The organism is Piscibacillus salipiscarius JCM 13188 (genome assembly GCF_001311865.1).
GTDB lineage: Bacteria > Bacillota > Bacilli > Bacillales > Alkalibacillaceae > Piscibacillus > Piscibacillus salipiscarius.
This window is the reverse complement of sequence record NZ_BBCD01000020.1, coordinates 1-57,671: the sequence shown is the minus strand read 5'-3', so window position 1 is coordinate 57,671 and position 57,671 is coordinate 1. Positions and strand designations below refer to the sequence as shown.

At 35.6% G+C, this 57,671-nt stretch carries 57 protein-coding genes, 9 pseudogenes and 1 riboswitch (1 of these 67 running past the window's edge); of the genes and pseudogenes, 24 read left to right on the top strand and 42 right to left on the bottom strand.

The genetic code is table 11. The features are described 5' to 3' along the window. Window positions 1–484, top strand: a pseudogene (locus tag JCM13188_RS13225) (short-chain fatty acid transporter) (it extends 852 nt beyond the left edge of the window). Between the two features lie 54 nt (window positions 485–538). On the opposite strand, the gene JCM13188_RS13220 reads toward JCM13188_RS13225, so the two are convergent. Together JCM13188_RS13220 and JCM13188_RS13215 are read right to left on the bottom strand one after the other, a co-directional pair. Next, the gene (locus JCM13188_RS13220) at window positions 539–766 is read right to left on the bottom strand and encodes a hypothetical protein (RefSeq protein ID WP_054754554.1); all 228 of its coding nucleotides are present in this window, start codon (window positions 764–766) and stop codon (window positions 539–541) included. Between the two features lie 155 nt (window positions 767–921). Then, window positions 922–1,797 (bottom strand): DMT family transporter, encoded by an 876-nt coding sequence (locus tag JCM13188_RS13215; RefSeq protein WP_054754553.1) that lies wholly within the window; start codon window positions 1,795–1,797, stop codon window positions 922–924. Between the two features lie 149 nt (window positions 1,798–1,946). On the opposite strand from JCM13188_RS13215, the gene JCM13188_RS13210 reads away from it, so the two are divergent. From JCM13188_RS13210 to JCM13188_RS13200, 4 genes are read left to right on the top strand one after another with little or no spacing between them, the layout of a single operon-like run. Then, a complete protein-coding gene (locus tag JCM13188_RS13210) occupies window positions 1,947–2,219 on the top strand; it encodes an SDR family NAD(P)-dependent oxidoreductase (RefSeq protein WP_054754552.1) in 273 nt (90 codons plus the stop codon). After that, window positions 2,179–2,772 (top strand): SDR family oxidoreductase, encoded by a 594-nt coding sequence (locus JCM13188_RS13205; RefSeq protein ID WP_279401839.1) that lies wholly within the window; start codon window positions 2,179–2,181, stop codon window positions 2,770–2,772. Before JCM13188_RS13210 ends, JCM13188_RS13205 begins: the two co-directional genes overlap by 41 nt. A gap of 58 nt (window positions 2,773–2,830) precedes the next feature. Continuing rightward, window positions 2,831–2,989 (top strand): hypothetical protein, encoded by a 159-nt coding sequence (locus JCM13188_RS19320; protein ID WP_279401838.1) that lies wholly within the window; start codon window positions 2,831–2,833, stop codon window positions 2,987–2,989. A 12-nt stretch (window positions 2,990–3,001) separates the two neighbouring features. Then, entirely contained in the window at window positions 3,002–3,763 is a 762-nt protein-coding gene (locus tag JCM13188_RS13200) for a carbon-nitrogen family hydrolase (RefSeq protein ID WP_369405033.1), read from the top strand. A gap of 588 nt (window positions 3,764–4,351) precedes the next feature. Here JCM13188_RS13200 and JCM13188_RS13185 read toward each other — a convergent pair. Further along, window positions 4,352–5,275, bottom strand: coding sequence for a helix-turn-helix transcriptional regulator (locus JCM13188_RS13185; RefSeq protein WP_054754548.1), 924 nt, complete (start codon window positions 5,273–5,275; stop codon window positions 4,352–4,354). A 254-nt stretch (window positions 5,276–5,529) separates the two neighbouring features. On the opposite strand from JCM13188_RS13185, the gene JCM13188_RS13180 reads away from it, so the two are divergent. The 4 genes from JCM13188_RS13180 to JCM13188_RS13160 all read left to right on the top strand — a co-directional run bounded on the left by JCM13188_RS13180 (window position 5,530) and on the right by JCM13188_RS13160 (window position 8,261). Next, window positions 5,530–5,838, top strand: coding sequence for a hypothetical protein (locus JCM13188_RS13180; RefSeq protein ID WP_054754547.1), 309 nt, complete (start codon window positions 5,530–5,532; stop codon window positions 5,836–5,838). A gap of 156 nt (window positions 5,839–5,994) precedes the next feature. Next, window positions 5,995–6,219, top strand: coding sequence for a DUF5819 family protein (locus JCM13188_RS21265; RefSeq protein ID WP_369405039.1), 225 nt, complete (start codon window positions 5,995–5,997; stop codon window positions 6,217–6,219). A 583-nt stretch (window positions 6,220–6,802) separates the two neighbouring features. Further along, window positions 6,803–7,525, top strand: coding sequence for an HTTM domain-containing protein (locus JCM13188_RS13165; protein ID WP_279401837.1), 723 nt, complete (start codon window positions 6,803–6,805; stop codon window positions 7,523–7,525). A gap of 301 nt (window positions 7,526–7,826) precedes the next feature. Beyond that, window positions 7,827–8,261: a thiol-disulfide oxidoreductase DCC family protein gene (locus JCM13188_RS13160; protein WP_054754543.1), complete on the top strand. Its 435-nt coding sequence runs from the start codon at window positions 7,827–7,829 to the stop codon at window positions 8,259–8,261. Between the two features lie 532 nt (window positions 8,262–8,793). On the opposite strand, the gene JCM13188_RS13155 is transcribed toward JCM13188_RS13160, so the two are convergent. The 10 genes and pseudogenes from JCM13188_RS13155 to JCM13188_RS13110 all read right to left on the bottom strand — a co-directional run bounded on the left by JCM13188_RS13155 (window position 8,794) and on the right by JCM13188_RS13110 (window position 17,423). After that, the gene (locus tag JCM13188_RS13155; RefSeq protein WP_279401836.1) at window positions 8,794–9,417 is read right to left on the bottom strand and encodes an NERD domain-containing protein; all 624 of its coding nucleotides are present in this window, start codon (window positions 9,415–9,417) and stop codon (window positions 8,794–8,796) included. Then, window positions 9,407–9,613, bottom strand: a complete 207-nt coding sequence (locus JCM13188_RS13150) for a hypothetical protein (RefSeq protein WP_054754541.1) — start codon at window positions 9,611–9,613, stop codon at window positions 9,407–9,409. The genes JCM13188_RS13155 and JCM13188_RS13150 overlap by 11 nt, the downstream gene beginning before the upstream one ends. A gap of 119 nt (window positions 9,614–9,732) precedes the next feature. Beyond that, window positions 9,733–10,596: a DUF1028 domain-containing protein gene (locus JCM13188_RS13145; RefSeq protein WP_054754540.1), complete on the bottom strand. Its 864-nt coding sequence runs from the start codon at window positions 10,594–10,596 to the stop codon at window positions 9,733–9,735. Window positions 10,597–10,830: 234 nt separating this feature from the next. Then, a complete protein-coding gene (locus tag JCM13188_RS13140) occupies window positions 10,831–11,808 on the bottom strand; it encodes an ABC transporter ATP-binding protein (protein WP_054754539.1) in 978 nt (325 codons plus the stop codon). Beyond that, window positions 11,780–12,773, bottom strand: a pseudogene (locus tag JCM13188_RS13135) (ABC transporter ATP-binding protein). Before JCM13188_RS13135 ends, JCM13188_RS13140 begins: the two are co-directional and overlap by 29 nt. A gap of 7 nt (window positions 12,774–12,780) precedes the next feature. Then, window positions 12,781–14,343 (bottom strand): glutathione ABC transporter substrate-binding protein, encoded by a 1,563-nt coding sequence (locus JCM13188_RS13130; RefSeq protein WP_054754538.1) that lies wholly within the window; start codon window positions 14,341–14,343, stop codon window positions 12,781–12,783. Between the two features lie 11 nt (window positions 14,344–14,354). Continuing rightward, window positions 14,355–15,245 (bottom strand): ABC transporter permease, encoded by an 891-nt coding sequence (locus tag JCM13188_RS13125; protein ID WP_054754537.1) that lies wholly within the window; start codon window positions 15,243–15,245, stop codon window positions 14,355–14,357. Window positions 15,246–15,260: 15 nt separating this feature from the next. Then, window positions 15,261–16,203, bottom strand: a pseudogene (locus JCM13188_RS13120) (ABC transporter permease). A 173-nt stretch (window positions 16,204–16,376) separates the two neighbouring features. After that, window positions 16,377–16,909, bottom strand: a pseudogene (locus tag JCM13188_RS13115) (chromate transporter). Between the two features lie 13 nt (window positions 16,910–16,922). After that, on the bottom strand, window positions 16,923–17,423 hold the full coding sequence (locus tag JCM13188_RS13110) for a chromate transporter (protein ID WP_369405038.1): 501 nt from the start codon (window positions 17,421–17,423) through the stop codon (window positions 16,923–16,925). 171 nt (window positions 17,424–17,594) lie between these two features. On the opposite strand from JCM13188_RS13110, the gene JCM13188_RS13105 reads away from it, so the two are divergent. After that, a complete protein-coding gene (locus JCM13188_RS13105; RefSeq protein WP_054754536.1) occupies window positions 17,595–18,044 on the top strand; it encodes an Lrp/AsnC family transcriptional regulator in 450 nt (149 codons plus the stop codon). Window positions 18,045–18,276: 232 nt separating this feature from the next. Here the strand turns inward: JCM13188_RS13105 and JCM13188_RS13100 are convergent, their stop codons facing one another. Beyond that, window positions 18,277–19,893 (bottom strand): gamma-glutamyltransferase family protein, encoded by a 1,617-nt coding sequence (locus JCM13188_RS13100; protein WP_054754535.1) that lies wholly within the window; start codon window positions 19,891–19,893, stop codon window positions 18,277–18,279. A 367-nt stretch (window positions 19,894–20,260) separates the two neighbouring features. Between JCM13188_RS13100 and JCM13188_RS13095 the strand changes: the two genes are divergently transcribed. From JCM13188_RS13095 to JCM13188_RS13065, 8 genes are all read left to right on the top strand, one after another. Continuing rightward, window positions 20,261–21,226 (top strand): Bug family tripartite tricarboxylate transporter substrate binding protein, encoded by a 966-nt coding sequence (locus JCM13188_RS13095; protein ID WP_054754534.1) that lies wholly within the window; start codon window positions 20,261–20,263, stop codon window positions 21,224–21,226. Between the two features lie 51 nt (window positions 21,227–21,277). Further along, window positions 21,278–21,457 (top strand): hypothetical protein, encoded by a 180-nt coding sequence (locus JCM13188_RS13090; protein ID WP_054754533.1) that lies wholly within the window; start codon window positions 21,278–21,280, stop codon window positions 21,455–21,457. After that, window positions 21,457–21,798: a tripartite tricarboxylate transporter TctB family protein gene (locus JCM13188_RS19315; protein WP_500796498.1), complete on the top strand. Its 342-nt coding sequence runs from the start codon at window positions 21,457–21,459 to the stop codon at window positions 21,796–21,798. The genes JCM13188_RS13090 and JCM13188_RS19315 overlap by 1 nt, the downstream gene beginning before the upstream one ends. After that, a complete protein-coding gene (locus JCM13188_RS13085) occupies window positions 21,759–23,201 on the top strand; it encodes a tripartite tricarboxylate transporter permease (protein WP_279401835.1) in 1,443 nt (480 codons plus the stop codon). Before JCM13188_RS19315 ends, JCM13188_RS13085 begins: the two co-directional genes overlap by 40 nt. 240 nt (window positions 23,202–23,441) lie before the next feature. Then, a complete protein-coding gene (locus JCM13188_RS13080) occupies window positions 23,442–23,942 on the top strand; it encodes a sigma-70 family RNA polymerase sigma factor (RefSeq protein WP_054754532.1) in 501 nt (166 codons plus the stop codon). Window positions 23,943–24,087: 145 nt separating this feature from the next. After that, window positions 24,088–24,828 (top strand): YveK family protein, encoded by a 741-nt coding sequence (locus tag JCM13188_RS13075; RefSeq protein WP_054754531.1) that lies wholly within the window; start codon window positions 24,088–24,090, stop codon window positions 24,826–24,828. Then, complete coding sequence (locus JCM13188_RS13070) at window positions 24,818–25,510, top strand: CpsD/CapB family tyrosine-protein kinase (RefSeq protein ID WP_054754530.1); 693 nt, start codon at window positions 24,818–24,820, stop codon at window positions 25,508–25,510. Before JCM13188_RS13075 ends, JCM13188_RS13070 begins: the two co-directional genes overlap by 11 nt. A gap of 85 nt (window positions 25,511–25,595) precedes the next feature. Then, the gene (locus JCM13188_RS13065) at window positions 25,596–26,372 is read left to right on the top strand and encodes a tyrosine-protein phosphatase (protein WP_054754529.1); all 777 of its coding nucleotides are present in this window, start codon (window positions 25,596–25,598) and stop codon (window positions 26,370–26,372) included. Window positions 26,373–26,451: 79 nt separating this feature from the next. Next, window positions 26,452–26,533, top strand: a riboswitch (cyclic di-GMP riboswitch). Window positions 26,534–26,847: 314 nt separating this feature from the next. Here the strand turns inward: JCM13188_RS13065 and JCM13188_RS13060 are convergent. From JCM13188_RS13060 to JCM13188_RS21960, 28 genes and pseudogenes are all read right to left on the bottom strand, one after another. Further along, window positions 26,848–28,674 (bottom strand): M14 family zinc carboxypeptidase, encoded by a 1,827-nt coding sequence (locus JCM13188_RS13060; RefSeq protein ID WP_054754528.1) that lies wholly within the window; start codon window positions 28,672–28,674, stop codon window positions 26,848–26,850. Window positions 28,675–28,700: 26 nt separating this feature from the next. After that, window positions 28,701–29,531, bottom strand: a complete 831-nt coding sequence (locus tag JCM13188_RS13055; protein ID WP_054754527.1) for an SH3 domain-containing protein — start codon at window positions 29,529–29,531, stop codon at window positions 28,701–28,703. A 109-nt stretch (window positions 29,532–29,640) separates the two neighbouring features. After that, window positions 29,641–30,794: pseudogene (locus JCM13188_RS13050) on the bottom strand (aminotransferase class I/II-fold pyridoxal phosphate-dependent enzyme). Window positions 30,795–30,917: 123 nt separating this feature from the next. Next, window positions 30,918–31,616: a sulfotransferase family 2 domain-containing protein gene (locus JCM13188_RS13045; protein ID WP_054754526.1), complete on the bottom strand. Its 699-nt coding sequence runs from the start codon at window positions 31,614–31,616 to the stop codon at window positions 30,918–30,920. Between the two features lie 395 nt (window positions 31,617–32,011). Beyond that, the gene (locus JCM13188_RS13035) at window positions 32,012–32,266 is read right to left on the bottom strand and encodes an MATE family efflux transporter (RefSeq protein WP_279401834.1); all 255 of its coding nucleotides are present in this window, start codon (window positions 32,264–32,266) and stop codon (window positions 32,012–32,014) included. Between the two features lie 25 nt (window positions 32,267–32,291). Next, window positions 32,292–32,768, bottom strand: a complete 477-nt coding sequence (locus JCM13188_RS13030) for an oligosaccharide flippase family protein (protein WP_279401833.1) — start codon at window positions 32,766–32,768, stop codon at window positions 32,292–32,294. Window positions 32,769–33,811: 1,043 nt separating this feature from the next. Then, complete coding sequence (locus JCM13188_RS13025; protein ID WP_279401847.1) at window positions 33,812–34,348, bottom strand: sulfotransferase; 537 nt, start codon at window positions 34,346–34,348, stop codon at window positions 33,812–33,814. Between the two features lie 165 nt (window positions 34,349–34,513). Beyond that, window positions 34,514–35,059, bottom strand: coding sequence for a sulfotransferase family protein (locus JCM13188_RS13020; protein WP_279401846.1), 546 nt, complete (start codon window positions 35,057–35,059; stop codon window positions 34,514–34,516). 101 nt (window positions 35,060–35,160) lie between these two features. Then, window positions 35,161–35,310: a hypothetical protein gene (locus tag JCM13188_RS19310; RefSeq protein WP_279401832.1), complete on the bottom strand. Its 150-nt coding sequence runs from the start codon at window positions 35,308–35,310 to the stop codon at window positions 35,161–35,163. 701 nt (window positions 35,311–36,011) lie between these two features. Further along, on the bottom strand, window positions 36,012–37,001 hold the full coding sequence (locus tag JCM13188_RS13015) for a glycosyltransferase (protein ID WP_054754520.1): 990 nt from the start codon (window positions 36,999–37,001) through the stop codon (window positions 36,012–36,014). A gap of 253 nt (window positions 37,002–37,254) precedes the next feature. Continuing rightward, entirely contained in the window at window positions 37,255–37,821 is a 567-nt protein-coding gene (locus JCM13188_RS13010; protein WP_279401845.1) for an O-antigen ligase family protein, read from the bottom strand. Window positions 37,822–39,027: 1,206 nt separating this feature from the next. Beyond that, window positions 39,028–39,393, bottom strand: a pseudogene (locus JCM13188_RS13005) (glycosyltransferase); the annotation flags it as partial. Window positions 39,394–39,763: 370 nt separating this feature from the next. Beyond that, window positions 39,764–39,976 (bottom strand): hypothetical protein, encoded by a 213-nt coding sequence (locus JCM13188_RS13000; RefSeq protein ID WP_054754517.1) that lies wholly within the window; start codon window positions 39,974–39,976, stop codon window positions 39,764–39,766. Window positions 39,977–39,992: 16 nt separating this feature from the next. Continuing rightward, window positions 39,993–41,313, bottom strand: a pseudogene (locus JCM13188_RS12995) (nucleotide sugar dehydrogenase). A 13-nt stretch (window positions 41,314–41,326) separates the two neighbouring features. Beyond that, the gene (locus JCM13188_RS12990; protein ID WP_279401831.1) at window positions 41,327–42,583 is read right to left on the bottom strand and encodes a glycosyltransferase family 4 protein; all 1,257 of its coding nucleotides are present in this window, start codon (window positions 42,581–42,583) and stop codon (window positions 41,327–41,329) included. A 66-nt stretch (window positions 42,584–42,649) separates the two neighbouring features. After that, window positions 42,650–43,291 carry an acetyltransferase gene (locus tag JCM13188_RS12985; RefSeq protein ID WP_439646644.1) on the bottom strand — a complete coding sequence of 214 codons (642 nt, stop codon included), beginning with the start codon at window positions 43,289–43,291 and terminating at the stop codon, window positions 42,650–42,652. 9 nt (window positions 43,292–43,300) lie between these two features. Continuing rightward, window positions 43,301–43,918 carry a sugar transferase gene (locus tag JCM13188_RS12980; RefSeq protein ID WP_054754556.1) on the bottom strand — a complete coding sequence of 206 codons (618 nt, stop codon included), beginning with the start codon at window positions 43,916–43,918 and terminating at the stop codon, window positions 43,301–43,303. Window positions 43,919–44,352: 434 nt separating this feature from the next. Beyond that, window positions 44,353–44,727 (bottom strand): GNVR domain-containing protein, encoded by a 375-nt coding sequence (locus JCM13188_RS12975; protein WP_054754516.1) that lies wholly within the window; start codon window positions 44,725–44,727, stop codon window positions 44,353–44,355. A 38-nt stretch (window positions 44,728–44,765) separates the two neighbouring features. Next, entirely contained in the window at window positions 44,766–45,287 is a 522-nt protein-coding gene (locus tag JCM13188_RS12970) for a YveK family protein (RefSeq protein WP_054754515.1), read from the bottom strand. Window positions 45,288–45,301: 14 nt separating this feature from the next. Further along, a pseudogene (locus tag JCM13188_RS12965) lies at window positions 45,302–47,124 on the bottom strand (SDR family NAD(P)-dependent oxidoreductase). A gap of 203 nt (window positions 47,125–47,327) precedes the next feature. Further along, on the bottom strand, window positions 47,328–48,914 hold the full coding sequence (locus tag JCM13188_RS12960) for a CDP-glycerol glycerophosphotransferase family protein (protein ID WP_279401843.1): 1,587 nt from the start codon (window positions 48,912–48,914) through the stop codon (window positions 47,328–47,330). Then, window positions 48,898–49,227: a glycosyltransferase gene (locus tag JCM13188_RS12955; protein ID WP_279401842.1), complete on the bottom strand. Its 330-nt coding sequence runs from the start codon at window positions 49,225–49,227 to the stop codon at window positions 48,898–48,900. The genes JCM13188_RS12960 and JCM13188_RS12955 overlap by 17 nt, the downstream gene beginning before the upstream one ends. A 4-nt stretch (window positions 49,228–49,231) precedes the next feature. Next, window positions 49,232–49,456: a glycosyltransferase family 2 protein gene (locus JCM13188_RS12950; protein WP_054754513.1), complete on the bottom strand. Its 225-nt coding sequence runs from the start codon at window positions 49,454–49,456 to the stop codon at window positions 49,232–49,234. A gap of 90 nt (window positions 49,457–49,546) precedes the next feature. Further along, window positions 49,547–49,855, bottom strand: coding sequence for an MraY family glycosyltransferase (locus tag JCM13188_RS21255; RefSeq protein WP_369405032.1), 309 nt, complete (start codon window positions 49,853–49,855; stop codon window positions 49,547–49,549). 47 nt (window positions 49,856–49,902) lie between these two features. Continuing rightward, on the bottom strand, window positions 49,903–50,256 hold the full coding sequence (locus JCM13188_RS21250; protein WP_369405035.1) for an MraY family glycosyltransferase: 354 nt from the start codon (window positions 50,254–50,256) through the stop codon (window positions 49,903–49,905). After that, window positions 50,244–50,528: a hypothetical protein gene (locus JCM13188_RS21245; protein ID WP_369405031.1), complete on the bottom strand. Its 285-nt coding sequence runs from the start codon at window positions 50,526–50,528 to the stop codon at window positions 50,244–50,246. The genes JCM13188_RS21250 and JCM13188_RS21245 overlap by 13 nt, the downstream gene beginning before the upstream one ends. 126 nt (window positions 50,529–50,654) lie before the next feature. After that, on the bottom strand, window positions 50,655–51,710 hold the full coding sequence (locus tag JCM13188_RS12940) for a glycosyltransferase (protein WP_054754512.1): 1,056 nt from the start codon (window positions 51,708–51,710) through the stop codon (window positions 50,655–50,657). Between the two features lie 21 nt (window positions 51,711–51,731). Beyond that, a pseudogene (locus tag JCM13188_RS21960) lies at window positions 51,732–52,453 on the bottom strand (WecB/TagA/CpsF family glycosyltransferase). 37 nt (window positions 52,454–52,490) lie between these two features. Here JCM13188_RS21960 and JCM13188_RS12930 point away from each other — a divergent pair. From JCM13188_RS12930 to JCM13188_RS12905, 6 genes are all read left to right on the top strand, one after another. Then, window positions 52,491–53,276 carry a hypothetical protein gene (locus JCM13188_RS12930; protein ID WP_054754511.1) on the top strand — a complete coding sequence of 262 codons (786 nt, stop codon included), beginning with the start codon at window positions 52,491–52,493 and terminating at the stop codon, window positions 53,274–53,276. Beyond that, window positions 53,174–53,722: an O-antigen ligase family protein gene (locus JCM13188_RS12925; RefSeq protein WP_369405034.1), complete on the top strand. Its 549-nt coding sequence runs from the start codon at window positions 53,174–53,176 to the stop codon at window positions 53,720–53,722. The genes JCM13188_RS12930 and JCM13188_RS12925 overlap by 103 nt, the downstream gene beginning before the upstream one ends. Before the next feature lie 180 nt (window positions 53,723–53,902). Beyond that, window positions 53,903–55,390 (top strand): murein biosynthesis integral membrane protein MurJ, encoded by a 1,488-nt coding sequence (gene murJ / locus JCM13188_RS12920; protein WP_054754509.1) that lies wholly within the window; start codon window positions 53,903–53,905, stop codon window positions 55,388–55,390. 2 nt (window positions 55,391–55,392) lie between these two features. Further along, window positions 55,393–56,583 (top strand): glycosyltransferase family 4 protein, encoded by a 1,191-nt coding sequence (locus JCM13188_RS12915; RefSeq protein ID WP_054754508.1) that lies wholly within the window; start codon window positions 55,393–55,395, stop codon window positions 56,581–56,583. Between the two features lie 42 nt (window positions 56,584–56,625). Beyond that, the gene (locus JCM13188_RS12910; RefSeq protein ID WP_054754507.1) at window positions 56,626–56,913 is read left to right on the top strand and encodes a hypothetical protein; all 288 of its coding nucleotides are present in this window, start codon (window positions 56,626–56,628) and stop codon (window positions 56,911–56,913) included. Window positions 56,914–56,990: 77 nt separating this feature from the next. Then, on the top strand, window positions 56,991–57,533 hold the full coding sequence (locus JCM13188_RS12905; protein WP_279401829.1) for a hypothetical protein: 543 nt from the start codon (window positions 56,991–56,993) through the stop codon (window positions 57,531–57,533). Window positions 57,534–57,671: the final 138 nt, after the last annotated feature.

Sequence of the window (57,671 nt, the reverse complement as noted above, 5' to 3'; positions counted from 1 at the left end):
CTTGGCATTCTACTTCACAAAACGCCTCGCCGCTTCTTAAACGTGGTCAACGATGCGGTGAAAAAACGCGGGCGGGATCATCATTCAGTTCCCATTTTATGCCGGCATTATGGGCATGATGGTCGAGTCAGGTTTATCTGAACAAATGTCGATGTGGTTCGTTAGTATTTCAAACGAAGTCACATACCCACTATTCGCTTTTATTAGCGCCGGGATCGTGAACTTCTTCGTTCCATCCGGCGGCGGGCAGTGGGCCGTTCAAGCGCCAATTATGATTCCAGCGGCACTTGACCTCGGTGTCGACACGGCTAAAACCGCGATGGCCGTTGCGTGGGGTGACGCGTGGACGAACATGATCCAGCCGTTCTGGGCACTACCACTCCTTGCGATTGCTGGTCTTAAAGTTAAAGACATCATGGGATTCTGTATGGTCATATTACTTTGGAGCTTTATCCCAATTTCAGTTGCATTGTTACTCTTTTAAATGGCAAAAGACTTCCGGCACCCCTGCTGGAAGTCTTTTTTTTATTCGTAAACATTAAAGTTCAAGTTTTATATCAGCAAAATCTTCATAATTAACATCATTAGGAATTTTGTTTTCAACCATTAAATCTCGTAAAGAAGTTATTGTTAATGAAACATCTAAATCAAACAACTCTTCTTCATCATAGTCAGCCTTTAAGTAAGGAACATTTCGGATAATATACTTGGAGTCATTAATTTTCCACTGAACATCTTTAGTTAATACAGTTGGTTCATTTTCCACCGTGTGAACCTCCCTGTTTTTAATAAGCATAAGATCCACCGTAACAACAATTATTATATCACAATTTATGGTAAAATAATTTCCAGCTCCATATGAAATACACATTTTCAGCCGTTAATCCAACACAAATGTATATGATATCTAATGCTCTCTTTTTATATTCGCCAAAACACACCCGACAAAATAAGCGCCGAACCAACCACAACGCTCACCGTCAATACTTCTCCAAGCAAAAGCCAACCGAAAAATAGCCCGAAGACTGGTACTAACAGTGATGGCATGGTCGCGCCAATCATATCAAGATGCCCGAGCAACATAAACCAGATGGTAAAACAAAACGCACTTGCGAGAACGCCGGTAAATAGAACATAATAAACACTCTCAGGCGTCCACACAACTGGCTCCCCGCCTTCAGCGATCCAAGAAACGAGCGCAATTGCTATGGTCCCGAACAACATCTGATACGCATTCACTTGAAGCTTCGGCAAATCACTCAGTTTTAACCGGTAATACACATTCGACGCACCCCAAGATACGGCAGCTAAAATAATGAGCAGCTCACCAATAATCACATCTTTTGACTGCTGACTTAGCGCATCGGCCCCCATCACGATTAAAAGACCGACGATGCCAAGTCCGACGCCTCCCCACCTGAGCTTTGAAATCCGTTCACGAAGAAAAATTGCCGCAAGCAAACCGCTCCAAAGTGGCATCGAATATAATAAAAGCGACGATTTTCCAGCATCAATAAACTTGAGCGCATACATCACTAAAATAAAAACGACACTCGTCTGCAAAATGCCAACGACAATTAAGTGAGGTAATGCCGATCTCGGTGGCCGGCCAGCCCTAAGAAGCCAAACAATCAACAGCATCGCAGCCGCTCCTGTCACAAACCGCAAAGCTGAAAACGTAAACGGCCCCATGTATTGAAGCGCGTCTTTCATGAGGATCCACGAATAGCCCCACAAAATCGTCACGAGTAAAATCAGCATCCATTGAAACCATTTTTGCTTAAACCATTGTTCCATCATTAATGTCTCCTATGAATCTAGTTACTTAAATTATCACGCAATGTTATGAGTATATCAAACATGCAGCCAGTTTTCATTTGCCCCCTTCCTCCCCTACTCGTTATAATGATAAAAGCACTTCCATCACAATCACCGGGAGAGATTTTATGCGCGTTTTAATTACAGGTTCAACTGGCTTTCTAGGGGAAAAACTCGCTAGGAAACTCCTAGAAGAAGGCCATGAGTTATATTTAATTGTTCGCAGTCAGGCAAAAGCTGATATTTTGTTAGATCAGCTTTATTCATATAAAAATCGAATTACGTTTCTATCAGGGCATTTATCCGATAAAAATCTCGGGATGTCCGATGAAACAATACAAAGTCTAACCAATCAAATCGATGCTATTTACCACACGGCGGCACTTTTTAAGCTTCGATGAGTCTGAACGGGACAAACTATTTCACGTGAATGTCGATGGCACTCAAAATGTTCTTAAGTTCGCCGGGTTGATTAACATCAAGCGTTTCATCCACGTGAGCACGGCTTACACGCTAGGGACAAGAGACGTAGGAACGGAGACGCTCTACCCGGAGTGGCAATCATTCAGAAATTCTTATGAGGAAACAAAAGCCAAAGCTGAGCACCTCGTCATGTCTTATAAAGACCAATTCGACGTGCTCGTAATGAGACCGGCAATTATTATCGGCGATTCTAAAACAGGTGAAGCCAAGACGACGTTCGGACTTTACGGGATCATCCGTACGATACAGATTTTGAAGAAAAAATCTGCTCGTAAGCCTAGTGACCATCTATACAGACTCGTTCTTAACGAAAATTCGGTATCCAATCTAGTACCTGTTGACTACGTCGCGCAGGTACTTGTGCTAGGTCTCAAGCACGGAAAAACTGAGACAGTCTATAACATCACGAATCCAAATCCTCCAACGAACAAGATGACGTTCGATGCAATTGTAAAAAGCTTAAAACTTTGATCAAATAAAATTGATTCCAAACGAGGAAAAGCATCTATTAACACAAGAAGAAATCAACATGCATAAGCCAATCGAGGTGTTTAAGGAGTACTTGAATACGTCGGTGAGGTTTGAGGATCGCAATACTCAAAAGTTATTAACGGATCACGGCCATGAGCCATTGCAAATGGACCAGGCAATGTTAGAACGAATTGTGGAAGGATTTATCAACCGATAAGGGGGATTCGTGATGAAATTCTCAATCTATCAAATGGATATTATTCCAGGAAGTCCTGAACAAAATAGGCAAAGAGTGGCTGACTGGATTGAGCAAGATGTGAAGAACAATCAGCCCGACACGGTCGTGTTACCAGAAATGTGGACGACTGCCTATACATTACCTGAATTAGATGTCCTGGCCGATGTAGACGGGCATCCAACGATCCCATTTTTACAAGAACAAGCGAAAAAGCATCATATTAACATTATAGGCGGTTCGATCGCGAATAAAAAAGACGGTGGGATTTATAACACAGCTGTTGTCGTGAATCGTAAAGGTGAAGTCGTCTCGAAGTATGACAAGGCTCATTTAGTTCCGATGCTGAATGAGCATAAGTTCTTAACTGGCGGTCAGGTCGCACCAGAAGTATTTGAGCTCGACGGACTAAAATTTGGCCTCATCATTTGTTATGACCTTAGGTTTCCCGAACTCATCAGACCACTCGCACTAGAAGGTGCCCAGGTCCTTAGCGTCGTCGCTGAATGGCCATCTGCTCGCGTGAACCACTGGAGAACCCTGCAAATCGCACGGGCGATCGAGAACCAAATGTATGTCGTATCTAGCAATCGAATCGGAAGCTACGACGGAACTGAATTCGCCGGTCACTCAATCGCTGTTGACCCATGGGGAGACGTCCTAGCAGAAGGCAGCCTTGACCAAGAAGAAGTGTTAAGCCTGTCCCTGGATTTAGAAAAAAGTCGACCAAGTCCGAAAAGACGTGCCGATTTTTGATAGTAGGGTGCCGGATATATATAAATGACTTAGTGTTTCATAAAAAAGAGTTTATTGTCTTCTATAATAATCCTATTTTTAACCACTTAATAATATCTGCTATTCCAGAAGGGTCTGGCTCTTCGTTATTAGCTAATTTAATATCTTCCTTATCATAATTAGAGTTATTTTGTATTATGTCTGTAGATAAGGTAATCAATAAATAGAGAAACTTAATAATACAGATAATAATATTCTTTTCATAATACATTCTCCTATTCCGTATGAATTTTATTTAAAGTACTATTTGCCAACTCATAATAGTTTGCGGCTAATTTATACTTTCTCTGTTTATAATAGTAATTTGCTAATATTTTTTAAATACTGAAACGTTTCATAAAATAAATTTCTCTCGCTTAGAAAGGGAAGCACTTTTTTTATTGATTAATTCCTCAAATGAACTTCCCTCTCCTATAATTAGATATTTATATACTTCAAATTCATAGACGTAAATGGAATCTTGGGGGTCTAGATTCTTACATAGTTCTATCCCCTTTTTTAACCATCTTTCAGCTTTAAAAGTATCCCCAACATTATAGTATTCTTTCATTAAGCTAGATACTGGAATGATTTTTTAGTTATTGGGAAATTTCTTCTTGCTTTAAAACTATCTAAATAATAATAAATAGCATCTTCAGTAGCCCCTCTAATAGAATAGACTTTACCAATATTTTGTTTGCTAATAGCCATAATATTATCATCATCAATGTCATTAGCTATTTTAGCAGCTAATTGATAACTATCGATAGATTTATTTAACTCGTTAATCCTTTGATATGCTATTCCTAATAATATATGACATTCTGCACATCTTTTTAAATTATAGTTATTTTGATAATAAGTAAGTGCATTTGTTGCATTCTCTAATGAAAGGTATGATTTTCTTAATTTAGATGCATTTAAAGCAATCATATAAAAAAGGTCATATGTTTCCCTCTTAGTAACATCCCTAATATATATAGTAGCTTCTTGAAATAAGTTTAATGATTTATTATAAAATAGCTGGTCAAAGTAATAATACCCTGAGAATTTAAACCAGTAGTATATTTCTTTCCCTTCTAAATTTAATTGTTGCAGGTATTCATATTGTTTATTAGCTTCTTTTCGATTCTGAATGAGGATGAAATACCTTAGTTTATGTAATTCTACTAGGGTGATCAATGAAGTATTTGCGATGTTATCAATATTTTGAATAATTTTGTTATACGAATCTGTGGCTTTTTCTTTCATACCATAAAACAAGTGTTCAAACCAAGTATGACATAGTGTTTGTAGGTGATCAATTTCGGTTGCGTCTGGGTTAATTTTTAACTTTTGACAAAGTAGTAACACTATTTCTCTAGGTGGGGCTATTTTCCCGGTTTCTATTTTGGAAAGATAAGATTCTGAAATAATTCCTTCTGCTAGTTTTGATTGTGTTATTTTAGATTTTGTTCTAAAGTATTTTATTTTTTCCCCTATATGAACTCGCATTAATTCACCTCCAAGTAACATTATAAATAAACGAAAATCGTTTCACAATATAAATATTCCATAAAATTCCTTATTTTTCAAGTTTTCCTTCTTTAACTCATTTTTGATACTGTTTAGAGCTAATATAAGAAAAATTTCATAAAACGATATATTTATAGCAATTTTATATTACAACTTAATACCTAATTAATTTTTAAAAACAGACAATTCCAAATTTTATGTTACTATCTATATTGAAAAAGGAGGTGATTATTGTGAAAAAACGAAAGACTATTATTACGGTGTTTGTTTTCCTACTTGTCGTTGGTCCAGTTTTTGCTTCTGCAAGTACAGACACAGATTATCAGACCACACAAAAACCTGATTCCGTCTCACTCGAAAATGAAGTCACTCCTGATTATAGGGTAGCAGCATGGGTAGCAGGTACGGTTGCCGGATGGGCTATGGGGAAAGTTTATGATTACATGTGGGAAAACGTAAGCTACTCAGCTCCATCTCACTTATGTGTATCCCTTCCACCGGAGATAAACGGACAAGATATTGAAGAAGCTTTTAGTCGATAATTGTCAAATTCAAACACTCTTCTATACATTTTTTAGTCATAGAAGAGTGTAATATCCTTTTTAATTTGGTGATGATATGCAAAATAAAAATAAATCTTTTATAATTTGGATTACTTTTTGAGTTTAATATTAATAGTACATTTTTCAATCACTATTATGTACAATGCACCTGCTAACCCGATTTCATATAATTATAACCAAGTCCTTCAATCATATATGAATCCTATATTCAAACAAAATTGGAGGCTATTTGCCCCGAATCCAGTTAGTACAGATAATAAAATTTTGGTAAAGGGTTACTATCATGATAGTCGTAATGTAGAAAAAGAATCTGAATGGATTGATGTAAGTAATGCACTTATTACAAAAATTGCACAATAACAGAATAACCCCCATTACGTCTTGCAGTTGCACAGGCAACAACTAGCTCAGTTGAAGTAACAAACAAATACCAAAAGATCAAGAAGAATATAAACAGTTAATTGAAGATGCTAGTAAAGGAAAAGGTGAATATCCATTGGAGATGCGATTTTTGTTAAATATTTCTTCTGAAGCTTTATATAGTAAATATAAAATGAATTTTGATGAAGTAAAAATTAGAATTCAGATTAATGAATTCCCAGATTACTTTAACTACATATCTGGAGATAATTTAAAACATAACGAATATTATATAGAGCTCCCACGATTACCTTATAATCAGGTAGAAAAACTTTAAATATTGGGGAAATTAAAATGAAAAAAATATTACGTATTTTATTTAATTTTTCGAAAAAGAACAGCATCTTATAGGTGCAAGTATAGTTAGGGTAGGATTAGGTTCAATTGTAACCATTTTTATTTACTTCACATTTTCCAAAAGGATTATTATTGGGGACCAAACGGGGTTTACCCACATGCAGAATTTATCTCAGATATAACACAAGCTAATTCTTTTTCTTTATATCAACTTTCAGTATCTAACGTGTATTTCAATATTTTATTCTATTCAGGAATAGTTATTGCCTTACTTTTTACATTAGGTGTTCATACTCGTATTACTGGAGTACTAAACTTTATATTTGTTTGGTCATTATATGAAAGAAATCCCTTCGTACTTGATGGTGGTAACAATATACTTATAATTTGTCTATTCTTTTTAATGTTTGCAAATGTAGGAGCTTACTTCACCTTATTTAAAACTAAAAGAAATAAAAACAGATATATAGCAGCACTACATAATACAAGTATAATAGCGTGTATTATACAGGTAGCCATTTTATACTCTTTTTCAGGTATATTTAAAGCTCAAGGAGATATGTGGTTTAACGGAGTTGCTTTGTATTATATTTTACAAGTAAGTGAGTTTACTTTACCTGGTATAGCCGAATATATTTATAGTAATCCTATTATGCTTACAATAGGAACATATTCAACTGTTATTTTTCAAATAGCTTTTCCCTTTTTAATTCTTAATAAAACAACCAAATGGGTTATGATTTCTATCCTGGTTATGTTCCATTTAGGGATAGCTATAGTCATGGGACTTGTCTCGTTTGGATTAACAATGATCTGTTTAGACTTACTATTATTTAATGACAAGTTTTACAAAAGAAATTACTTTAGATATCGTAAATTCCGAAGAAAAATTACTAACAAAAGAACGATAAAACAATTCTCGATAAAGCTTCTTAATAAATCGAGATAATAAAATAATTTGTTTTAATATCTAATCATTACTAGTTGTAATTTCCACTATAATAATAATAATCAAAAACAATTAGGAGGGGAAAAATTGGAAATTTTACTTTTATTATATTTGCATTTTTAACGGTTGTTTTCTTTATAGGAATTGTAAATGCCAAAAAGAACAAGAAACCAGTTTGGGTCTTTAGTTTTATTTGCATTAGCAGCAACAGGTTTTTTATGGTGGACAATTAAATCTCTTATTAATGTAATTAATTAAGCTTTTCAGCTTTCTAATGGTAATTTTTCGATGCTAGTTGGTAATGAGAAAAGAAAAATTAATAAGCAAAAGTGGTGATGATCCTGTGAGACAAATAGTAGTATTATATGATGGTTGGTGTCCTTTTTGTAAAGAAAGCATCAAACGTTTCAAACGATTGGATTGGTTTAAGCGCATAGAGTTTCTATCGTTTAGAGATAGTGAGTATGTTGATATATTTAATCTAGATATCCAAAAGCTTGAAAATCGTATTCACTCTATTAAAAGTCACTCTCATGAAATAGAAGATGGAATTTACTGTATTAATCGTATTTGTAAAAACACCCCTCTTCTCTGGTTAATGGTTCCTTTTTTAACACTTGCTTCATTTATTGGTTTAGGTCAGAAAACTTATGATTGGATTGCAAGAAGAAGAACTATTATTCCTACAGGACAATGCGATAGTTCTACTTGCGAAATGCCATTAGAAGATAATTAGGTGTGTACAGATAGTTAAGAACTCTAACTCATTTTTGTTCATAATTATCATAAATCAATTTAGTGTAAATTGATCGCAAGTTTAAATGATTTGTTCATATTTTCACTAAAACTGTATACCACATAAGTTTAAATGATTGCGTGCCAAAATTTGTTTGTTGCTTTTGCGCACTAGCGCAAAAGCTTTATTTTCCCTAGATTAAAAGTTCTTAAGATACGCATCTCATTCATCTTGGCCCATCAAATTACCACTCCTAAGCGCTTCACCTGTTTGGAGGAGTTTCCATTATCTCTATGACTGTTTCAATTGTCAGCATGACTTAACAAATTTTCTTCAAACCGTGATCAGAATACAATAAATAATTACAATTCAGGATCATTTAATTATAATTTAAATGTAGCCCGATTGTTGAAAACTACTACCAATATATAAAACACTTTTAAGTACATTCTTTTTTCTACTATGTTAAAAATATAAAATATTTCCACCCTAGTCTATGAACAGATCTCTAAAATGAAGTCAAGGGCTCCCCCTACGACACCTTCCCCGTATACCGACACTTCGGATAATTACTACACCCATAAAACGAACCATACTTCCCTTTCTTTTGAGACAACTTGCCACCGCATTTTGGGCAGAGGTTTTGTTTAATCTGCTCTTTTTCCTTGAACACTTTTACTTTTTGCTTAGTTTTAATATCAGCCACATGCTTTTTCATAACTTGTCTCTTTTCTTTTCGATCATGGATGATTAAACCTTCAAGGGCATGATTAATTTCCGCTAATTCAGTTCGGCCAATTCTCGGTAATTTTCGTTCACTAATAGCTCCCACTAATTGCGGGATTTGAATGACTCTCGCAGATTTAAAATCATCCTTAAACTTTAATGTTGAATCCTGCGTAAAAACAATAATAGAGTATAGATAGTTCATATCTTCTTTACTGAGAAACTGTTTTAACGATTGGACGTGCCCGTAATTTTGCCAGATTGGATTGTACAGCTTTTCTTTTCTCTTATATATGGTTTGAGTCCAGTATCTCTGATGCTCTTTCCCAAAAATCCAGCCCTGATAATGCTTCGTTTCAATCACAAAGATCCCATAAGGCGAGGTCACCACGTGGTCAATTTGCGTCGTGCATCCCTCTTTATTCGGCACATAAAATGTGATACTGGTCGCCTAATTTAATCAGTTCCTTATTAACGTACCGCTCACCAACTGCCCCTTTAATCGCTGGAAACTTAACTTTAAGTATAATTAATCCAACAACTCCTAAAAATAGGACTAGTGCTGGTGCTAATAAAAATAGAATAGGTAAAATGATAATAATAGCTATTGCGATTCCCTTTTTCATTCGTACTTCCCCCTTAAAAAGACACTCTACTTTTATTTTCGGATAAATTTCCATTTTTTACAGAAAAAATGGCACCCGTCATGAAACAGGTGCCACTTTTCATCTATTTATAGGGGGTATTAATGGTTTCCTACTATATAATAGTAGAGTTCCAAGTCAATCTTACCTGGTTCTTGCTCGCGTTCTTCAAAATTCTCCGTGTGAATGTAATTACGGAACGCTTCATCAAAGTCTCCGCCTTCTTCTAAGTAACCTAATTCTGCTAGTTTTTTAGATAATGCGAACTTTTTCTCATCATCCAACTCAACAATATTCTCTTCCTTTGGCTTATTAAAATAAAGCTGATGTAAGCGATAGATTCGTTCAAGCTCGTCAATCGGCATTTCGTGCTCATCCACGCGTAAGTCTAGGTAACGGTCGTTGTACCCGCCATAGCCGCCTTTTTCTTTAACGATATAAATCGCAGCTGACTGCATCCCACGCTTGTCACCGCCTGCTTTTTGTGCCGCATGAAGACAAGAGAGTAACCGTTCAGCTAAGGGCTGGCCCTCTGTTGTTTCGAACGTCTCTGCCATCGCCGTCACGGTATCTTCTCCAACTAAGATGTTACCCTGAGCCGCATAGTTCTTCCCTGCTTTTCCGCCAGCCCAATCATAGCAGCCCTCGCCAGTGAACGTAGCTGAGTTACCTTTGAAGTCCACGATCCCAACTTGGCGCATCGCCGCATCTGGGTCATTTTTGGTTAACGTGTCCAGAGCTTCTTGAGCCGTCTTGCCTTCTCTAAGTAGGGCTAGACCATCAGGACCGAACGCCGTGTTCGCGAGTGACTGAGTCGCCACTGCTCCCACATTCGCCTCTGCCCACGGGACAACCGCCCCTACTCCAAGGAACTTAGACTGCGTCGCGACACCTAATTCACCAGTATTTGGATCAAATCCGACGATTGAAAACGTCGCAACGAGGTTGTTTGGAGTTTTTGCCATAGTAAAACCTCCTTTTATCTATTTATTCGTTTCAATTGTCTGTATCTCCTGGTCAATTGTTCGCATCCGTCACTTAAGTGTCCGCATTTTCATGTGAACTGTTCGTATCTACGATCAAAGTGTCCGCATTTTCACGTGATCTGTCCGTATCTGCGTTCAAAGTGTTCGTATTTCCACGAAAACTGTCCGCATATGAGCCTCATCTGTTCACATTTCGATGAATCGCCCCTCTACTCACCCTCGCTCATGGCAAGCAACATAGTGATTCGGTGTGACCTCGCGCCACTCAGGCTTGACCTCTTTACAAACCTCGGTGGCGATAGGGCAACGAGTGTGGAATGGGCAGCCTGTTGGTGGATCGCTCGGGCTAGGCAAATCGCCCTTCAGCTGGATCTTCTCGCGTTCCTTACCTGGTATAGGTCTTGGAATCGCAGACAGTAGCGCCCTTGTATATGGATGAATCGGATTACTAAACAGTTCATCAACCGGCGCCCATTCGACCATGTTTCCAAGGTACATCACCAAGACTTTATTACAGAAGTGGCGTACGACGCCCAAGTCGTGCGAGATAAATAGATAAGTTAAATCATATTCATCCTGCAGTTCTTTTAATAGTTTAATAACCTGCGCCTGCACAGACACGTCGAGGGCTGATACCGCTTCATCGCAAACGATCATCTCAGGGTTCAGCGCAATGGCCCTCGCGATTCCAATTCTCTGCCGCTGCCCGCCGCTGAACTGGTGAGGATATTTATAATAATGCGTCTCATCCAGCCCGACTTCATGCAAGAGCTTAACCACCTTCTCCATTCGCTCTTCTTTAGATAAATCGGTATGAATCACGAACGGTTCTTCAAGCGTATCGCCTACACGCTGTCTCGGGTCTAGCGATGCAAATGGATCCTGAAAAATCATCTGCATATCGTGCTTAAATTTCTTAAGCTTTCGTTCACTTAAATCCGTAATGTTTTCACCTTTAAACCAAATCTCACCACTCGTTGGTTCCTCTAGTCTTAAAATGGTTCTGCCAAGTGTCGACTTTCCGCAGCCCGACTCTCCGACAATCCCGACTGAGTCACCCTCGTTCACGTCAATCGATATATCATTAACGGCGTACACATGATTCTGCACGCGCTTAAGCAATCCGCCTCGTACAGGAAAGTGTTTATTTAGTTGGTCGAGTTTAAGAATAGTTTGCTGTTCGCTCATCATGTGATCCCTCCTGTAACCAGCATCTGACTGAATGGCCTTCTGATACGGCAAAACTTGGTGGTGATTGACTTCGGCATTTTTCGGTCGCAAATTCGCAGCGATCAAAGAATCGGCAGCCGACTATTTCTTCTTTTAAACTAGGCAGTGAACCCGCAATCGGTTCTAAGTTATGGTCGGCATCATCAACATTAGGCACGGACTTAAGCAAGCCTTTCGTATAAGGGTGTTTTGGATGGTTAAAAATCGTCTCGACGTCGCCTTCTTCGATTTTCTCACCAGCGTACATGACCATGACGCGATCAGCGACTTCGGCAACCACACCCATATCGTGAGTGATCATCACCACGCCCATGTTGAGCTCTTCTTTTAAATCATCGATTAAATCTAGAATCTGCGACTGAATCGTCACATCTAAAGCTGTCGTCGGTTCGTCCGCAATCAAAAGCTTCGGATTACAAGCGAGCGCAATCGCAATCATCACGCGCTGCCTCATCCCGCCGCTTAGTTCATGTGGAAACTGATTCATCCGCTTCTCGGGTGATGGAATGCCCACTTGTTTTAACAGCTCGATCCCCTTCTGAGTCGCCTCTTTTTTGACAATCCTAAGTGAATCTTAAGTGGCTCACGAATCTGAAAACCTACCGTAAAAACAGGATTTAATGCCGTCATCGGTTCCTGGAAAATCATCGAGATGTCATTTCCGCGAATTTGCCTCATCTCATCCTGCGATAAACCTGTTAACTCTTTCCGTCAAATTGAATCGAGCCATTGTCAATTTGACCATTAGGTAAAAGCTGCATCACTGATAATGATGTTATACTTTTACCGCAACCAGATTCACCGACGATACATAAAGTCTCGCCTTGTTCGACTGAAAAAGATACCCCTCGAACAGCTGTTAGATTTCCATCAGCTGTTCGAAAAGAAGTTACTAGATTGTTGACGTCTAATAAGTGTTCTGTCATACGATCCCTACTCTCTAGAAACTTTGTATAGTCTCCAACTTCCTGTTGGTGATAATTCTAATCCTTTAACTGAATCAACGACGGCTGCAGTCACAACGCCGTGGTGCATGGGTACCCATGGAGCGTCTTTGATCGCTAAGGCATTGGCTTCAGCTAAATATTCTTTACGTTTTTCCTGATCAGTTGTCGTACGAGATTTTACAACTAGCTCATCGAATTCTTTGTTGGAATATCTCGTTCGATTAGAAGAACCTAAGTTGTCGGTATGAAGGTTAGGGTATAACAATTCACTACCGTCACCCGTTACGTTCGACCAACCTAAGAAGGTTAAGTCAAAGTTCCCTTCAGCTGTCATATCTAGGAATGTTCCCCACTCAATCATTTCCATCTCAACATTAATGCCAACTTCGCTTAGCTGGGCTTGAGCGATCTCCGCCATATTAATATACATGTCACGGTTTGCTACTAACATGTGATATGTTTGATCGCCAAAGCCATTTTCTTCGATAATTTGTTTCGCTTTTTCAGGGTCATAACTGTAACCAAGGTCTTCTGCGCTTTCATCATAACCAAACACTTGTGGACCAACGAAGCTGTTAGAGCGAACACCTAACCCATTCAGCGATTCCACGTATGCATCACGATCAATCGCATGAGCTAATGCTTTTCTGAACTCTGGGTTATTCATCGGTTCTTTTTCCATGTTAAAACCCATGTAGTAAACAGGTGTTCCTTCTTTTTTAATCAGATTAATCGAACCGTTACCTTCTAATCGAGACGTATGTTGTGAAGTCACGCCATCAATAAAATCAACTTCGCCTGTTTCCATCATTGAAATAGCCGTTGATACAGATGGAACAACTTTAAATGTTACTTGGTTAAGCGTTGGCTCACCCTGCCAATAATCCGCATTTTTCTCTAAAACAATTTCGTTACCTTTTTCCCAAGAAACAAATTTGAAAGGTCCTGTCCCAACAGGGTTCTCATTTAAGTTCCCACTCTTGTCTGCTTCAGGGCTCACAATCGACGCGTTTGAGTGAGATAGAGCTGCTAGCATGGCACCGTAAGGCTTATTAGTTTTAATGACAACGGTATATTCATCTTTCACTTCGATACTTTCAACGGGTGCTAGTAATGACGCACGCGGTGCTGCACGTTCAGGATCTAAAAATGTTTCAAATGTGTATTTAACCGCTTCTGCGTTAAAAGGTGTGCCGTCATGGAATTTAATATCTTCTTTTAGCTTAATCACCCACGTGTTGTCATCTGGGTTTTCATAAGATTTAGCTAGAAGTGGTTCAATTTCGCCTGTTTCGGCATTTCTCTTAAAAAGAGTTTCATAGACTTGCTCGATCACGTGTGATGATACACTGTCATTCGTATCAATCGGCGATAAACCCGGCGCATCTGATGTGGATGCATATGTAAGGGTTTGATCAGCACTTCCGCTACCTCCGCCTTCATTACCTTCTGCATTTCCTCCTTCTGGCTGGCTCTCACTTCCACCCGTACAAGCAGCTAATAGTAGAATCGGAATAGCTACTAGTAAAAACAATAATTTTTCATACATAATTCCTCCTCTTAATCTAGTTCCATATTTGGATCTAACGCATCTCTCAAACCATCTCCGACAACGTTAAAAGCAAATACAACAAGCATAATTGCGATACCAGGAACAATCGTCATATGCGGGGATGTCCACATATAGTCCTGACCTGCTGCAATCATTGCGCCCCACTCAGGTGTTGGCGGCTGTGCCCCTAAACCTAAATAGCTTAAGGCTGAGGTTGATAGAATCGCTGTTGCCATACGCATTGTCGCAAAGACGATAATCGGCGCTGTTATATTCGGCAAAATATGTTTAAACATAATGCGCCTATCACTAGCTCCAAGTGACCTTTGGGCCAAGATATACTCTTCCTTTTTAGCCGATAAAACACTTCCGCGGACAATTCTCGCGCAGTTTGGAATCGACCAAATACTAATCGCAATCACCACGTTCACTAGGCTTGTTCCTAAGATTGCGATGATGAGCATGGCTAGTAAAATGCCTGGGAATGAGAACAGTAAGTCCATAATCCGCATAATGATCGCATCTAATTTTTTGTAGTAACCAGAAAGCAGCCCTAAGATCACGCCTCCGATTAGCCCTAAGGCGACGGACCCTAAGCCAACTAAGATGGAGATTCTCGCACCATAAACAATCCGGCTCCACATGTCGCGTCCGTAGTTATCCGTCCCTAGCCAGTGGCCTTCAGATCCAATTGGTAGTTCACGGGCTGATAACGTTTGAGTGTCAGGTGCGTAGCTCGTTAAAAACGGTGCGAATGCGGCAAGTAAAATTTGAATAGTGATAATCACAAGTCCAATAACAGCGAGCTTATTTTTAAGCATCCGCTTCATCGTATCTTTAAAGACACTGTCTTTCTCAACATTCTTAAGTCCTTTTGCAGTGACGGTTTGCGTTGACATCTTCGTTCCTCCCTTCTAGTCGTAACTAATTCTTGGGTCGATAAAGGCATACACAATATCAACAATTAAATTCACAATGACAAACAAGCTGGCAACGAGTAGGACCGACCCTTGTACCATTGGGAAGTCACGGTCCGCGATCGCATCAATCATGAGTCTTCCAACACCATTAATCGCGAAAACTTGTTCCGTAATAATCGTTCCGCCAAGTAAAAACCCGAAGTTCATACCGATTACGGTGATGACAGGAATCATCGCGTTTCTCATACAGTGGACAAACACGACGACTTTTTCTTTGACCCCTTTCGCTCTCGCTGTTCTGACGAAATCAGAGCGGATCACTTCCAGCATCGAGGATCTCGTCATTCGGGCGATTAACGCTGCCGAACCTGTTCCAAGCGTAATCGCTGGTAACGCCAGTTCTTTCATGCCTTGAAGCGTCCAGAACGGAGCGCTTAATCCACCAGCCGGAAACCACTGTAAGTTGACGGCGAAAATAAGAATTAAAATCGTCCCTAACCAGAAGTTTTGGAATCGAGATTCCCGCCAGTGCTCCCGTAGTCGTAAAAACATCCCACCATGTGTTTTGTTTAAGGGCTGATACGATTCCAGCCACAACTCCGATGATCACCGCGACAATCATACTCGCGATGGCTAGATTTAATGTGTTTGGAAATCTAGTCGCAATAGCTTGGTTGACCGACTCGTTAGATTGATAGGAAAACCCTAAATCACCCTGCAACACGCCTACTAGGTAGTCCCAGTATTGAACTAAGATTGGCCGGTTCAGTCCAAGGCTTGCCCTAATATTTTCAATGTCAGACTCATTAGCTGTTGGTCCGCCAATAATTCGGGCTGGATCACCAGGGGCAAAGTGCATGCTCATAAAGACGATGAACGATATGCCCAAAAGCAAGAAGAACATTTGCACGAGCCTTGAGATGATTAAATTGATCATGAGTTTTACCCCCTTTATCGAGTTAATGTAATAGTCAGATAAAAAGATTTTAAAGAATATTATATACAAAATAAGTAAAAATCAATGATATTTTAACTTTTTATTATTTTTAATGAATAAACATTCACTTTTTGATTAATTTTGACTATTCAGACTATACAAAATGTTACTTTTTAACTTAGGAAAATAGCCCCGTATGTTAAAGCTCCCATAATGACAAAAGCTGGGTGAAGTTTGGCTTTTTCAAGCAGAAGAAAACTAGATATGATTAGAATCGCAGTTTGCAGTAATCCTGCCGACTGGTACGATGTATCAAAAAATTGAAACGCTAAAACGAATAATAAGATCCCAATCGTCGGCCGAATCAGCGATGTCATCTTCTTCACTTTGGCGAATCTTTAAACTTCATGATTAGCCCGAGTAGCAAAATCATGGCCACAAGTGATGGGACAATCGTTGCGATTAGCGCGACAATTGCACCCGGAGTACCCGCAACATGATAGCCGATATAGCCTGCTAGTTTCGTTGCGATTGGTCCTGGGAGCGCATTTCCGAGCGCTAGGATTTCTCCAAATTCTGTTGTCGTTAAAAATTCATAGTTCTTAACGACTTCGTGCTCAATCAAGGGAATCGACGCCGGTCCACCGCCGTAGCCCAGAATTCCTGGAATTAAAAAGGCTAAAAACAAATACCAAAGATCTAACATAAGGTTCCTCCTCTCATGATGTTGGTTTTGGCTTGCTCACCAGTGCGTAAATCATCAGCGCTCCAATTAAAATCGCCGGGTGAACATTGAGCCAAACGTAGGCAATTAAGCTTACGACACTTAAGATAATCGCAATCGTCCATCCAAGCGCTTCCTTCGACTTTTTGACAAACGAATACGCTAGCACAAACAGCATCACCCCAACAACCGGCGCAATCGCTTGTGTCATCCCCTGGACAACCGGCGTATCACGGTAGGCAATGAGCACCCCGATCAGCGTAATCATGATTAGTACTGTCGGCAGAACCGCAGCAGCCAGCGCATTTATCATGCCAATTCGCCCGCCGACCTGATAGCCGATGTAACCAGCCATTTTCGTCATGATCGGTCCTGGGAGTGTGTTACCAATCGCAAGCACATCGCCAAACTCTTCATCATTCATCCACTCATACGTCTCCACCACTTCTTTATGTACAAGCGGAATCGTTGACGGACCACCACCGAATCCAAGCATGCTTGATCTAAAAACTGACGAAGATTTTCTTCTGTAACGTCCAATCCACGTGGAACACCTCGCTTTCATGTTGTAATAACTTTCAAATTTTTTCAAAATACAGGTGTGACACATCTGCACTTTTCTCGTATAATGTGAAATATATTAATCTATTAAAAGTGGTGAGAACGCATGAAATTAACAGACACAGATATTAAAATTCTCAATATCTTAAGCGACGAAGGCCGAATGTCTTACGTCGATTTAGCTAAAGAACTCGATTTATCAAGAGTTGCTGTCCGCGATCGCATTAACCAAATGCAAGAAGCCGGCATCATCGAAAAGTTCAGCGTCGTCATTAACTCCGAGAAAGTCGGAAAAGGCGTATCCGCGTTTTTCAACGTTGACTGCGACCCGACCCATCTCGTTTATGTCGCTGAAAGGCTTGCTGAGAATCCAAAGGTCGCAAGCTGTTATCAAATGACAGGTCCCAGCACCTTACATACCCACGTGCTCGTTGAAGACTTCAATGAACTTGAAAAATTCATCAACGAAGAGCTGTATGCACTCGATGGCATTACGCGAGTCGAAAGTCACATCCTGCTTCGCCGCTTCAAAAGCCGGACGGGCTTAAAACTATAGTTGTTAAGGAAAAGGGTGTCCCTAAATACCGGGACGCCCTTTTTTGGGACATTAATTCAAATTTATGAGACACGAATTTTGTCGAATTAGTACATCTTTCTTCGTATATGAGACATTGAAGGCTGTTTTTGGGACATTAGAGCTCATTTATGAGACATTGAAGGCTGTTTTTGGGACATTAGAGCTCATTTATGAGACATTCACCCCTGCTTATGGGACTTTGCACTTCAATCTACCAAACCGCCACGTGGCCGTCGGTTCTCGGTTCGGTTCCGCCGCATAGCACACCAGTCTCGGGATCGCGCACAATGATTTGCCCACGCCCAAACTCATGATGGTACAGGCTGCGTTCAACCTTGTGTCCGCGGCGCTGTAATGCTTGGGCGAGATGTTCAGGAAATAGCGGGTCGACTTTCACGACCTTATCCTTCATCCACTGCCAGCGCGGAGCATCAAGGGCCGCCTGAGGGTTCAAATCAAAATCAACCATGTTCATGACGACCTGCGCATGGCCTTGTGGTTGCATGAATCCGCCCATCACGCCAAATGGACCAACCGCTTCGCTTCCTTTCGATAAAAATCCTGGAATAATCGTGTGGTACGTCTGCTTGCCTGGCTCAAGAGAGTTCACATGCTCCGAATCTAGCGAGAACGTATGCCCGCGGTTTTGCATCGCAATGCCTGTTCCTGGCACGACCACGCCTGAGCCGAATCCCATATAATTGCTCTGAATATAAGAAATCATATTACCCTCGCCGTCAGCTGCCGATAAATAAACCGTTCCGCCACGCTGAGGTTCACCTGGAGTCGGTTCAAGTGCTTCGTCACCGATTAACTTACGGCGCGCATCCGCATACTGATCTGACAACAGCTCCTCTACGCTCACGTCCATGTGCTCTTGCTGGGTGATATACTCAAGCCCATCGGTGAACGACAGCTTCATCGCTTCAATCTGTTTGTGGTATGTATCCACGCTATCTTTTTCGTTAAACTCATAGCCTTTTAGAATATTAAGAGCCATTAATGCGATGATCCCCTGACCATTCGGCGGGATCTCCCACACATCATAGCCGCGGTAATTCACCTTAATCGGGTCCACCCACTTGGCTTCATAACTAGACAAATCTTCCTTCGTTAAAAAACCTTCATGTTTAGTAAAATAAGCATCGATCTCATCTGCGAGCTCTCCACTATAAAACGACTCGGCTTTGGTTTTCGCTATCTCGCGTAATGTTCGTGCGTGCCCTGGAGATTTCCACAGCTCACCGGTTTCAGGTGCCCGACCATTCGGCGCAAACACGTTAAACCATTCATCATAAATGGCATCATCTTTAAAAATCTCTTTGAACTTCTTATAAGCACTCTTCCAGTGAAAGCCTAACGTCGGCGACAGCGGATAGCCTTCCTCCGCATAGCGAATTGCTGGCACAAACAGCTCTTCAAAAGGTAACTTCCCAAAGCGCTCTGACAACTCCGCCCAGCCTTTAGGTGTTCCAGGAACCGTCACCGGAACCTTACCGAATGTTGGGATTTCGTCATAACCAAGCTCCTTTAATTTTTCAATCGAAATTCCACTTGGTGCATAGCCACTCGCATTAAGTCCATGAATTTTGCCATCGACCCAGACGAGCGCGAATGAATCAGAACCGATTCCATTCGACGTCGGCTCAACCACGGTTAAAGCAGCAGCCGTTGCGATCGCCGCGTCAATTGCGTTTCCTCCCTTTTTCAAAACCTCAAGTCCCGCTTCAGCTGCTAACGGCTGAGAGGTCGCAACCATTCCGTTATTTCCGTAAACGGCATTTCGCCTCGATGCGTACGGGTAATACATTGGATCAAATTCTACCATCCTAATCTCCCCTTCGTTTGTTTGGTAATTTTACAACATCCTATCACATAAAGTAATAAAAATCATCAGATTATTTACAAAAAAATAAACTCACTATAAATTATATAACATTTTGTAAAACATATGACTTACACACTAACCTTATGAAAAATCGCTTACATCCTCGCCCTATCAACCACCCTACCCTCACTTTTGTTAACGCTTACATGCCAATAACTAACAAAAATGTTATAAAAAATGAAAAAATATTTTCTTAAAGAAACTAAATAACCCTGTTGACTGACAAAAATGTTTGAATTATAATGTTTGAAACATCAAAATTGTTTGAAAACATTTAGTACATAAAAGAGACAAAGGAGAGGTCAATATGAACAAAGTAAAGCGTCTTTTAGCATCAGCCCTCCTCCCCGTTGCGGCAGTTTCATTAGTAGCCTGCTCAAGTGGAGAAGAGTCAGTCGAGGATTATCCATCCCAAGAAATTGAAATGACGATTCCGTGGTCACCAGGTGGAGGAAGTGACATTGAAGGTCGGTTAGTTGCCGAACATGCGTCAGAACACATCGGAACAGACATTGTTCCCGTTAACGTGCCAGGTGTCGGTGGAACGGTTGGATTAGAAGAGCTCACGAACAAAGAAGCAAACGGCTATAACATCGGCCAAATTCATGAAGGTCTGCTCGTGTCCCATCATTCAGATGTCACCGACATTAACTACGACAGCTTCAAGCCAATCGCATCAATGTCATCATCTGATCAAATCTTAGCTGTCTCAAGTGACTTAGGCGTTGAAACATTAGAAGAGTTCGTCAAGTACGGTCAAGAAAACGAAATCCAATTCGGAGGAACGGTTGCCGGAATCCCGCGTGTTTGGGTCGAACAAATCGGTAACGAGCTGGATATTAACTACAACCTCGTCGGATATGAAGGTATTTCAGAAGCCATTCAAGCCTTAGCAGGTGGCCACATTGATGCAGCCATTGTGGATTATCCATCAGGCAGTGACTTTGTTGAAGCAGGCAAAATGAACTTCATTGCGGTTGGAACAAAAGAACGTATCGATAAAGCACCAGACCTACCAACCTTTGTTGAAAAGGGCTATGACTTAACGATGGGGATTAACCGTGGTTATGTCGCACCAAAAGACACCCCGCCTGAAATCGTTGAAAAACTGGAGAAAGCATTAGAGGAAACATCAAAAGATGAAGACTACATTAAAGCTGTCGAAAACGTCGGTGCTAGCGTGAACTTCATGGGCACTGAGGAATACAAAGAATACCTAGACAAACAAGACAAAGTCATTAGTGACATCATCTCAAATCTATCTGAAGAATAAATCCATAGAGGGGATTCGCGTTCCCTCTATGTTTTGTTAGGAGGAACCATCTTGGGAGAGTTAATCTTAGCACTACTACTCGTGCTATTATCCATATTAATTTACATAAACTCAGATGATTTGCCGTCAATGAATGAATCCCAATTAGATCCAGGTTCATTCCCGCAATTTGTGGCCATCTTACTTGGTTCACTTGCGTTAATCCTGTCCATACAAAAACAATCCAGCTAATGAAAAACAAAGAAGGCAGCCAATCATCGATCAAAGATATCATCCGCGAACACAAACTCGTGTTCATCACGTTAGGATTACTTCTATTATATATCCTGTTCATTCAAATCATCGGCTTTATCATTTCATCTATCATCTTTATGATCGTAACGGCACTCATTGTCGGTCCTAGAACGAAAAAGGACATTATCACCATCACAAGCATTGCCTTTGTGTTAACGATTGGCCTATATGTATTTTCCAAAACGTACTACAAGTCAGATTCCCAACAGGACTATTCTTCTAAGAGGAGGGACATGCGATGTTTGATTTACTATATCTCGGTTTCGGAGAAATTTTAAACATAAAAATATTACTCGTTATATTTATCGGAGTCGTCGTTGGCGTCATCGCTGGACTCATCCCAGGGTTTACCGTAGCTATGGCGATCGTCCTTACGCTACCCTTAACATTCGGCATGGAGCCAGTCACGGGAATTGCGGCGATGATTGGGGTCTTCGTTGGCGGGATGTCAGGTGGTCTGATTAGTGCAGCCCTACTCGGTATTCCAGGCACACCATCATCTGTCGCGACCACCTTTGATGCCTACCCAATGGCGAAAAATGGTCACCCAGGTAAGGCCCTTTCGATTGGAATTTGGGCCTCATTCCTAAGCTCCATCATTAGCTTACTTATTTTAGTCACGATTGCCCCGCAGGTTTCGCAATTTGCGTTAAAATTCGGACCATGGGAAATGTTCGCCCTAATCTGTTTAGCCTTAACCATCATTGCGAGCGTGACAGGGGAATCGATGATTAAAGGACTCATTGCCGGCCTATTCGGGATCCTCATTTCAACAATTGGCGCTGATCCGATTATGGGCTTTGCAAGATTTACCTTTGATTTAAGCGTCCTAAGAGCAGGCATCCCGTTTTTAGTCGTCTTAATCGGCATGTTCGCAATCTCACGCTTAATGGAGTCGCTCGAAAAACCTCAGATGGAGAAAGACCTAAAAGAAAAACAGAAGGAAAATGCAGCTGAAGTCGCGTTCGTCCTCCGCCCGATTAAAACACTTAAAACCGTACTAAAGAAACCCGGCACACTCATTGGCTCCTCTTTTATCGGGTCCATTATCGGAGCCATCCCTGGAGCTGGGGGCAGTATTGCCAATATCGTTGCATATGATCAGGCGAAGAAATGGTCCAAGGATCCTAAAAAATTCGGTACGGGCTGCGAGGAAGGCGTTGTCGCATCAGAAGCCGGGAATAACTCAACGGTTGGTGGCGACCTCATCCCAACCGTTGCCTTAGGCATTCCAGGCTCAGCGGTCACCGCCGTCTTATTATCAGCCTTAATGGTGCATGGCATCACCCCTGGCCCGCTTCTCATCGTTGAAGAACCAGGCATTGTTGGGGGTATATTCGTTGCCTTCTTTATCGCCTCATTTGGTATGTTGATTACTCAATTCGCGGGCATGCGGTATTTTGTCAAAGTCACGCAGGTCCCAACGCATCTTCTCGTTCCAATTATCTTAATGTTATGTGTTGTCGGGACGTTCGTTTTAAACAACCGAGTCACAGACTTATACATTCTACTTGCGATGGGCATCATCGGTTACTTATTTACAAAATACAAATTCGCCCTCGCCCCAGCCATTATCGGCGTCATCTTAGGGCCGATTGCGGAGGTTAACTTAAGAAGAGCTTTTATGACCAACCCAGATTGGACGCTATTTGTATCAAGACCCATATCACTGACGTTTTAGTTTTAACGGTCCTCTCGATCCTCTTTACGATTTGGCAGTCGAGCCGGACAAAAGCAAAGTTAAACAGACCTTAATTGTGAGGTCTGTTTTTGTCTATAAAATTAATAAAATTTTTCACCTAAATAAATACAAATTTTTTCAATAAAATAGGTGACAAATTAGGACCATTTAATTATAATTTTATTGTGAATATTCATTCAGTTCCGGAGGCATGCCTACCATATTATACGGGGTAGGAAAATGGTAACTAAGGAAATAGAATTCAATCAAATTCTAGAACAACACAAAGGGGTAATTTATCACCTAATCTATAAATTAGGTGTGAGGGATGATCATGGAGATTTCTATCAGGAAGGATTGGTTGCATTTTACGAAGCATATCAAAAATACTATGGACGAGACTCATTTACAAGAATAGCTTATATTGTCGTAAAGAGTCGTCTAATTGATCTCATTAGAAAAGAAAAACGCTACTCAGATCACTGTTTCGCTTCTCAGGACTTTCACCTTAGTCACAATGATGTTCCTTTTCAGGACACGTTAGACCCATATATCTTACTTCAGATTAAACAAGTGTTAACATCAAAACAATGGATTTACTTTAATAAAAGAATACTAGAAGGGCAGCCGGTTAGAGTGATTGCCGCACAAGAGCAAGCAACAATCGATGCTGTCAAAGGTTGGGGGAAGGAAGTTAAACGGAAATTGAGAAAACTATTAAAAGAAGATTACTGTTCATAATGTAAGGGGCACATAATTTTGTGCCCCCTATTATCAATAAAAAGCATGTTACAAACAGTTTAAAAATGGGTAACGTATCTACATACCCCCAGTGGTTCCATGTTATAATTTGTAAGTAACTATCAAAAAATTTGGAGGATATCATATGGAAGAAACGATCTCACTTCAAGAAATTTTTCAAGTATTAAAGAAAAGACTTAAATTAATTGCCCTCATAACGATTGGGGCCGCACTCATTAGCCTCATTATGACTCAATTATTTATTACTCCACAGTATGAAGCATCCACTCAGTTTATTGTGAATCAAAAAGATTCTGGTCAAGAAGCTCAATATGATGTGAACGACATTCGTTCTAATGTTGAAATGATTAATACATATAACGTTATTATTAAAAGTCCTCGTATATTAGACCAAGTCATTGAAGAGCAATCTTTAAATCTATCAGCTAGTCAGCTTTCTAATAAAATCTCAGTTAATAATGCTAATAACTCTCAAGTTGTTAGTGTGACGGTAACTGATTCTAATCCTACCAGGGCTGAAACGATTGCAAACACAACTTATGAAGTCTTCGAATCTACACTTCCTGACCTCATGAACGTTGATAATGTTAGCGTTCTATCAGAAGCAAGTGTCGGAAGTAACCCATCACCCGTCAGTCCGAACCTTAAACTGAATGTTGCAATTGCTCTTGTACTAGGAGTCATGGTAGGAGTGGGACTCGCATTCTTGCTTGAATACCTGGATAATACCATCAAGACAGAACAAGACATTGAAGATACACTCGGGCTACCGATTATGGGAGTTGTCTCTACAATTCAAGAACAAGAAATAAATCAAAGTTATAAACGAAAAAGAAGCAGAAGGAGAGATCGTATTGGCGCGTAAATCTAAATTAAGAAACCCACACTCACGTACGCTAATCGCAAGAGATCAAGTAAAATCGCCTATTACTGAACAATACCGAACCATTAGAACCAATATGGAGTTCGCCAACATTGATCAGGATTTAAAGTCTGTTCTATTAACATCTACAGGGCCATCTGAAGGTAAAAGTCTAACAGCAGCCAATCTAGCAATCGTGTTTGCTCAACAAGGTAAGAGGGTATTGTTAATTGATGCAGACTTAAGAAAACCGACCGTTCATTACACGTTCAGATTAAATAATACTTTTGGCTTGAGTAACTATTTAGTAGGAGACTATCAGCTTGAGAAAGTTGTCCAACAAACAAATGTAGAAAGTCTTGATATTATGACGTGTGGACCTATACCGCCGAATCCGTCTGAACTATTAGGTTCAAAAGCGATGAAGAGTTTATTAAAGGAAAGTAATGACGTTTACGATCTTGTTGTATTTGATACACCACCTGTTCTAGCAGTCACAGATTCTCAAATATTAGCTAACCTAGTAGATGGAGTATTACTTGTTGTACGTAGTAAACAAACAGAAAAGGAAGCTGCTAAGAAAGCAAAAGATCTATTAAATAAAGCTGAAGCTAATATTCTGGGCGCTGTACTTAACGATCGCGATATTAAAGACGGTGGCTACTACTATTATTACGGAAATTAAAAATGTTTAATTTTTCATAATTGACAGAAAATAACTATATAGTACAATAGTACTGTGGACAAAAATACGGGAGGAGGTATTTCTTATGATTGATTTCCACAGTCATATTTTATATGGTCTAGATGATGGTGCCGATTCAATGACAGAAAGTCTTGCTATGGCTAAATCAGCTGTCAAGGATGGTGTCAAAGTGATCTACGCAACACCACACCACTTACATCCTCTATTTGATTACAATCAAGAAGAGCTTTACGAACACTTTGATGACCTGAAAAAAGAACTGATCAACGAAGATATACCTGTTGAACTAAGGATTGGACAAGAAATTCGTATTAGCGGGGACCTCGTCGAACAACTTAACTCTAATCAAGCTTTAACCTTAGGTAATAGTGACAAATACGTATTAATTGAGTTTCCATCCGATCACGTACCAGAATATGCTCAGCGATTACTATTCGATGTACAAGTAGCTGGCTATCAACCAATCATTGCACATCCTGAGCGCAACAAAGAAATCATGCAAAAACCAGATGTACTATACAAACTCGTACGAGATGGGAATTTAAGTCAAGTCACCTCTGCAAGTGTCACAGGCGATTTTGGAAAAAAGATTCAAGAATTCAGCTTCGATTTACTTGAGCATAATTTAATTCATTTTGTAGCTTCAGATGCACATAATACAACGACAAGAGGCTTTACTTCGACTAGTGCCTGGGAGAGTATTAGAAGAGAATTTGGACTTGATATGGTTTATTTCTTAAGAGAAAATGCGGAGATCTTAGCAGAAGATGGCCATGTTATAAGCGATGAGCCATTTCGATTTAAGAGAAAGAAAAAGAAGAAGATATTTAACCTATTTTAAAATTATGTGACGTATTAAAAATGAGACTTCCTCATTAAGCCTCTAATTAAATCTTTTATTCATCAGAATGTCTTTTGGCAAACGACAAAGGCAAACCTATTGAAAAATAGGGACGCAAAGCTCAAGGGTCTAACGCATTGCTAAGATCGCCAGCTACCGAATGCCTACTTAACTTCATTTAAACTCAATTTAATTAAACATTATAGTAAAACAACCATCCCAACAATCAATGCAATAATGATTGATGAGAAGACTAGTTGTCTCTTTAATGCTGTTCGTCTATTTGGAATTGAGCGCGTTAACGTTTTATTTCTTCTTCAGATAAGAAGTGTGTAGCGCTACGCTGTCTATTTTCATTCTTCATAAAAAATCACCTTGAACATCATAGCATAATTTGTCAATTGGTGTCTAATTTTTCCTCTAATAAATACAATTCAACAAAAGAAAAAGCCCACCCTAAAGGTGGACTTGTAACTTATTTCAATTCATTCGCAATAATTAATGGTAACGTATCATTTTCGTCCCAGATATCATTAAAATGACTTAATGGAACAGGTCTGTCACCTACTGATGGAGATAATTCTGGCGTAATAAACGGCTCATTAATATGGTACGCAAACCAATCTGAAAAATGTCCTAAATATTGATCAATTTCTCTGATAACAGTGTAACCAGTTTTATTACCTGCAATATTGGCTATTCTTCTAGTTTCTGAATGATTCGCCCCTCTAGCAGAACCATCCCAATAAATTAATTGACCTGAAGAATGATAACTAATTGCACCATTAAAATTATGTCGACTAGCATAATTTACTAAAGCTAATGACTCAGGTTCACTCACTGGGCTTGGCCCTTTGTAAAATTGAGACGAAGGATTATCTGGATAACTACCCGCATTATCCCAACCTACCGAGAAGTTTCGATTGATATCGACTCCACGTCCATTTGATTTCCAGTGTTTAAAATCATTGCTCCCATTATTGATATTCAATAGCTGTGACGTATTACTTAGTGCATAAGCTCCTTCTTGGACCAACGTAACACCATCTGGGTTGACCATCGTAATAAAATGTAGAGTTACATCATTTAAAGTGTCCTTCACATCCACTCCACTAATACGATTATCTTTCATATAAGCCTCAGCATAGGAATCAATCTGTTCCATAACTAGATTAGTAGAAATCCACTCTCTAGCATGAATAGATGCTGTAACAAGTGTATCATTAGATCCCTTCCCTATTTTAACTGCATAAATTTTACGTCCATCATTAGACCGGCCAATGACCTCCGCTTCAATTAAATGAGGATATGTGTTTTCAAGCTTTTTAATATCCGAGACCATTTGATTATAAGAGTACTCAGTCTTAGGATTCACGATTGAATTAAACGTAAATTTATCTAAAGAAATATCGTCTTTTGAAATATAACCTTTGTGTCGCTCTCCATCTACAAACACGATAGCTTCATACCAATTGCGAGTAAATGTTTTAAAGATCAATTTAGAGTTGAAATCATAACCCTTTAATTTTTTAGAATTTTTACTAGTACTCTTATACACGTAAGTTTTTTCTTTAGAAGCATAACCTTCAACTAGATCTTGCTTCGCATTTTGATTAATAACATCCGATTTATAAATATAACCTGTTGTTCGCTTATTATTAACATAAACTATAGCTTCATACCAATTTTTTAAATACGTTTTATAATATAATAACTTGCCTTCACGATATGATTTTAGTGAACTTGCCCCTTTACTCGGGAGCTTGTACACATGAACAGTTGAGTTATAAGCATAACCCTTTAAACTCTTTTGATTCTCTACAGGTTCTTCTACATCTGACTTATGAATATAACCTGTTTTCGGTTTGCCATTGACATAGACTAACGCTTCGTACCAATTGTTTAAATAAGTTTTATAATAAAGTAGTTTACCTGCTCTATAAGATTTTAACTGACCTGATTGACGACTTGGACGGTCATAAACGTAAACCCGATCTTTGACAGCTACACCTTTTAGATTTTCTTGATTCTCAACAGGTTGTTCTACATCACTCGCCTTAATATAGCCAGTTTTTCTCTCACCGTTTACGTAGACGATTGCTTTATACCAGCCATTTAAGTAAGTCTGATAGTAGAGTTTAGATCCTTGGGAATAATCTTTTAATACTCTTGAGTCGTCATTTAAACTAGAATACACATTTGTTTTCTGCTTTAATGCAATTCCAGATAGATTAACTGGTTGATCAGTCGGTTCTTCTACATCAGATGCTGAGATGTACCCTATTCGTTTAGAGCCATTCACATAGACAATTGCCTCATACCAACCATTTATATATGTTTTATAATAAAGAACTGACCCTTTATCATAGTTTTTAGAACATCACTAGATTTGGATGCCATTGTATAAATGTTTGTTGGGCTGGTCATCGCCACGCCCTGAAGTAACTCAGGATTATTTGTCGGAATTTCAACATCATTAACGTGTATGTAGCCTGATTGAGCTTCTCCATCTACATAAACTAATGCTTCGTACCATTGATCTAAATACGTCTTGAAATACAACAATTTACCTTGCCTATAACTTTTTAAAGTTGAACTTGATTTCATCGGTTCACTATAAACATTTGTACTTTTATTTAACGCAATACCGGTTAAACTTTTTTGATCTTCAACAGGGTATTCTATATCACCTTTGTGTATATAACCTGTAGCAGCCTCTCCGTCCACATAAACTAATGCTTCATACCAGTTTGATGTGAACGTTTTATAATATAATAGCTTCCCTTCATTATATTCCTTTAACACTTTAGAACCTTGGTTTGGATTTTGATAAATAGGCGTTCCTTTTGAGTATCCTGATTTTAACTCTTGTTCCTTGTCTATAACCTCAATGTTATCTTTATGTATATATCCTTCTACTTGACCTTTTTCTTCATCGTTTAAACTAATTAAAAACCAGTTTTTAAACTCAGAAGAATGTACTTTTACGATTGAGCCTTTCTCAAATGTTTTTAGTATAGTAGAATCCTTACTGTTCTCGCTATAAACATTTGACTCCTCTAAAATTAATACCTCACTTTCAGCTTCTTCAGCACTCACCCCTTGAAGAAAACTAAATAACATCCCAGTAAAAAATAACACAAACAAGAATTTCTTCATGATCTCTCTCCTATTACAAGACTTTTAATTCTATTATACTTTAGTTACGATTTAATTTTAATAGAGTAATAGGATTTTTCTGAAATTGCAGTATAAAAAACCAACTGAATTAATCAGTTGGCAATAGATCTAGTATTAATTTAATAATTTTGTCTTGTGTTTCTTCACTCATATTAGACCCTGAAGGTAGGCATAAACCATTTTCAAAAAGTTGGTCGGAAATACTTTCATTATTATGATGACTATAATATTTACAACCCTCAAATAGTGGCTGTAAATGCATTGGTTTCCATACTGGTCTAGCTTCTATATTCTGTTCATCTAATGCATGAATAATGTCATTGCGAGTGATACCCGCTTTTTCAGGATTAATGGTCAATGCCGTTAACCAACGATTGGAACGTGTATCTTTTAATTCAGGCTGGAACTCAATGCCTTGAATATCCTTAAAAGCTTCATAATAATTATTAAATACAGACGTCTTTGATTCACACGTTCATCTAAGACTTCTAACTGTCCTCTACCAATTCCAGCTACGATATTACTCATTCGATAGTTATAACCAACTTCACTATGCTGATAGTGAACGGCAGGGTCACGAGCCTGTGTTGCTAGAAAACGAGCTTTTTGAATAGATTCCTCATCATTGGAAACTAGGGCTCCCCCACCTGATGTTGTAATAATCTTATTACCATTAAATGAGTAAATCCCAAACTGGCCAAAGGTACCACTCTTTTGACCTTTGTATTCGCTTCCTAATGATTCAGCAGCATCTTCAATAACCGGAACATTATATCTATTACAAACAGTTATAATTTCATCCATTTTCGCGCTTTGGCCGTATAAATTAACGACAATAACAGCTTTAGGCAAATTCCCATCACGTTTAGCATCCACTAACGCGTGTTCTATAGCTACTGGAGACATGTTCCAAGTATCCGGCTCTGAATCAATGAATACTGGTGTAGCACCCTCATATAGCACAGGGTTAACAGTTGCTACAAATGTTAAAGAGGAACAGAAAACGGTATCCTCTGGTTGAACATCCAATAGCTTCAATGCCAAATGAATAGCTGCTGTTCCAGATGAAACAACTGCTGCATGATTAATAGAATTATATTCCGACAACTCTTTTTCAAAACCATCCACGTTATTTCCTAATGGAGCGATCCAATTAAGATCAAATGCTTCTTGAATATATTTTTGTTCATTACCAGACATATGCGGGCTTGATAAAAATACGCGTTCCATGTAATTCCTCATTTCATGTTATAATTAGTTCATCTTAAAAGCTTGCTTTAACATACTTAAATTATGCTCTTTACTATCGTATCAATCCCTTGCACATATATCTTTCGTATATACTTTTTAAGTCTAGCAAATAATTTACTTAAAAGGTTTTTCGTACCCATGTAGATCTATTTCATTTTTAAAGTAATTTGTAACAATATAGGACATTTCAGAATTATAATAAGAACTCAAATCTTTTTTATTTGTTCGAAATTCACTTTTAGCCCTTGGCATAAAACTAACAATATCAAAATCTAGTTTATTTTGAATAAATTGTAGCTCTTCATTTAAATTTTCATAATTACAAATATAATCTAACAAAATTTCACCATTTGAACTTGAATACAATGGATAATTATATGCTTTAGCATAGTTTCCTTTTTTAAACCACTCTGCAAAAGTTAATTCCTGTTTACTTTTTCCCACTTCATAATGATATAGTGAAACAACCTTATCCCATGGATTTCTATCGATTGAAAACTTAAAGTAATCATGCCATTTGTCATTACCTATAAAGTTTTTTACTTCTTCGGCGGGCATATGGTTATAATATTTAAAGGGTGTTTTTTTTCTAACATGATAATTGAATTTTTCTTTCAAATTTAGTTCATTATATGATTTCAGAAAATTTATTGGGTATAACCCTTCATCCTTTCTTAACTCTTCATCTATAGATGAAATAGGAGTTATTATATCATTCGAACCACAATACCTGGACAAAGCTATTTCTAAACTAGTACCAGCTGTCTTTCTAGTTTTTATAAAAATAAACTTATGTTTATGAGAAACAATCATTCTATCACCTCTAAAATATTAATTAATAGTTTAACTTAATAATAATATTTATTATTTCAATTTCAATTTAATATATTTGTTGATTTCATTTAAAATACGTTTATCTTCATTATTCATCCCTACAAAATAGTATAATATTAGGAAAATCATTATGTAGGCTATTGCAAGAATTAAGATACTAATTATAAAATGAAAATCAATAAATAATTTTAAAAAGTAGATTACTATAAAACTTAGACTTACACTGAGTAACATTTTGAGAAAGTATCTATCATAAGGTTGGATTCGGTGGATGCTATATAATAAGATCAGTTTTAAAATGTTAGCAAATGCAACTGACATTAATGAAGCCAGCGCCGCTCCTTCAATTCCGAATTTCGGAATAAATGTTAAGTTCAGAAAATGTTTAATATTACTGTCATAAAATTTATTATCATTGTAAGAAAAGGGTGTCCCGTCATTGTCAAAAATTGCCCTGCAGAGCCTACACCTGCATTCACAACTTGACCAATAGCTACTAGCACTAAAGCTGTTGATCCAAATAAAAACTCATAACCGAAAACAAGCATAATCTCTTCATTTAATAATAAAATTAATCCGAATGCAAGTAAATTAACAGTGACTACCCATTTCGTAATAGTTTTAAACATCAATTCTAGTTCTTTAATATTTCCTTTATGAAAAAAGTGATGAAATAGTAGGAGCAAATATCATATTGAAGGCAACTAAAGTAAAACTGCTAAGAGTTCCAATTTGTAAAGCAATCCTATAAACACCAACATCTTGATCATTAAGAAGATACCCAATCATAAAAACATCTGTTTTTTGACTTATGAATCCAAGAAATCCAGTAAATAACAAAGGAAATGAATACAGTAACACTTGCTTATAATTCTTCATTGATTCTAAAGAAATTTTACCAAATAAATCTTTTTTTCTTATTGCATTAATCAAATATAAACAACCTATTATTATTGAAACATAAAAAGAAAGAATTATTGTTTCTATTTGATTACCTAGAAAAATTATAGAAATCACTAAAACTAAAATTTTCAATAATGGTACAATAAAATCCTGATTAATTACAAACGGCTTAATGTGTTTCACACCTCTAAACACACCCTGTGCAATTGTGATAGTGCTAAAAAACAATAAGTGGAACAACTAAATAATAAATACTATTGTATGCTTCTTCTTTGCTATTTAAGACAGTATTCAATATAAAATCACTATTTAAGATTAGTACAAATGATAATATTACACCAATTAAGGAAACTATCAAAAAGCTTATAGTTATAATTTCACTTTTAAATTTATAGTTTTTTCTTCATCCAATTTCGGTATATAATAGACTATTCCTTGTTGAATTCCCAATAGGGCTATTATTGGAAAAAAACTAATAAAAGTAAATATATAAGTGAATTTCCCGAATAATTCTGCCCCTAAATAACGTGCAGCTAAAAACGTTAAATATCAATCCTAATACTAAACCTAATACCTTTCCTATAAATACAATTCCAGATTGCTTTGTAACATTTTTAATTTCCTTTGACATTAATATTCACCTTTTGAATTATCAATTAAAACCTAAATGAAAATAGTTATTCAGAGCTTTAACCAAAGATTTAAGTCTCTTATTATTATATTCTCAGATTTTTTATATCATAAAATATTTAATTAAATATCTTTGTGTCTTTTCTCATTGATGGAGAAAGACCCGTAACAAGATTTCTCAATGTAAATATTTAATTTCCATTTGGATTATAACTATATAAAGCATCTGCAAATTTCTTATAGTAAATATAACCTATTATCGTCTCGCCTTCGACAAAATGTTAAACAATTTGCAATTGCAAAACATTAGTTTACTTTATTTATTGAGTACAATCTATCTTTTCCACAGCGATAAATCTCTATCAAGCAACTTTTCTAAATAATTGATTTCCTCTTTATATTCATTAATCAAATGATTTCTAGTCTTTTCACTCATTTTATCATAATGGTCTGACATATTTTTTGTTATTAAATATTTTTTTAACCTTTTTCTGTGAAATTCAGGGATTATTTTTTTAGCAATTCTTTTAATAGGTTCTTTTGATTCAACAAGTAATTTTAATTTCTTACTCTTAGGTTTATTACTGACGTTATGTACTTTTTCGGTATTTATTTTTACTTCATGTTCAACATTCAGAAAATTAAAATATCAAATAATGTAGCATACGGATTTTCTTTAAAGTCTTCAAACAAAAAACCTTTACATTATTATCACCAAAGAAATCAAAATAGTTCTCTATTTGCCAGGAGTATTTTCCACCTGCAAAATAATGAAAACCATATTTCCAACCTTTTAATATTCTACTTTCCTCTGCCTTCAATCCTTCTTCAAATGAAAGGTTTTCTGAACCGTTTCGAACTTGATGTCGGTACATAGAGTAAGCACGATCAACTGGATTTCTTAACATTACAATAATTTTTGCATTATTATTAAATTTTTTAATTTTATTTGCAGCATCAGATGAATACAAATAAGATGTAGAAGCTTCTCCGATAACAGTATTATCAGGTGCATCTTCAAACATCTTTAAATATTCATTAATGTTATTTACATGCTCACCACCAGGCTTCATATTCCCAAAAAAGTGTGGTTCTTTTCTTTCTGGGAAATATATTTGTGGATGTTGTTTCAAATATTCATACAGCGAAGTCGTACCTGACTTTGCTGCACCAATGATAAAAAATCTGGTATTTTTTTATTCATGTATTTATTATTCTCCTTTATTACATACAATAATTTCAACTTAATTTAATATACAATCAATATTCAATTTAAAATTTCCAATAATTTATATTCTTGTCGGCATAAGATAAAACCTTTATTATATCTTCTTCTAATATATTTAATATATCTTTTTTAAATTACCCTCAATTGTATTTTGGGGAATAGGCTTAGAAACTTTAGATTTTACGAATCTTTTTATTATGTAAGGCATTTTGAGTCTTTTATTTATTTCTTGGAGTAATTTAGATACTTTTTTATATTTTGGATTTATCATAGTTTTCCCTTGACTTGGATTCAAATGTACATCTTGGTTACTTACATCAACTTTCTCTACTCCAAGGAAATCATAAATATTAGCCATTACTCCATCAGGATCGTTTACAAAATCCTCAAATAAAATTACTTTAATTTGATTATCATTAAAAAACTTCCTATATTCCTGTATTTGTTCCCAATATTTCGAGGCCTCGAGAAAAGGGGGATAATTAAATATAGCTTTTTTAAAGTCTAAAGGCATTATATTAATATTTACCCCAAACTTTTGTTCATATATTTTCTCTCTCCAATGCCCTGTACTCATTGTTTGTTTCCATACAGATTCCATCCTCTTAATTGGATTTCTTATAATATAGATGATTTTGGCATCTGAATTATAATTGTGGATTTCTCTTGGAACCCAAGGTACTACATTTAACTCACTATAAATTGGACTAACTTCACCTATTACTTTTTCATCATCATAGTGATAATAATAACTTTCATAATTTACATTTTTCTGTGATTAGTCTTCTTTGCAAAATATCCAGTTTCTTTTAAGTTAGACATACATATATTTGGATGCTCTTTTAATATTTCATATAAACTCGTAGTGCCACATTTAGAAGCACCAATAACAAACAAATTAGCTTTTTTCATAATAACCTCCAATTCAAACCTCTCATATACCTCTTGATTAAGCATTTTATATAAATTCAATTTTTTCATTTGATCGATAATACTATATAACTTTAATTAGAATAAATTCAATAACTGGATTTAGATTAAAAAATTTCTAAAGAAAAAAGAAAGAATAATAGATAATCCAAATTATAAGTAAATATTTTATTGAGGCTACAACATTACATCTAATAGGAAGCAATTTTGTATATACTATTCACTGCCTTCTTTAAAATAGCCACTCATCAAAATATCGCATATTTTGTAATAGAACGCAAAAAACTGTGAATAGTAAAAGACAAAGAACATTTAATTTTGACTGGTTTAACTGGAACTAACTAATTTATTTTATAATAGATTTATATAATAAGTGTAAATCTATTAAGACTAATGATAAGTAATATGCACTTTAAATAGAAACAATACACGTTTCTATTTAGACTATAGCTATAAAATAGTTCTTATTTCTAAATTTCTTGTTATAAATTCAAGATATTTAGGTATATAACTAACAAGCCCATGAGTGTAAACTAAGGTGAATAACTTATGTATCTATATAATAATGTTCAGAAATATTAGTGCCTGGGAATTTAGTTGCACTTCCATGCCCTAGACCAAATAATAATCCTATAGTTATACCTATAAATACTAATCCTAATTCCATTGTATTACTATCATTGTTAATCTTTAATTGATAATTCATAAAACTTCTGCTCAATACTTACTATTGAATCCCAATTAAAAGAATCCTCTACTCTATTTCTTAGCAACCTAGCATTATTTTTATAATCTTCATTTTTTAAAATTTCAATTGATCTTTTGCTAATATTAAATATAAAATAATTGTCTAGATTAAACACATTCTTATAATTCCCTACAGCTTCAGGAATTCCCCCTACATTACTACCTACAACTGGAATCCCCATAGCATTCGCTTCCAAAACAACCATACCTAGACCTTCCATTCGGCTAGGTATTACTACTAAATCTACGTCATTTAAAAATATAGGAACAGAATCTTTGTCTACATTGCCAGTAAACTCAACTATATCTTCAATACCTAAATTAGAAATTTCTTTTTTTAGCGAGAGTTTTAAAGGGCCATCGCCAACTATTTTAAATCTAGTACTAGGGTATCTCATATGAATATTACTAAATATTTTCGGAAGTAAATCTGCACCCTTTTTGTATTCTAAAGAGCCTACATACCCTATTTTTTTAAATTTTTTATTAAATTCATTCTTCAAATAAAATTTTTCAGTATCAACGCCATTATAAGTAATCACCGCATTCTTACCTGAATAACCTTTATTAATAGCTGAATTTAACAACTCCTCACTAACGAAAAAACATTTATCGGCATTTTCTAATGCAGTAATTAATTTACTCAAATTTTTCTCTTTAACACTGTTTACATCACTACCATGTAAAGTGATAAAGTAAGGTATTTTAAATTCCTTACCTAAAAGATAAGCAATATACCCGTGAGGCATCCCCCAGTGGGCATGAATAACATTCGAATCAATGATCTCTCTATATTGCTTTTCTTTGTATAATTTAACAATCCTTTCAGCATCACTACCTTGTAAAAGCCTTTTTATGTATTTAAATAAAGATATTCGAATATTTTGATTGTAGATTGCCAGCCCATTAATTTCATTTTTATCCATAAGTTTTGTGTCAATTGATGAATCTTTATTAAATATTTTAAGCAAAAATTTATAAAAGTAGTTTTGTAGTAGTTATTGTTTACGATAAAAACATCATTATATTCAGCATGTCTTTTTACACGTTCAAATGTTGCGTTAATTAACCCTCCCGTTTTTGTGAATCTAAACTTGTAATATAAAAATTTTCACTAATACCACCGACCGTTTATTATTAATAAAGTTATTAAGTAAATAAATATGAATTTAGTCTGAATCAGCGTCTCTCTTCATAAGTTAATCCCTGAAAGCTTATTATTATAGCCCAGAACACCCACATCCATTCACTGCTAATTAGAGTACTAGAGCTCAATGAATTAATTGTAAAAGAAGACATTATACATAATAAGCCAATAGAGATAGAAGTTATTACTTCATTTTTTGATTTTACTATATTTATAATAAGATCTTTAACGAGTTTGTAATAAAATATAACGTATAAGAGAAAAGTTAAAACACCATAAGTAGATAAAATTTCAATCCACCAATTGTGTACAGCTAAAACACTGTCTGTTTGAAATGTACTATAATTCATCATCCAGTACTCTAAATTACCAGTGCCAGTGCCAAAACCAAAAGTTTCAAATAAGAAGATTAAAGCATTTTTATATAAATTCTCACGTATGTATATTGATCCCGTTTCTGCAGAAAAATCAAAAGTCAAATTATTTGTTAAATATTCAACAATATCTGAAATAAACACAGATGATACTGCAAAAATCATCAATATTAAAACCATTAGTCCATATAGTACCTTAGCTTTTCTTTGTATAAAAATTGTTATAATAAAAATACAACTATTCCGATCACTAATCCTATAATATTGGCCCTAGAAGAAGTCATAATTAATGTATAAACACTTAAAAAAATAAAAACTACGTAAATTAACTTAGCGATAAAACTGGATGTATTTTTAAAACAAATCGCTAAAGTGAATATAGCAAACGTAATAAAAGTAGCATAATTATTTGTGTTATTAAAAATTGATACAGGATGATCATATACAGAATATATAGGAACTCTATCTTCATTTAAAAAAAGTAATTGTTAGTGAATATTTCATAAATTCCAATAATTATATGAAAAATGCTCATAATAGAGAATAATCTAAAGCCCACTAATATATCATTAACGTTATTAAATATGTAACTAAATGAAATTATTAGAAAAGTTGCGAGTCCAATAAAATATAGGTCTTGAATCCATGAAGCATAATCCTCGACCCATGCAATTGTGATTATAGAATAAAAAAACCAAAATATAAAAAACATTATTGAATAACTTTGACTATTCTTTTTATTTATAGTAAATTTATCATTTCTTACCCACAGAATCACAAAAGTGAAAATCATAAGTATTAAAAAAGTGATTCTAAATAGAGAAAATTGAAAAATACAAGATCAACTGATATTGTTGTTGCTCCCAGTAGGGAAGTAATTATGCAAAAGTATGCTACATCTTTAACATTTTTTAACCATAGTAACATTAATCCTTATCTAATATGTTTATAGTTTAAGATTTGGTAATCAATTCAAAAACATTATTTGTATAAAGTTAAATTAACACAGTATTCTCCAAGTACACAAATTTAATCCAACAGATGAGAATACTTTAAATCTAGTAAATTTTAAGATGTTCGATACATAGAACACCCTAAAAACAGTCCGTATTAAATTAGCGGGACGAAACCATTCTATTTGTTTTTCATCAAGTAGTTAAAATGAAAACTCGATTTAAGCTCTGCCCATTTAAGGAGTTATATCAATTGTTCGTTAGCGCATTTGAGTATTCTTGATTATAAGTAACATATTTCCCAAATATAATGTTATGATTACTATTTTATTACCTCATCATAAATTTTATTGTATTCATTAGAAATCGTTTTCCATTTAAAAACGTTCCGAGTTTACCAAACATGTCTCAGATATCTGCTTGTATACACTTAAGATATCCTTAATCTTACTTGCAATCTCTTTTTCGTCATTTGATGTTACTTTTTCCCAACCTCCCCATCACTAAAGTGACCATCAAAGCCTTGCCCTTTTGAATAAATTACTGGTAAACCTTGGCTCATTGCTTCCGGGTATACTATTCCAAATGTTTCTTTAAATGAAGGCACTACTAAAATATCATTAGCTCGATATATCTCTAACAATTCTATTTTTCTACTAACAGGTGGTAGATATTTAATAAACCTATGTTTTATAAGATTTTTATACACATTATGATCCATTACTTTACCCACTACCGTAAATTCACATTCATATCCATTATCAATTAACTTTTCAACCGCTTTTGCTGTAGACAAAACATTCTTATTATTGTTTACGTCTCCAACATGCAGAATTTTAATGTCATTTTCACTTTTGTTTTAGGATTATTCTTATTTTTTAACCAAAAATCATCGACACCGTTTGGTATGATATGTGTTTTATTTTCAATCTCATCCTTTAATGATTTGGGAATGAATTGACTAAGAACTTTTTTTCCTTGTAAGGAGGTGAAATGAAAATAATTTTATGAGCATGTTTTAAAAATTTTAATTCCTAATTTCCTAAGATGTATCATTTTTTTGAAAAACAAATTAACATCAGTATTCCGAACAGCGACAACGTATGGTGTCCGATATTTCTTGAACAGTTTAAAGGCAATATAACCATTAGTGAACAATGAATGTGCATGTAGTATAGAATAATTTGTTACATCGTATTTAAATTGAATGTCTTTTAGGATTTTTTTTGCTTTAAGTGAAATATATAACGATCGTATTTATGGTTTTCGCTAATTATTGTGTAGTCTCCTAAATTTCGATTTATTTCAAAACCTTTAGCAACTGGAACAAACACATCAATATCTAACCCTTGTTCTTTTTGCTTATCGTACATATTTTTATAAAATGAGCTTGTACTATAATATGAATTTATATGTAATACTTTCAATTAATTTCACTCTCTTCTACAGTCTCCAATATTCAAATCCCTCGGCCTCTATTGATTCTCTGTCCAAAAACGCTTTTAACATCAATAATCACCTTGTTTTCATTGGAAACATTAGCAAATAATTTGTTAAATACAGATAAATCCATATCCTTAAATTGATCATGTGCAACCGCTAGTACAATACAATCGAGATCATTTAGTTGATCCATAGAAGTTAATTCAAGACCATATTCTTGATATACTTCTTCAGGATTTGCTACTGGATCCACAATTTCTGGTTCAATTCCAAACTCATTTAATCCATAGACAATATCAATGACTTTAGAATTTCGTGTATCTGGTGTATTTTCTTTAAAAGTCAAACCTAAAATAGCTACTTTAGCTTGTTTAACAACTTTATTTGTTTTAATTAATTTTTTTTATTATTGCATCAGCTACGAATTCACCCATGCTATCATTAATTTTACGTCCTGAGAGTACAATTTGACTATGATACCCAAGTTTTTCTGCTTCGTAAATAAAGTAATAGGGATCAACACCAATACAATGGCCACCAACAAGACCTGGAGTAAACCCTAAGGCATTCCATTTTGTGTTCATTGCCTCCACAACATCTGTTGAATCAATGCCCATTCGGTCAAAAACCATAGCTAACTCGTTCATGAATGCAATGTTTATATCACGTTGGCTATTTTCAACTACTTTTGCAGCTTCAGCAACTTTTATTGACTTTGCTCTATGTACCCCAGCGTCAATAACAAGTTCATAAACTTGTGCAATTTCATCCAAGGTTTCTTCATCAATTGCTGAAACAATTTTAACTATCTTTTCCAATGTATTAACTTTATCACCAGGATTAATTCTTTCAGGTGAATAACCAACCTTAAAATCCACACCACATTTCAAACCCGATTCCTTCTCCAAGATTGGAATGCACACATCCTCTGTAACACCTGGGTAAACAGTTGATTCATATACAACAATTGATCCTTTAGTTAAATTTCTACCAATTACTTTACTTGCCCCTTCAATTGGAGACAAGTCAGGTGTTTTGTCAGGTTTAATCGGAGTTGGAACAGAAACAATATGGAACCTTGCTTCTTTTATCTTTGATTCATCATCAGTAAATTCGATTGATGTGTCTTTAATTTTTGATTACCAACCTCTTCGGTTGGATCAATTCCTGATCGATATTGGTCTATTTTAGACTTATTTATATCAAATCCTATAACATCTACTTTATTTGCAAAAGCTACAGCTATTGGTAAACCTACATAGCCTAGACCGATTACTGATAATTTTTCATATTTATTTAATATACCTTCAACTAAACTCATGGTGATCTCCCCTTTAAGTACTCTCTATTAATTCAATCAACTTATTAGTTAACTCTTTATAATCAAAATCATAAGATGCCTTTCGTGCATTTTCACCTAAAAATTGACGCTTTTCTCTGTTTTCTATTAAATATAATATGTTTTGAGCTATGTCACTTGGATGTTGGTTGCTAGAACTTAAACCACAATTATATTTCTGATAGACACTAAAACCAGTAGTATAAGTCTGAACAATAGGATTTCCAGCTGCTAAGTACTCAAACAATTTGTTTTGACTTTGTCCATACTTATCTAGTGAAGTGCTAGAATTATGCAATATATTAATAGTGGATTTTGTCAATATAGATGGAATAAACTTTTTATCTACTCTACCTTTGAATATAACATTATTTATTCCTTCTCTGTTACAACGGTCTATGAGGTTCTCAAGTTCGTTGCCATTACCAAATATTAAAAATCTGATATCGTTCTTACCTTCATGCTTAATTAATTTAGCAACATCTAATAGGTTATTTATATTATTTACTTTTCTTATTGAACCAGTATAAACAATATTCTTTTGATTCCTATTGTCTAAATCAGAGTCAATATATTCATAGTTTTCACAGTTATAATCAAAGGTTTCAAGCTCCACTCCATTACTTATATGATGTACATTATTTAAGTTAATATCATTACTCCAACCCTTATCTTCTATATACTTTCCTCCACCAGGCCAAGTCATTATTATTCTATTTGATTTTTTGTATATCCATTTTTCACCTTTATATAGTAATTTAGTTAATATATTATTGGGCTTAATTACACCATAGGCTACTAAACTCTCTGGCCATAAATCCCTTACTTCAGTTATGCAAGGTATATTATAGTATTTAGCCAATTTTACCCCTGCTATTAACGCTAGTGGGTGAACACTCGAAGCAATTATGATATCGGGTTTAGAATTCACTTTTGAATACTGCTTTGCAGCTTTTTTAACATTTTTATAGAAGGAAAGCATGTTTTTAATTCGCTGAATTCCATTATCCTCATAAGGTCGAGTCTTTACAAAATTAAAGGGAATACCATTTGAGTGTTCTGTTACATATAAAGATTCTCCAGTATCAACATAATCATTATTATTATGTCTTGTATTAGCGCAGAATATTACAGGGTTATAGTCTTTAGACTTTAAGTTAGATGCAAATGAATAATGACGTCCACCTTCGTTATAATACATATCAGTTGCATAATGATTAAGTATCCAAATATTTTTTTCATTATAACGCACTTCTTTCTTAACAAAAGCTAATATAAATTTAAAAATCTATTCCGTCCTCCTAAACATTAAATGAATCTATTTAGGTATTGTGTATGTTTTATTACTTTTCTGTACCGGAATACCTACATAAGTCCCCGATTCCTTAATTGATCTTAGAACCAAGCTACTTGCTCCAATAATTATACCCTCACCAATACATACATTATTTAAAATTGTACTTCCGATACCAATCCAAGACATATTCTCAACTATTACATTACCACCTAAATTTGAACCAGGTGAAATATGTACAAAATCTCTGATTCTATTATCATGATCTATTGATGCGGAAGTATTTATAATGCAACACTTACCAACAGTACTATCAGCATTGATAACAGCTCCAGGCATAACAATTGTACCCTCACCAATTAATACACTGTCACTTATAGTGCTATTTGGGTGAATTAATGTAATAATGTTTACATCAAATTTAACCAAGAAATTATATACTTTTTGACGTATGTAATTATCACCTATGGCAACGAAAAAGTCATAACCATTCTTATATTCTTTAGCACTATCAATATTTCCAATTACTTTATGTCCATTTATTTCATTCAACTTATCATTATCATCTAAAAAATAAATGTTTTCCCATTTGTTCATTTGATTAGCTACATCTACAGCAACTTTTCCATGTCCGCTGGCACCTACAATGATTAAATCACGACTCAAAACAATCACCTATTCATTCCCGATAAATTTCTCGTTAGTACTAGACGTTGTAGAAGTGATTCCTTCTCTTAGAAAAACTTTTAAAACCGTTAGTATCATGATTTTGATGTCTAAAATTAAACTCACTTGATCAACATACTGTACATCTAACTTGAATTTTTCTTGCCAACCAAGGGAATTCCGTCCGTTAACTTGAGCCAACCCGGTTAAACCAGGTCTTACTTCATGTCTTCTTCGTTGATAATCATTATATAAATTTAAATATTCCACTAATAATGGTCTGGGGCCCACGATAGACATGTCACCTTTAAGAATATTAAATAATTCAGGTAGTTCGTCAAGTGATGTTGACCTTAGAATTTTTCCAAATTTGGTTAAACGGATATCATCTGGTAGTAATTCACCATTGTCATCAACTTCATTTGTCATCGTACGAAATTTATACATTGTAAATATAGTCTCATTTAAACCAGGGCGTTGTTGTTTAAAAATTACAGGAGAACCGATTTTAGTTTTTATTAGTATAGCTAATAAAATTAGAAGTGGGCTTAAAAACAATGTAATTATTATAGCAATAGTGAAATCTAGTATTCTTTTAAATAATGAACTATACAATTTTCTTATCATCACACTTAATCACTCCTCCTTTACAATCTGCTACTTAACTTTACAGTTTTTTAGTATTTAGCATAATTATCCTCTTTCACTTCATCTTGGCCTAACCAATGACATTAGAATCGTCGCCTTTAAGCATCCATTAATATCACTAACATCAAAAGACGATCTACAAAATCATAACAGTAAATGAATTATTGTTCGTTTAATGCAACAGTTAGTTGTGATTCGTTAGCTGCTTAGACTTTGTGTTGGCCTAAGTGGTCCATGACTTTTTGTTTAAGACGTATTGACCCATAATTTCAAATTTTTTCTAGTAGCCTGTATTTACTTTACCTTAACTTTGTAATAATTCACCCTTCTTTGGCGCGTTGACCTCTGCCTGTTACAATGAGGAGGAATAGAGTTAATAAACTGCTACTGTTATAATGTTTTTTTGACTTTGGTTATAATTGCTCTCCCTTACTTTGATTCCAGTAATCTCTAATGAAAACTATGAAAACCCCAAGCATTAGCCCTGATACTAAGGCAACGCCTATATTCAACATTTTATTAGGAGAAATAGGACTAGATGGTGTATACGGTTTAGATAAAATATTTACCCGTTCATCTACAATTTGTAAATCTTCGGCAGATAAAGCATCTTCGTATTTTTGATAATACTGCTTATATTTATTATTTGCTTGATCAATTTTGGCGTTTATTTGTTCATATTCGACTTGAGTAATTTTCTCTAAATTTCTTAATTCCTGTAAAAGACTTTCATTAGCTTCTAATACATATTGCGAATCACTCGCATTTTGTTGGAATAAAACAAGCAATGGTAATCCTTCCGAGTCTTCCAGTTTGTTATATTCACTTAATACTCATCCAGGGACTCTTCTTGCTCTTTTAGTTTATTTTCATACATAGATTTATAGGAAGTAATATAATCTGAAAGATTAGAGCTTATATGTTTTTTAGTGTTTGTGACAACAGCTTCTAGTATTTTTGCAATCAAATCCCGATTAGATCCTTGAATAGAAAGATTGATTAATAATTCATTATTTTTTGGCTTAGTAACATTAAGACTACCTTGCAATGATGAAACACTTCGCTCTAATTTAAGTTCCTCAATTGTGCTTTGTAGCACTTCAGGAGATTTCATGACTTCAACAACTACATCTCTTGAAGTGGAATTATTGGTGTATTCAGTTAGTGAACCTATAGGTAGGTCTGTATTATTAATAATCACTGAGCTTTTTGATTCATATGTAGGAATCACCATCACAAAGCTATATAATGCTGCTAACAAAACTGCAATTGCTGTTATACTAGCTATAATCCACTTTCCTTTCCATAATGTTTCTATAATCTCTCTTAAACTAATTTCCTGTTCCAAGTGTATTCCCCGCCTTATCTAGTTAGAAATAGAATAAATATTCTTTTCATCTCTTTTATTAATCTCATTACTTTAGACTTTAATTCTTTCTCTTCCGATTCAACCAGTTTCTTTATTTCGGTTTCAATATTAATGTTTTTATTAAAAGTCGCTTTACCTATATATATTTTAGGGAAGATTTCTTTGTTCGTTACTTCATCTTCACCAAGCAACTCTTCATACATTTTCTCACCTGGCCTAATCCCTGTATATTTAATTCCGATATCTTCTAAATTAAAACCTGACAAACGAATTAAATTTTCAGCTAACTCGACTATCTTAACTGGCTCTCCCATATCAAGCACAAAGATCTCACCACCACGCGCTAAAGATCCAGCTTGTATAACTAATCTTGAAGCTTCAGGAATGGTCATAAAGTAACGCGTCATTTCAGGGTCCGTAACTGTCACAGGACCTCCCAGTTGAATTTGCTTTTTAAATAATGGGATGACACTACCGCGGCTACCTAGTACATTTCCAAACCTGACCGCAACAAACTTAGTAGAGCTCACTTTACTTTTAGCTTGAATAACCATTTCAGCAACCCGTTTAGTAGCTCCCATAACATTCGTTGGATTCACAGCCTTATCAGATGATACCAATACAAATGTTCCAACACTTACATGGTCGGCAGCATCTGAAACATTCTTTGTTCCAAATACGTTATTTTTAATCGCTTCCCTAGGGTTGAACTCCATTAACGGAACGTGCTTATGCGCAGCTGCATGGTACACGACATCAGGTTGATAGTTTTCAAACACGTCATAAATGCGATCACGATCTTGTATATCTGCGATAACTGGAATGATTTCAAATTGTGTTCCGTGCTTTTGACGTAGTTCCATATCTATTTGATAGATACTGTTCTCCCCATGCCCTAATAAAATAACCTTAGCTGGGTCAAATTTGGAGACCTGTCTACAAATCTCAGATCCTATTGAACCACCAGCACCTGTAACTAACACCGTCTGGTTTGTAATAGATTCAGAGATTGATTCAATATCTAATTCTATTGGTTCACGTCCTAATAAGTCTTCCACCTGCACATCTCTAAATTGATTAACGGATACTTTACCAGAAATAATATCTTCAATTTTTGGTAGTATCTGAGTTTTAACCTTCGTATTAACACATTTTTCAAAGATGTCATTAAGGCCTTTTTTATCCAGTGATGGAATCGCAATAATCACATGTTCAATTCGAAAATTGTCTATCACTTTTTCAATCTCATCTGACGTGCCTACCACTCTTACGCCATACACCTGTAATTTAGCTTTATTTGGATCATCATCTATAAAGGCTACTGGTTTTAGTTCCGTATCTTTGTTATTTATTAACTGACGTGCGACCATACTTCCCGCATCACCTGCACCAATAATTAACGTTCTTCTTAAATCCCTTTTCACATTAAAATATTGGTCACGGAATACACGCCAAGAGAATCTAGAACCACCAATTAATAGAATATGTAACATCCAAGTAACGACTAAAGCTCTAAGTAGTATCCCTTCAAACACGAAGTATTGAATGAATCCTGTCACTAAGATCGATAACGTGACAGCATTAAAGATTCCTTTAAGCTCTCCAATACTAGCGTATTCCCAAGCTTTTTGATAAAGCCCATAAAACATGGCAAAAAAATGTGATGGCAAATAAGTAGTGTGAATGATGAAAGGATTAGGGCTTCTTGCCTTATGAAGAATGTGTCATATAACAAATAAGAACTTAAGAATATTGCCGTTATAACGATAAAAGAGTCCACGAATAATAGTGCTAAAAGCCTATACCTATAAGTCATGGTTTTGCTCACCTCCATATTTTATGTCCAAATTTTATTATGTATTTTAAAGTCGTGTTTTGTCGTCTACTACAGAATTATATCAAAATTATTACAAAAATGTTAGGTGTAAATGACAATTTTCAATAAACTTATACATTTATGCGAGTAGGTATTATGAACCACTATATGCAAAAAAGAGGCCAGCACATGACTAAGCCTCTTCACCAAACACTGTTTTCACAACATTTTTCTGCGGCTTTTCCATTTTCCCAGCTGCAGAACCTGTTATAAAATTCCTTATATTTTTCTTTATAATTTTCATTCAGTTCATCAATATTTTTTATAGCATTAATAAGTTCATCTGATGTCATCAGTAGAGGACTTGGTACTTCGGTTTCAATATCAAAATATAAACCGCGTATTTTCCCTTTATAATCATCTAAATCATACGTGTAAAAGAGAATGGGTCTATTCAGGTTTGCATAGTCAAAGAATACAGATGAATAATCCGTCACTAAGATATCTGAGATCAAATATAATTCTGCGATATCGTCGTAAGTTGATAAATCATAGGCAAAGTCTTCGTATCCTGTGAGTTCAAGCTGACTTGCGACTAGATAATGGAGTCTTAAGACTAATACATATTCATCTGATAGCTCTTCCCTCATTCGGTCTAAATCTAAAGGCAGTTCAAAGGAGTATTTACCTTTCTCAATGAACTGGTTATCTCTCCAAGTTGGAGCGTACAAAATAACCTTCTTGTCGACTGGGATTCCTGCCTTTTTCTTAATTCGATCAATATCACCCTGATTAGCTTGATGCAATATATCATTTCTAGGATAACCGTACTCCAACATTTTGTTATCAAAATTAAAGGCTCTTCTAAAGATGTCCGATGAGTATTGGTTTGGGCTAATTAAGTAATCCCACCGGCTACTTTCAAAAGTGAAATTCTTCTTATACCTACCTGTATCTGTACCAGGCATTTGTACGGCCTCAATATCGACACCTAAGCGTTTTAGAGGTGTTCCATGCCATGTTTGAAGATAAACCGTTTCATCACGCTTCTTCACATGTTTAGGTAACCTTGTATTAAACACCCAATACTTAGCTCTTGCCATATAATAATAATAGCCTAATGAATACCGTTTAACTTGTTTAGGGTTACCTGGAATATCTAGTTGTTTGCCGTTGTTAATCCAAATAAATTTATAATTAGGTCTGTTTTCAAGCATATATTCATAAATTGATTTCGGATTACATGAATACCCTTTACCCATAAAGCTTTCAAAAACGACATGATCTCTTTTAACCGATTGCTTTAAGAATACTCGGTTGTAAATGAGTTTTCTTAAGTTGGTACGGCTCGTAGCCCCTCTTTTCACATCGCTTAGAATGTGGTGCAACCTGATTAAGTTCTTAAACTTCTCTGCGTCACCTTTTTGAATAGCTCTAATTTCTCGTTTAACAAATGGATTTTGTTTTCGATAAACTTTGGAAGATAATTTATTAAAGACCTGATTTAATAAATCGAATACCTCTTCATACTCTTCTGGGTCACGCATAAACAATAAGAACGTCTTACGATAGAAGTTCATTAAATCAGTATCTATAATATATTTTACGTTTGGAGTTTCACTATATTCAGGCTCAACCGATAAATACATGTTCAAATAATCTATGCTTCGTTGATAATAATCTGCTTCTTCAAGAATGTTTGGATTATTAATTAAATCAACACGTTTTCTCCTAAAGTAACGGCTGTCCCTCGTGTATTGTGTGTAAGGCTCATTAGCAAAAAAACGCATAGACAAATGAATAATCCGAGTAAGTCGTCACATTCTCTAAGAACTTAATATTGTGATCAATAACTGCCTTTCTAGAGAAAAGCCCTTTTTGAACCGTACGGCTTGTATACACTTTAGATGTTTTACGCACTTTTATTTCTGGTACTTCATTCTCTTCAAATTCTTCCATTTGATCTAAAGATTTTATGGTTGAAACACTGCCAGACATAATACGATCATCGCCAATGTGATCGACTAAATGCTTAATGGCATTCTCGTGAATCACATCATCACTATCCACAAAGTAAAGATAATCACCTGTGGCTACTTCTATACCTTTATTTCTGGCAGAACCTACGCCTTTTTCTTTCAGTTAGATCGTATTTCTTTATACGATTGTCTGCTTTCATTAATTCATCGATTACTAACCCGCTATTATCTGTTGACGCATCGTTAACGACAATAATCTCGAGATCTTTATACGTTTGGTTTATGACTGATTCTAAACAGTCCTCCAAATATTCTACTGTGTTATAAACCGGAATAATTACTGATACTTTCATCGTGTGTCACCCTTATTTGTACTGAAATAACCGCTTGATGCTGTTGACTAATGGTTGCTTACCGTTCGACACAACCCCCCGTTAACTCCGCTAAAATATGAAGAACGAACAGAACTGCCACCATAATGAATAATGAAGTAAAGTCGTTGCGTTCGTAAAGACGATGGCTGTAATACCAAAGAAAGCACTAAACAAATAAATCAATAGGACCGTCTTACGATGTCCTAATCCCATCTCTAATAGGACGTAATGAATGTGCTTTCGGTCCGCTGTCATGATGTGTTGTCTGTTCATCGCTCTTCGAATAATAGCAAAAACCGTATCAAAAATTGGAATCGTCAAGATCACGATTGGCACTATAAATGTAAATACTGTTACATTTTTAAATAGCCCCATCATCGAGATGACGGCCAATGAATAACCAATAAATAGTGATCCAGTATCTCCTAAGAATATTTTGCAGGGTAAAAATTATACAATAAGAACCCTGATAATGCCGCAATGAAAATAGCACTTAAATAAATGACTAATGTTACGGTATCTCCCATTGCCATGACAAAGATACTCATAAAGGCAATGCCTGCAACACCTGTAGCTAAACCATCTAGCCCGTCAATTAGATTCATGGCATTAGTAATACCTACAATCCACAAGATGGTTAGAACATAACCAAACCATCCTATATCAACACTTCCCATTAACGGGATTGTCACTTTCTCGATCATTAATCCTGATGATAAGACAATAACTGCTGCTGTTACTTGAACAACTAACTTAGTTAAAGGTTTTAAATTATAAATATCATCTGCAATACCAGAAAAATAATTAATGCCGCGCCGATAAGAATAGCCGTTAAGCCATAGTGCGCAGGCTGATAATATAATAACCCACCGATAATAGGTATGATAATAGCTAAACCGCCAAGTAATGGAACTTCTCCATTATGCTTCTTACGATCGTTAGGTCGATCGACCAACCCAAACTTCTTAGCAATATATATAACTAAAGGTGTAATGGCTATTGTTAATATAAATGTTATTACAAAACCAATTAATACATGCGTGTAAAACATGGTTGTCACCTACTAACTTTAAAATAACTAACGAATATTGTATCACACTATGCATTGAATTTCTTTACAATTTTTTTACATTCCATTTGCTTAGTGTTTAAATCACTGTAAATTAGACGTATCTGATCATAAAAAATGTTGCAACGAAAAATGACTTTTGGCATATTCATATAGTTTTTCTGTTTGATCTTCGTGATTATGCGTAGCAACTTGGTACATAGTTTGAGCAATTTCTTTTGGACTATCTTCATTGACGACCGTTCCGTATTCGTCATTTGGGATAAGTTTTTTAACATCACCAACATTTGTTGTCACGATTGGAACTTTTGCTCTTGCCGCTTCTAATAATACTAACGGGAAACTTTCGCTCTTTGACGTTAATAAGAATAAATCCGCTATTTCTAAGTATTGTACAGCTTCTTCCTGATATCCGATTATGTGGACATGATTATCTAAATCGTTCTTTGAAAGCGCTTTTATAACATTATCCTTTTCAACGCCGTCGCCAATAAGAAGCAAATGTCCATTAGGTTTAACCTCTAAGAATTGCTGAAATGCTTCAATAGCTAACCAATGTCTTTTTACTGATTCTAACCTTGCAATCATGATAATGATATAGTCCTCATCATTAAAACCCAATGAGAACCTGTTTAATCCATCCACTTTCTCACTAAAGTCGATTCCATTCCAGATTGTTGAAATGGCGTTTGGATGAACATTGAAGGCATTTTGCATAATCTCCGAGAATGACCTTGAAACCACGATAAAGTGATCCACATTTTTAAAGGACCATTTATACAAGTGATAGCATATTAGACCCTTAAGACCTCTACCAGAAAAATCATCTTGAGGATTACTGTGAATGGTCGTGATCACTGGCTGTCTAATGAACCTTTTACTTAACGCCATTAAAAATGTCGCTCTAGGTCCATGGGTGTGAACAAATTGAACATCTTCTTCTCTTAAGAATTTGATTAATTCCCATAAAACCGTTAAATCTTTCTGATTATGTTGTTCAAAAAGCACGACTGGAATTCCTAGCTCTTTCGCTCTTTCAAGCATTTCACCACGTTCGAATAACCCTAAGATTACCTCATTTTCGTTAAACTTAGATAGTAGAGAAAGTATGTGGTGCATGCCTCCGCCAGTTTCATTACCTGTATTTAAATGCAGTACACGCAAATAGGGTCTTCCTTTACGGTATTATTTTCCCCTAAGTACATGTATTAAGAATTTAGGCAATTGAACCATCCTTTTGATTCGTGTCGGATTGGTCACTAAGCGATACAACCACTCTAGGTTTAATTTAAGCCAAACCTTTGGTGCTCGTTTCGCTTCGCCTGCCCAAATATCAAAGCTTCCTCCAACTCCCATAACGATTCCTTTGTCTAGTTTCTCCTTATGTGTATAAATCCATTCTTCCTGCTTCGGATATCCTAAAGCTACAAATACAAAGTCCGGCTTCGCCTCTTGAATTTGATTAATGATTTTTGAGTCATTGATATCTATATACCCATGATGATACCCAGCTAAAACTAAATTCGGGTATTTATTTTTAATTTTTGTTGCTGCTTTTTCAACCACGTGCTCTTTTGCCCCTAATAAATAAACAGATTTTTGTTCTTGATTGGCATACTTTAAGTAGTCTTCCATTAGCTCAATCCCTGGAATTCTTTCTGGCAAGGGTTTTTTAGTATTTTTGAGGCTATAATAATACCAATCCCATCAGCTATAACATAATCAGCGCTTTTTAATATTTGATTATAATGCTGACTTTCTTGCGCATGCATCACAATTTCTGGATTAGCTGTTACTAAAAATATAGGTTTTTGACCATAATGATTAATTGTCTGGTTTATTAATTGTTTTCTCGTTGTATGTATAAATTCGACATCTAATATATTGATGTGAGTTGTTCTGATCATATTTATATTCCTTTCATATTTGGAGTGTCATATACTAATGAATTTGAAATTGTTGTTATTCTATATCCTGTTTTTAATGGTAACCCTAATTTTACCATACGATGCCTTAGCATACTTGCTCATCTTATTAATGGTGTTATTCAGCATCAAGTATTTAAAGACTAATATGATGTTTTTATTTGTTTATTACCCTTTACGTCCAATTATGTCAGAAATCAATCAAGGGCTCACCTTTTTAGGGGATGCTGTATTAATATCTGCACTGGTCATCACCTTGTTTTATAAAAAGAGTGACATTTACTCGCTTTCAAGAAAACAGTCTTATTTTATATATTATTTACTGTTTTTGATGATCGGAAGTATATCGGCACTAATCATTTCAAATGTATCTATTATTTCTTTAGCTGTGGAATTAAGGGCCTTGGGCTTAATGCTTATATTTGTATTCATATTCTCAAATAACTATTGGGTGAAGCGTGATTATATCCTTCTACTTAATACTACGTTCGTGACTGCACTGGTGATCAGTGTTCATGGAATACTGGAAAAGCTTCTCGGGAAAAGTGTTATGTTACCTCAATCCTGGGCAGCATGGGATTTATCTAAGGAAAATGCAGAAAGAGTTTATGGAACACTCGGAAATCCAAATGTTTTAGCTATGTACTTATTATTTGTATTTGTTTTAACCTTCTTACCGTTCGTTAAGGAGTCCAGACTTAAATTTATGGTTCCAATTGTACAAATAGCGACACTAAGCACAGTGTTGTTAACCGCTTCAAGAGGTTCATTATTAGCCTTTTTATTGCTGGATTCATTTACTTAATCATCACTAAGAAATGGACGTATTTTCTTAAAGTGGCACTCTTGACTGTATTAAGCTTTATCTTAATATACTATCCCGCTCAATCTTTAGCTGACGCGTTTGATCAGAAAGATGATCGTGATAAAACTGAGCAACGTGAGAAGAAATCAAAAAAGGATTCATTAGATTTATTTGAACGTCTACAAGTGATGTTCTCTGATCGGACCATCAAAGCTAGCACCAATTGGGGGAGAATTTACATATTAATTAAAGGCAAAGAGATATTCTTGGATCATCCCATCATAGGGACTGGATTTGCAACATTTGGTGACTCAGCTACGCAGTCCTTTTCATCACCTATCTATGAGACATATAACATCAAAGGGGATATTTATACCGACAATCAATACATACATATCCTCGTCTCTACAGGTTTAGTCGGATTGATTCTTCTAATGATTTTTTAATAAGATTACTTAGAATGATTTGGACTCAATACTTATTTGAAGATAAGTGGTTCTTTATATTTTTAACGATTACTTTTCTAATTTCATGTTTGTATTACAATACACTTGAAAGCAAAACATTTATGATGCTATATTTTACCCTTTTAGGAATTCTCTTTAATCGATCGCGAGGAGTGGACCATGCTTAAGCGCCAAACGTTCTTTCGTGCGTTTAGTATTATTGCCATTTTAACTATAGGAAGTAAATTGCTTGGTTTTGTAAGAGAAGCCATCATAGCATCATACTTCGGAACAAGTATAGCATCGGATATGTTTTATGTAGCTTTAATCATTCCAACGATTGCTTTCACTGTTATTGGAACCGCTATACAAGGTTACCTCCTACCAGTCTATATGGAAGTGAAAGAAAATCAAAAAGATCATAAAGTTTTTACTCAATACAGTCACCTAATCTTATTGTTTTCATTCATGTTGATGCTGTTATTAATGGTTTTCGCTAAACCTATCGTGATGCTGATGGCACCTGGTTTTTCAGATGAACAATTTGACATCACGAGCTTATTAGTATTCGTTATGCTTCCCATTCTACTCATCATGACCATTAATTCATTAACACAAGTCGTCTTTCATACAAACGAACATTTCACGCCACCTGCACTAGGTGCCGTACTAAATAATTTTATTACGATTATATTCATCCTAATCCTGTACCCTTTTATTGAGTTGTATAGCTTAGCTACGGCTGTACTACTAGGTAGTATGGCGCAACTAGGTTATCAATATCATCTATCGTCTGAGCGCTTTCTGTTTAAAGGGTTTCAATTAAAAGAATCGTTAACCTATTTAAAATCATTAAAACCAATCTTACCTATTATCATTGCGGCTATTGCCCTTCAACTTAATTTAGTAGTAGACCGAATCGTTGCTTCTTTTCTAGAGCCTGGTGGTATTGCAGCTTTAAATTATAGTTACAGACTACTTTGGATTCCATTAAGTATTTTATTAATACCTATCTCAACGATTTATTATCCGAAATTAAGTAGGCTCATCAAAATGAATGAATTAGAAGAATACGGGTCTTATTTGTACAGTGGGTTTAAAGTGATTGTGCTGCTGTCTATTCCTCTTCTTATAGTGATGTGCTTTGAATCGAATAACCTTGTAAACTTAGTTTACGAACGAGGGGCTTTTGGGCAAGATGCTACTAACAGGACAGCTGGAGCTTTTTATTTTTACTCGTTAGGGTTGGTCTTTTTCGGCACACGAGAATACTTTGTCCAACATTTCTATGCCAATAAAGCTTATAAACAGGTCATGCTAGGAAGTATCATTGGTGTGTTTTTTAATATACTGCTAAGCATTTTATTAGCTTACTACTTTGGGATTAATGGTGTTGCGCTTGCTACATCAAGCTCTATGCTTATTCAATCAGTCTTTTTTTACATTTATATTCGTAGAAGTTATTGCACGTTTGACCTATCGTTATTAGTAAGAGCGAGTATCACTTTAAGCATCATTGCTTTTATGCTTTGGTTCTTTATGCCTTATTATTCTAACGGTTATACGTTTTTATCAATCACCATAACGAGTTTGATTACCTTCATCACATTTTATATCGTTCATAGAAAAGAGATTACATTGATGGTTAGATATCTGAAAGGAACATAATAATGCAAATTCTATTAAGTACAATCTTTAAATACCCCCACGAAGGTGGCTTATCAACGCATATTAGCACGTTAAAAGCTGGACTCGAAGAGCTAGGACATGAAGTAGATGTCGTATCTGGTTCGGACTTTAGAGGGATATTAGACTTTTTAACCATTAAAGCTCCGAGTCGACTCCTTAATCAATTGTCACTAGGCAAGGGGCAATGGTTTGGTGATCGAAGAAGATCATCTCTGTTATTTAAAAAGCTAAAGTTAGTGCATGAAAATTATGATGTAATCAATACTCAAGATATTTTTGCTACATTAGCTTCTAGACAATTAAAAACCAAAACCGTTCAGACGATTCATGGGTATTATACCTTTGAGGCGATAAGCCGAGGTGCTGTAGATGATGGGTCATCATATGCACATAAATTCAAACGTTCTGAGCGATATGCATACAAGACTGCTGATGAATTAGTGTGTGTAGATCAACGATTAAAACAATATGTGAAACATGAATCAGGAAGAGAAGCATTCACCATTCCCAATTTTATAAACACTCATTTATTTAATGTCTCTAACGATCAAGTTAATTCTATTGCAAATAAACATGACATTCCTATTCATAAGAACCTATTACTTGTACCTAGAAGACTGACTGAAAAAAATGGTGTCATATACCCCATTAAAGCTTTAAAACACGTCATTCAAACAAATCCTAATGTGTGTTTAATATATGCAGGCAGTGGTGAGATGACGGAGGAGCTAAAAAGCTTAGTAAAAGAAGAGAATCTAGGAAATTATGTGAAGTTCTTAGGCTCTGTCCCCCATGAAGATATGATCGCATTGTACAAACTAAGTCAAATTATACTCATCCCAAGCATTCATACTAAAGGTGTTGAGGAAGCAACATCAATCGCTGCTTTAGAAGGCATGGCGGCTGGTAAACCAGTTGTCGCCAGTTCTATTGGTGGTCTTAAAGAATTAATTCAACACGAATATAATGGCATATTATTTGAAGAAAAAAAAATAGATGATTTAACTAACCATATCATAGGTTTATTAAATAATAGAGAACAAGCAAATAAATTAGGCGAACAAGCAAAAGAATATGTTAGTCAAAACCATTCACATATCCAGGCTGCTAAAAATTTGTTGAAATGTACACTTAATAAAATTATTATTGCGATTAATCTAAATATCCTTTAAAATTCTTATAGTGGCAAAGACTACATAAAGAAGGTGCTTAATTTGAGAAAAACAATCTATCTACACGTTGGATATCATAAAACGGCTACAACCTTTTTACAAAATAGCATTTTTCCTAACCTAAAAAAAGTACGACACATTAAAAATAAAAAGATTAAAAAAGAACTTTATAATCTTCGTGTTAGAAAACTATCTGATGAAGATATAAATGAAATTAGAGCGAAGTTTGATAGGTTAGGCAAGGAAGGTAAACCTACTTTAATTTCTTACGAGGGATTATCAGGTAGCCCATTTAAGCAAAAAAGCCTAAAAAGCATTCTAGCATTCTAAAAGATCTTAGACGTGTTTTTCCGGAAGATCAATATGATGTCAAATTAATTATTGGTATTCGCGAACAAGTTCAAATGATGTCATCGCTATACATCCAGTATCTACACATGGGTGGATATCAAAAAGTTGAAGATTATATGGAAAAGCTTGAAAGACATGAAGTCTTGGATCAATATAAATATAATGAGTATTTAAATTTAGTAGAAGAAATATTCGGACAGGACTATTACCTATTTATCTATGAAAATCTTAAAAAAGATGAGAAAAACTACTTATTAGCGTTACTTAATTATATTGGGGTTAATAAAATTCCTAACTATAAGACTGATCCGGTAAACAAGAGCTATGGTGTGTTACAAGCTAAGATTGCCCGTAGGTTAAATAAATATTTTAAAACAAAACAAAACCCTAATGGTAAGTTCAAGGTTAAAAAATCTAAACGTTTCGGTAAGTTATGGCCTAGAACATTCTTACAAAACAAGATTAGTTATGCGATCCATTATAAGAGATACACTCTACCTGAAGATATTCAAGAGAGTTTACGTGAACGTTATAAAGAGGATAATATTAAATTGAGTAAAAGAGACAACGTTAATTTACCTTCCCAATATCTATATTAAAAAAGAGCTGAGTTCTTAACCTAAAAGAAGACGAATATTAGGAGTCAATTTACTTCCTAAAATTCGTCTTCTTTTTTAGCTACGTCAAAAAGCTTCGCTTTCCGCAGGCACGGCTTCAACTTCCCCAAACTCACATTC

What these genes read in the sequence shown, in the direction of transcription:
- JCM13188_RS12905 (WP_279401829.1), top strand. Translation starts at nt 56,991, where the DNA reads ATGTCATCGCTATACATCCAGTATCTACACATGGGTGGATATCAAAAA.
- JCM13188_RS13085 (WP_279401835.1), top strand. Translation starts at nt 21,759, where the DNA reads ATGTTTGATTTACTATATCTCGGTTTCGGAGAAATTTTAAACATAAAA.
- JCM13188_RS13130 (WP_054754538.1), bottom strand. Translation starts at nt 14,343, where the DNA reads ATGTATGAAAAATTATTGTTTTTACTAGTAGCTATTCCGATTCTACTA.
- JCM13188_RS13080 (WP_054754532.1), top strand. Translation starts at nt 23,442, where the DNA reads ATGGTAACTAAGGAAATAGAATTCAATCAAATTCTAGAACAACACAAA.
- JCM13188_RS21265 (WP_369405039.1), top strand. Translation starts at nt 5,995, where the DNA reads ATGTACAATGCACCTGCTAACCCGATTTCATATAATTATAACCAAGTC.
- JCM13188_RS13105 (WP_054754536.1), top strand. Translation starts at nt 17,595, where the DNA reads ATGAAATTAACAGACACAGATATTAAAATTCTCAATATCTTAAGCGAC.
- JCM13188_RS13150 (WP_054754541.1), bottom strand. Translation starts at nt 9,613, where the DNA reads ATGAAAAAGGGAATCGCAATAGCTATTATTATCATTTTACCTATTCTA.
- JCM13188_RS13125 (WP_054754537.1), bottom strand. Translation starts at nt 15,245, where the DNA reads ATGTCAACGCAAACCGTCACTGCAAAAGGACTTAAGAATGTTGAGAAA.
- JCM13188_RS19315 (WP_500796498.1), top strand. Translation starts at nt 21,457, where the DNA reads ATGAAAAACAAAGAAGGCAGCCAATCATCGATCAAAGATATCATCCGC.
- JCM13188_RS13160 (WP_054754543.1), top strand. Translation starts at nt 7,827, where the DNA reads ATGAGAAAAGAAAAATTAATAAGCAAAAGTGGTGATGATCCTGTGAGA.
- JCM13188_RS13215 (WP_054754553.1), bottom strand. Translation starts at nt 1,797, where the DNA reads ATGGAACAATGGTTTAAGCAAAAATGGTTTCAATGGATGCTGATTTTA.
- JCM13188_RS13015 (WP_054754520.1), bottom strand. Translation starts at nt 37,001, where the DNA reads ATGGATAAAAATGAAATTAATGGGCTGGCAATCTACAATCAAAATATT.
- JCM13188_RS21255 (WP_369405032.1), bottom strand. Translation starts at nt 49,855, where the DNA reads ATGATGGGGCTATTTAAAAATGTAACAGTATTTACATTTATAGTGCCA.
- JCM13188_RS13140 (WP_054754539.1), bottom strand. Translation starts at nt 11,808, where the DNA reads ATGATGAGCGAACAGCAAACTATTCTTAAACTCGACCAACTAAATAAA.
- JCM13188_RS13145 (WP_054754540.1), bottom strand. Translation starts at nt 10,596, where the DNA reads ATGGCAAAAACTCCAAACAACCTCGTTGCGACGTTTTCAATCGTCGGA.
- murJ (WP_054754509.1), top strand. Translation starts at nt 53,903, where the DNA reads ATGCTTAAGCGCCAAACGTTCTTTCGTGCGTTTAGTATTATTGCCATT.
- JCM13188_RS19320 (WP_279401838.1), top strand. Translation starts at nt 2,831, where the DNA reads ATGCATAAGCCAATCGAGGTGTTTAAGGAGTACTTGAATACGTCGGTG.
- JCM13188_RS21245 (WP_369405031.1), bottom strand. Translation starts at nt 50,528, where the DNA reads ATGTTTTACACGCATGTATTAATTGGTTTTGTAATAACATTTATATTA.
- JCM13188_RS13210 (WP_054754552.1), top strand. Translation starts at nt 1,947, where the DNA reads ATGCGCGTTTTAATTACAGGTTCAACTGGCTTTCTAGGGGAAAAACTC.
- JCM13188_RS13045 (WP_054754526.1), bottom strand. Translation starts at nt 31,616, where the DNA reads ATGATTGTTTCTCATAAACATAAGTTTATTTTTATAAAAACTAGAAAG.
- JCM13188_RS12960 (WP_279401843.1), bottom strand. Translation starts at nt 48,914, where the DNA reads ATGCGTTTTTTTGCTAATGAGCCTTACACACAATACACGAGGGACAGC.
- JCM13188_RS19310 (WP_279401832.1), bottom strand. Translation starts at nt 35,310, where the DNA reads ATGAAAAAAGCTAATTTGTTTGTTATTGGTGCTTCTAAATGTGGCACT.
- JCM13188_RS13110 (WP_369405038.1), bottom strand. Translation starts at nt 17,423, where the DNA reads ATGCTTGGATTCGGTGGTGGTCCGTCAACGATTCCGCTTGTACATAAA.
- JCM13188_RS13100 (WP_054754535.1), bottom strand. Translation starts at nt 19,893, where the DNA reads ATGGTAGAATTTGATCCAATGTATTACCCGTACGCATCGAGGCGAAAT.
- JCM13188_RS13055 (WP_054754527.1), bottom strand. Translation starts at nt 29,531, where the DNA reads ATGAAGAAATTCTTGTTTGTGTTATTTTTTACTGGGATGTTATTTAGT.
- JCM13188_RS12980 (WP_054754556.1), bottom strand. Translation starts at nt 43,918, where the DNA reads ATGATAAGAAAATTGTATAGTTCATTATTTAAAAGAATACTAGATTTC.
- JCM13188_RS13185 (WP_054754548.1), bottom strand. Translation starts at nt 5,275, where the DNA reads ATGCGAGTTCATATAGGGGAAAAAATAAAATACTTTAGAACAAAATCT.
- JCM13188_RS13035 (WP_279401834.1), bottom strand. Translation starts at nt 32,266, where the DNA reads ATGTTTAAAACTATTACGAAATGGGTAGTCACTGTTAATTTACTTGCA.
- JCM13188_RS12950 (WP_054754513.1), bottom strand. Translation starts at nt 49,456, where the DNA reads ATGAAAGTATCAGTAATTATTCCGGTTTATAACACAGTAGAATATTTG.
- JCM13188_RS12915 (WP_054754508.1), top strand. Translation starts at nt 55,393, where the DNA reads ATGCAAATTCTATTAAGTACAATCTTTAAATACCCCCACGAAGGTGGC.
- JCM13188_RS12930 (WP_054754511.1), top strand. Translation starts at nt 52,491, where the DNA reads ATGAATTTGAAATTGTTGTTATTCTATATCCTGTTTTTAATGGTAACC.
- JCM13188_RS13205 (WP_279401839.1), top strand. Translation starts at nt 2,179, where the DNA reads ATGCTATTTACCACACGGCGGCACTTTTTAAGCTTCGATGAGTCTGAA.
- JCM13188_RS13065 (WP_054754529.1), top strand. Translation starts at nt 25,596, where the DNA reads ATGATTGATTTCCACAGTCATATTTTATATGGTCTAGATGATGGTGCC.
- JCM13188_RS13075 (WP_054754531.1), top strand. Translation starts at nt 24,088, where the DNA reads ATGGAAGAAACGATCTCACTTCAAGAAATTTTTCAAGTATTAAAGAAA.
- JCM13188_RS13095 (WP_054754534.1), top strand. Translation starts at nt 20,261, where the DNA reads ATGAACAAAGTAAAGCGTCTTTTAGCATCAGCCCTCCTCCCCGTTGCG.
- JCM13188_RS13200 (WP_369405033.1), top strand. Translation starts at nt 3,002, where the DNA reads ATGAAATTCTCAATCTATCAAATGGATATTATTCCAGGAAGTCCTGAA.